The organism is Ensifer sp. ENS07 (genome assembly GCF_014852185.1).
GTDB classification, from domain to species: Bacteria; Pseudomonadota; Alphaproteobacteria; order Rhizobiales; family Rhizobiaceae; genus Ensifer; species Ensifer adhaerens.
Genome location: NZ_JACVBE010000011.1, coordinates 57,672 through 115,342 on the forward strand (window position 1 = coordinate 57,672; position 57,671 = coordinate 115,342).

At 61.6% G+C, this 57,671-nt stretch carries 50 protein-coding genes (2 of these 50 cut by a window edge); 24 read left to right on the forward strand and 26 right to left on the reverse strand.

Annotated features, from left to right (window positions below; all coding sequences use genetic code 11):
* The 4 genes in view from mtnA to IB277_RS38265 are tightly spaced (at most 4 nt apart) and all read left to right on the forward strand, a layout consistent with a single transcriptional unit that may run on beyond the window.
* Positions 1–480: the end of an S-methyl-5-thioribose-1-phosphate isomerase gene (gene mtnA, locus IB277_RS26820; RefSeq protein ID WP_192372043.1), read on the forward strand. The gene continues 615 nt to the left of window position 1, outside the view; the window shows 480 of its 1,095 coding nt (coding positions 616–1,095); the start codon falls outside the window, past its left edge; its stop codon occupies positions 478–480.
* 4 nt (positions 481–484) lie between these two features.
* Positions 485–1,420: a transketolase gene (locus IB277_RS26825; protein ID WP_192372044.1), complete on the forward strand. Its 936-nt coding sequence runs from the start codon at positions 485–487 to the stop codon at positions 1,418–1,420.
* Positions 1,421–1,422: 2 nt separating this feature from the next.
* On the forward strand, positions 1,423–2,424 hold the full coding sequence (locus IB277_RS26830; protein WP_192372045.1) for a transketolase family protein: 1,002 nt from the start codon (positions 1,423–1,425) through the stop codon (positions 2,422–2,424).
* Positions 2,424–3,542: a RuBisCO large subunit C-terminal-like domain-containing protein gene (locus IB277_RS38265; protein WP_192372046.1), complete on the forward strand. Its 1,119-nt coding sequence runs from the start codon at positions 2,424–2,426 to the stop codon at positions 3,540–3,542. The genes IB277_RS26830 and IB277_RS38265 overlap by 1 nt, the downstream gene beginning before the upstream one ends.
* 302 nt (positions 3,543–3,844) lie before the next feature.
* Here IB277_RS38265 and IB277_RS26840 read toward each other — a convergent pair whose 3' ends face one another.
* From IB277_RS26840 to IB277_RS26865, 6 genes are all read right to left on the reverse strand, one after another.
* Entirely contained in the window at positions 3,845–4,147 is a 303-nt protein-coding gene (locus tag IB277_RS26840; RefSeq protein WP_034796466.1) for an alkylphosphonate utilization protein, read from the reverse strand.
* A 400-nt stretch (positions 4,148–4,547) separates the two neighbouring features.
* Positions 4,548–6,455: a diguanylate cyclase gene (locus IB277_RS26845; protein ID WP_246812830.1), complete on the reverse strand. Its 1,908-nt coding sequence runs from the start codon at positions 6,453–6,455 to the stop codon at positions 4,548–4,550.
* A 102-nt stretch (positions 6,456–6,557) separates the two neighbouring features.
* Positions 6,558–6,734 carry a hypothetical protein gene (locus tag IB277_RS26850; RefSeq protein WP_167550733.1) on the reverse strand — a complete coding sequence of 59 codons (177 nt, stop codon included), beginning with the start codon at positions 6,732–6,734 and terminating at the stop codon, positions 6,558–6,560.
* Between the two features lie 783 nt (positions 6,735–7,517).
* Positions 7,518–8,324 carry an aspartate dehydrogenase gene (locus IB277_RS26855; protein ID WP_060603732.1) on the reverse strand — a complete coding sequence of 269 codons (807 nt, stop codon included), beginning with the start codon at positions 8,322–8,324 and terminating at the stop codon, positions 7,518–7,520.
* A 29-nt stretch (positions 8,325–8,353) separates the two neighbouring features.
* A complete protein-coding gene (locus tag IB277_RS26860) occupies positions 8,354–8,896 on the reverse strand; it encodes a 3-hydroxyanthranilate 3,4-dioxygenase (RefSeq protein ID WP_192372047.1) in 543 nt (180 codons plus the stop codon).
* A 21-nt stretch (positions 8,897–8,917) separates the two neighbouring features.
* The gene (locus IB277_RS26865) at positions 8,918–9,874 is read right to left on the reverse strand and encodes a dihydrodipicolinate synthase family protein (RefSeq protein ID WP_034796473.1); all 957 of its coding nucleotides are present in this window, start codon (positions 9,872–9,874) and stop codon (positions 8,918–8,920) included.
* 141 nt (positions 9,875–10,015) lie between these two features.
* On the opposite strand from IB277_RS26865, the gene IB277_RS26870 reads away from it, so the two are divergent.
* On the forward strand, positions 10,016–10,921 hold the full coding sequence (locus IB277_RS26870; protein ID WP_060580828.1) for a LysR family transcriptional regulator: 906 nt from the start codon (positions 10,016–10,018) through the stop codon (positions 10,919–10,921).
* A gap of 76 nt (positions 10,922–10,997) precedes the next feature.
* Here the strand turns inward: IB277_RS26870 and IB277_RS26875 are convergent, their stop codons facing one another.
* The 5 genes from IB277_RS26875 to IB277_RS26895 all read right to left on the reverse strand — a co-directional run bounded on the left by IB277_RS26875 (position 10,998) and on the right by IB277_RS26895 (position 16,718).
* Positions 10,998–12,428, reverse strand: a complete 1,431-nt coding sequence (locus tag IB277_RS26875) for an NAD-dependent succinate-semialdehyde dehydrogenase (RefSeq protein WP_060580729.1) — start codon at positions 12,426–12,428, stop codon at positions 10,998–11,000.
* A gap of 199 nt (positions 12,429–12,627) precedes the next feature.
* A complete protein-coding gene (gene kynU, locus IB277_RS26880; RefSeq protein WP_192372048.1) occupies positions 12,628–13,869 on the reverse strand; it encodes a kynureninase in 1,242 nt (413 codons plus the stop codon).
* 12 nt (positions 13,870–13,881) lie between these two features.
* On the reverse strand, positions 13,882–14,805 hold the full coding sequence (locus IB277_RS26885; protein ID WP_060517968.1) for an ABC transporter permease: 924 nt from the start codon (positions 14,803–14,805) through the stop codon (positions 13,882–13,884).
* A 7-nt stretch (positions 14,806–14,812) separates the two neighbouring features.
* The gene (locus IB277_RS26890; RefSeq protein WP_060580731.1) at positions 14,813–15,592 is read right to left on the reverse strand and encodes an ABC transporter ATP-binding protein; all 780 of its coding nucleotides are present in this window, start codon (positions 15,590–15,592) and stop codon (positions 14,813–14,815) included.
* 139 nt (positions 15,593–15,731) lie between these two features.
* Positions 15,732–16,718, reverse strand: coding sequence for an ABC transporter substrate-binding protein (locus IB277_RS26895; protein WP_192372049.1), 987 nt, complete (start codon positions 16,716–16,718; stop codon positions 15,732–15,734).
* Positions 16,719–16,883: 165 nt separating this feature from the next.
* Here IB277_RS26895 and IB277_RS26900 point away from each other — a divergent pair, with 165 nt between their 5' ends.
* From IB277_RS26900 to IB277_RS26910, 3 genes are all read left to right on the forward strand, one after another.
* On the forward strand, positions 16,884–17,669 hold the full coding sequence (locus IB277_RS26900; RefSeq protein WP_060580732.1) for a GntR family transcriptional regulator: 786 nt from the start codon (positions 16,884–16,886) through the stop codon (positions 17,667–17,669).
* A 234-nt stretch (positions 17,670–17,903) separates the two neighbouring features.
* Positions 17,904–19,640 carry a hypothetical protein gene (locus IB277_RS26905; protein ID WP_060580733.1) on the forward strand — a complete coding sequence of 579 codons (1,737 nt, stop codon included), beginning with the start codon at positions 17,904–17,906 and terminating at the stop codon, positions 19,638–19,640.
* A 149-nt stretch (positions 19,641–19,789) separates the two neighbouring features.
* On the forward strand, positions 19,790–20,863 hold the full coding sequence (locus IB277_RS26910; RefSeq protein ID WP_060580734.1) for a porin: 1,074 nt from the start codon (positions 19,790–19,792) through the stop codon (positions 20,861–20,863).
* Positions 20,864–21,195: 332 nt separating this feature from the next.
* Here IB277_RS26910 and IB277_RS26915 read toward each other — a convergent pair whose 3' ends face one another.
* From IB277_RS26915 to IB277_RS26935, 5 genes are all read right to left on the reverse strand, one after another.
* Positions 21,196–23,085: a bifunctional sugar phosphate isomerase/epimerase/4-hydroxyphenylpyruvate dioxygenase family protein gene (locus tag IB277_RS26915; RefSeq protein WP_192372050.1), complete on the reverse strand. Its 1,890-nt coding sequence runs from the start codon at positions 23,083–23,085 to the stop codon at positions 21,196–21,198.
* A gap of 29 nt (positions 23,086–23,114) precedes the next feature.
* On the reverse strand, positions 23,115–23,975 hold the full coding sequence (locus tag IB277_RS26920) for a shikimate dehydrogenase (protein ID WP_192372051.1): 861 nt from the start codon (positions 23,973–23,975) through the stop codon (positions 23,115–23,117).
* A 91-nt stretch (positions 23,976–24,066) separates the two neighbouring features.
* Positions 24,067–25,083, reverse strand: coding sequence for a TRAP transporter substrate-binding protein (locus IB277_RS26925; RefSeq protein ID WP_060517977.1), 1,017 nt, complete (start codon positions 25,081–25,083; stop codon positions 24,067–24,069).
* A gap of 63 nt (positions 25,084–25,146) precedes the next feature.
* Positions 25,147–26,427, reverse strand: a complete 1,281-nt coding sequence (locus tag IB277_RS26930) for a TRAP transporter large permease subunit (RefSeq protein WP_060517979.1) — start codon at positions 26,425–26,427, stop codon at positions 25,147–25,149.
* A gap of 10 nt (positions 26,428–26,437) precedes the next feature.
* Positions 26,438–27,001: a TRAP transporter small permease gene (locus tag IB277_RS26935; protein WP_089045124.1), complete on the reverse strand. Its 564-nt coding sequence runs from the start codon at positions 26,999–27,001 to the stop codon at positions 26,438–26,440.
* Positions 27,002–27,279: 278 nt separating this feature from the next.
* Between IB277_RS26935 and IB277_RS26940 the strand changes: the two genes are divergently transcribed.
* The 7 genes from IB277_RS26940 to IB277_RS26970 all read left to right on the forward strand — a co-directional run bounded on the left by IB277_RS26940 (position 27,280) and on the right by IB277_RS26970 (position 35,595).
* On the forward strand, positions 27,280–27,945 hold the full coding sequence (locus IB277_RS26940; protein WP_029742882.1) for a TetR/AcrR family transcriptional regulator: 666 nt from the start codon (positions 27,280–27,282) through the stop codon (positions 27,943–27,945).
* Positions 27,946–28,138: 193 nt separating this feature from the next.
* A complete protein-coding gene (locus tag IB277_RS26945) occupies positions 28,139–30,010 on the forward strand; it encodes a sigma-54-dependent Fis family transcriptional regulator (RefSeq protein WP_110819253.1) in 1,872 nt (623 codons plus the stop codon).
* Positions 30,011–30,173: 163 nt separating this feature from the next.
* Positions 30,174–31,247, forward strand: a complete 1,074-nt coding sequence (locus IB277_RS26950) for a 2,3-butanediol dehydrogenase (RefSeq protein ID WP_029742884.1) — start codon at positions 30,174–30,176, stop codon at positions 31,245–31,247.
* 67 nt (positions 31,248–31,314) lie between these two features.
* A complete protein-coding gene (locus IB277_RS26955; protein ID WP_192372052.1) occupies positions 31,315–33,114 on the forward strand; it encodes an NAD(P)/FAD-dependent oxidoreductase in 1,800 nt (599 codons plus the stop codon).
* A 397-nt stretch (positions 33,115–33,511) separates the two neighbouring features.
* Positions 33,512–34,558 (forward strand): glutathione synthetase, encoded by a 1,047-nt coding sequence (locus tag IB277_RS26960; RefSeq protein WP_192372053.1) that lies wholly within the window; start codon positions 33,512–33,514, stop codon positions 34,556–34,558.
* A 131-nt stretch (positions 34,559–34,689) separates the two neighbouring features.
* Positions 34,690–34,938 (forward strand): hypothetical protein, encoded by a 249-nt coding sequence (locus IB277_RS26965; protein ID WP_029742887.1) that lies wholly within the window; start codon positions 34,690–34,692, stop codon positions 34,936–34,938.
* 159 nt (positions 34,939–35,097) lie between these two features.
* Complete coding sequence (locus IB277_RS26970; RefSeq protein ID WP_029742888.1) at positions 35,098–35,595, forward strand: hypothetical protein; 498 nt, start codon at positions 35,098–35,100, stop codon at positions 35,593–35,595.
* An 82-nt stretch (positions 35,596–35,677) separates the two neighbouring features.
* Here IB277_RS26970 and IB277_RS26975 read toward each other — a convergent pair whose 3' ends face one another.
* Positions 35,678–36,970, reverse strand: a complete 1,293-nt coding sequence (locus IB277_RS26975) for a DUF763 domain-containing protein (protein WP_112985042.1) — start codon at positions 36,968–36,970, stop codon at positions 35,678–35,680.
* Positions 36,971–37,133: 163 nt separating this feature from the next.
* Here IB277_RS26975 and IB277_RS26980 point away from each other — a divergent pair, with 163 nt between their 5' ends.
* Complete coding sequence (locus IB277_RS26980; protein ID WP_112985041.1) at positions 37,134–38,468, forward strand: sorbosone dehydrogenase family protein; 1,335 nt, start codon at positions 37,134–37,136, stop codon at positions 38,466–38,468.
* A 23-nt stretch (positions 38,469–38,491) separates the two neighbouring features.
* Here IB277_RS26980 and IB277_RS26985 read toward each other — a convergent pair whose 3' ends face one another.
* The 4 genes from IB277_RS26985 to IB277_RS27000 form a co-directional block, all read right to left on the reverse strand.
* Positions 38,492–39,382, reverse strand: a complete 891-nt coding sequence (locus IB277_RS26985) for a hypothetical protein (RefSeq protein ID WP_112985040.1) — start codon at positions 39,380–39,382, stop codon at positions 38,492–38,494.
* Positions 39,383–39,600: 218 nt separating this feature from the next.
* Positions 39,601–40,392 carry a phosphotransferase family protein gene (locus IB277_RS26990; RefSeq protein ID WP_162727338.1) on the reverse strand — a complete coding sequence of 264 codons (792 nt, stop codon included), beginning with the start codon at positions 40,390–40,392 and terminating at the stop codon, positions 39,601–39,603.
* Between the two features lie 516 nt (positions 40,393–40,908).
* On the reverse strand, positions 40,909–42,156 hold the full coding sequence (locus IB277_RS26995) for an MFS transporter (RefSeq protein ID WP_112985038.1): 1,248 nt from the start codon (positions 42,154–42,156) through the stop codon (positions 40,909–40,911).
* Positions 42,157–42,171: 15 nt separating this feature from the next.
* Positions 42,172–43,581: an amidase gene (locus IB277_RS27000; protein WP_060530151.1), complete on the reverse strand. Its 1,410-nt coding sequence runs from the start codon at positions 43,579–43,581 to the stop codon at positions 42,172–42,174.
* 172 nt (positions 43,582–43,753) lie between these two features.
* Between IB277_RS27000 and gcvA the strand changes: the two genes are divergently transcribed.
* Positions 43,754–44,683: a transcriptional regulator GcvA gene (gene gcvA / locus IB277_RS27005; protein ID WP_060580743.1), complete on the forward strand. Its 930-nt coding sequence runs from the start codon at positions 43,754–43,756 to the stop codon at positions 44,681–44,683.
* A 176-nt stretch (positions 44,684–44,859) separates the two neighbouring features.
* On the opposite strand, the gene IB277_RS27010 is transcribed toward gcvA, so the two are convergent.
* The 3 genes from IB277_RS27010 to IB277_RS27020 form a co-directional block, all read right to left on the reverse strand.
* Positions 44,860–46,065, reverse strand: a complete 1,206-nt coding sequence (locus tag IB277_RS27010) for an MFS transporter (RefSeq protein WP_112985037.1) — start codon at positions 46,063–46,065, stop codon at positions 44,860–44,862.
* A 74-nt stretch (positions 46,066–46,139) separates the two neighbouring features.
* A complete protein-coding gene (locus IB277_RS27015) occupies positions 46,140–47,012 on the reverse strand; it encodes a pyridoxamine 5'-phosphate oxidase family protein (protein ID WP_113188217.1) in 873 nt (290 codons plus the stop codon).
* Entirely contained in the window at positions 47,012–47,623 is a 612-nt protein-coding gene (locus IB277_RS27020) for a TetR/AcrR family transcriptional regulator (RefSeq protein WP_034796319.1), read from the reverse strand. The genes IB277_RS27015 and IB277_RS27020 overlap by 1 nt, the downstream gene beginning before the upstream one ends.
* Positions 47,624–47,728: 105 nt before the next feature.
* Between IB277_RS27020 and IB277_RS27025 the strand changes: the two genes are divergently transcribed.
* Positions 47,729–48,193, forward strand: a complete 465-nt coding sequence (locus tag IB277_RS27025) for a substrate-binding domain-containing protein (protein WP_192372054.1) — start codon at positions 47,729–47,731, stop codon at positions 48,191–48,193.
* 119 nt (positions 48,194–48,312) lie between these two features.
* Here IB277_RS27025 and IB277_RS27030 read toward each other — a convergent pair whose 3' ends face one another.
* On the reverse strand, positions 48,313–49,209 hold the full coding sequence (locus tag IB277_RS27030; protein WP_034796315.1) for a LysR family transcriptional regulator: 897 nt from the start codon (positions 49,207–49,209) through the stop codon (positions 48,313–48,315).
* A gap of 161 nt (positions 49,210–49,370) precedes the next feature.
* On the opposite strand from IB277_RS27030, the gene IB277_RS27035 reads away from it, so the two are divergent.
* The 6 genes from IB277_RS27035 (at position 49,371) to IB277_RS27060 (ending at position 55,666) form a co-directional block, all read left to right on the forward strand.
* Positions 49,371–50,360, forward strand: coding sequence for an aldo/keto reductase (locus IB277_RS27035; protein WP_112985034.1), 990 nt, complete (start codon positions 49,371–49,373; stop codon positions 50,358–50,360).
* 163 nt (positions 50,361–50,523) lie between these two features.
* The gene (locus IB277_RS27040) at positions 50,524–51,468 is read left to right on the forward strand and encodes a hypothetical protein (protein WP_192372055.1); all 945 of its coding nucleotides are present in this window, start codon (positions 50,524–50,526) and stop codon (positions 51,466–51,468) included.
* Positions 51,465–52,352, forward strand: a complete 888-nt coding sequence (locus tag IB277_RS27045; RefSeq protein WP_192372056.1) for a ThiF family adenylyltransferase — start codon at positions 51,465–51,467, stop codon at positions 52,350–52,352. Before IB277_RS27040 ends, IB277_RS27045 begins: the two co-directional genes overlap by 4 nt.
* Positions 52,349–53,548, forward strand: coding sequence for a hypothetical protein (locus IB277_RS27050; protein ID WP_192372057.1), 1,200 nt, complete (start codon positions 52,349–52,351; stop codon positions 53,546–53,548). The genes IB277_RS27045 and IB277_RS27050 overlap by 4 nt, the downstream gene beginning before the upstream one ends.
* Positions 53,541–54,647, forward strand: coding sequence for a GNAT family N-acetyltransferase (locus IB277_RS27055; protein ID WP_113294106.1), 1,107 nt, complete (start codon positions 53,541–53,543; stop codon positions 54,645–54,647). The genes IB277_RS27050 and IB277_RS27055 overlap by 8 nt, the downstream gene beginning before the upstream one ends.
* A complete protein-coding gene (locus IB277_RS27060; RefSeq protein ID WP_113294105.1) occupies positions 54,644–55,666 on the forward strand; it encodes a hypothetical protein in 1,023 nt (340 codons plus the stop codon). The genes IB277_RS27055 and IB277_RS27060 overlap by 4 nt, the downstream gene beginning before the upstream one ends.
* Positions 55,667–55,691: 25 nt before the next feature.
* Here IB277_RS27060 and IB277_RS27065 read toward each other — a convergent pair whose 3' ends face one another.
* A protein-coding gene (locus tag IB277_RS27065) for an acyl-[ACP]--phospholipid O-acyltransferase (protein WP_192372058.1) crosses the window boundary here: on the reverse strand, positions 55,692–57,671 show its 3' portion. 1,419 nt of this gene lie beyond the right edge of the window; 1,980 of the gene's 3,399 nt are visible here — the last part of the coding sequence; its start codon lies off the right edge, out of view; it ends in the stop codon at positions 55,692–55,694.

Genomic DNA, 57,671 nt, shown 5'->3' on the forward strand with positions numbered 1-57,671 from the left:
TATCTCACCGCCTGGGAAATGAACGGCCACGGTGTGCGGCACACGCTGATCGTCGACAATGCCGGCGGGCACCTGATGCAGCACGGCGATGTGGATATGGTCATTGTCGGCACGGACCGGACGACGGCCAATGGCGATGTCTGCAACAAGATCGGCACCTATCTGAAGGCGCTTGCTGCGCGCGACAATGGCGTCCCCTTCTATGTCGCTCTTCCCTCGCCGACTATCGACTGGACGGTCCGCGACGGGATCAAGGAAATCCCGATCGAGGAGCGAACCGCCGACGAGGTGAGCTTCGTCCAGGGGCGCGCCAGCGACGGCTCGATTGCCAGCGTGCGCATTTCGCCGGAGGGCAGCCCTGCCGCCAATCCGGCCTTCGACGTCACGCCCGCCCGACTCATCACCGGCCTGATCACCGAGCGCGGCATCGCAACACCATCGCCCGAAGGCCTCAAGGCGCTTTTCCCAGAACGGAGCTGAGACGATGACACTCACGAACCGGGTTTCAACGGAAGAGATCGCGCTCGGCATCCGCCGACGGGTGTTCTTCCACACGATGAAGAACAATGGCGGTTACCTCAGCCAGGCCTGCTCGGCTGCCGAAAGCCTTGCGCTGCTCTATAACGAGCTTCTGACGCTCGGCGAGCCGACGTTGCCGAAGGTGCCGCTGCCGTTTCGCGGTGTTCCTTCGGCGCACAATCCGGACGCCTTTACCGGCGCCGGCTATCACGGACCGGTTGGGCCGGCGTTCGACCGTTTCTTCATCTCGCCCGCCCACTATGCGCTCGTCATCTATTCGGCGCTGATCGAGATGGGGCGCATGGACGAGCACGCGCTCGATCACTTCAACAAGGACGGCGGTTCGGTCGAGATGATCGGCGCCGAGCACAGCCCCGGCATGGAAGTGACCACGGGCTCGCTGGCGCAGGGTCTCTCCATGGCCTCGGGCGTCGCCTGGGCGCGGCTGCAGAAGAAGGAGCCGGGCAAGGTCTGGGTCTACATGTCGGACGGCGAGTTCCAGGAAGGCCAGACCTGGGAATGCCTTGCGGCGATGAGCTACCACGGCATCGACAACATCCGCGTCGTCGTCGACGTGAACCGCCAGCAATGCGACGGCGCCATGTCGTCGGTGCTCGACCTTGGCAATCTCGCCGCCCGGGTAAGCGCCTTCGGCGTCACCTGCCGGTCGGTCGACGGCCACGACCTGGAAGCGCTCAGGGCCGCGGCCGGAAGCGCCGAGCCCGGCAAGCCGCTGGTCATCCTCGCCAACACCTCGCCCTACCAGGGCATGGAGTTCCTCAAAAAGCGTTTCCCGCGACTTCATTACGTTCGCTTCAAGAGCGCGGAAGAACGGCTTGAAATGCAGGCGGCACTTGCGGCCGAACTCGGCGTCGACGCCGACGCAATGAAAGGGGCCTGAATATGGTCGAGATCGTCAATCGTCCCTACGCCAAGGCATTCGAAACCTTCGCGACCGCGCGACCCGAAGTCCTCTGCCTTTCCGCCGACCTGACCTCGTCCTGCGAGGTCGACGGCTTCCGCGACCGGCATCCGCAGCAGTTCCTCTCGCTCGGCATGGCCGAGCAGAACATGTTGTCCTTTGCCGGCGGGCTGGCGATGGAAGGCTACCGGCCGTTCATTCATACCTTCTCGGTTTTCCTCTATCGCCGCCCCTATGATCAGCTGATCAACTCCATCGCCTATTCCAATCGCAAGGTGCGGCTGATGGGCTTCCTGCCCGGTATCACCACGCCCGGCGGCATCACCCATCAGGCGATCGAGGACGTTGCCGTTCTGCGCGCCGTACCAAACATGACGATCCTCGAGACCGGTGATGCGACCGAGGTGGAGACCGTGCTTGAAGTGGCCGACAGCATCGATGGCCCCGTCTATGTACGTGTGCTTCGCGGCGAGGTCCCGCGTCTCTTCTCCACGCCTTTCGCGTTCAACAAGCTGCGGGTTCTGTCCGAGGGCGACGACATTCTCGTCGTTTCCTCAGGCATCTGCACCGAGGAAGCACTGCGCGCCACCCAACCGCTTCAGGCACGCGGCATCGGCATCACCCATCTGCACGCCTCGACCCTGAAACCCTTCGATCGCGAAGGCCTTTTGAAGGCCTCGCGGGGCAAGAAGGGGATCGTCACGCTGGAAAACCACACCATCGTCGGTGGCCTCGGCTCGCTCGTGGCGGAAATTCTGGCCGAAGAAGGCCTCGGCATTCGCCTGAAGCGGCTGGGCCTCAACGACACCTTCGCCCATGGCGCGTCCAAGCCCTACCTCATGAAGAAGTATGGCCTCGACGCCGGCGCGCTCGTTGGCGCCATCAGCGAATTGGTCGGCAAGCCTCTGGAGATTGGCGAGGACGAATTGACGGAGGTCCGCATCGACCACGTGCATTCGGCGCAGAAGGCGGAGGCGCTCTAGTGGCTCCGCGTTTCACCGTCACCTACTACGTGCGTGCCGCTGACGCCGACGAGGCTAAGGCGCGAGCGCTGGATATCGCTCTGGAGCAGACCGTCGAAATTCCGCGCAGCGCCGTTCCCAAGGGCTACGTCGAGGATGAAATCCTCGGCAAGCTGGAAGACCTGAAGCCGGATCCGGTCGGCCGGCCGGGCTTTCTTGCCTCGATCTCCTATTCCGACGACGATGTCGGCGGCGACTTTCTGCAGCTCTTGAACGTCATCTTCGGCAACAGCTCCATCAAGCCCGGCCTGAAGGTCGAGGATATCGGTCTTTCGCCGGGTATCCTTGCGCTTTGCACAGGACCCCGCCACGGCATTGCCGGGCTTCGCGCCCGCGCCGGGGTGGGCGAAAGCCCTCTTTTGATGTCGGCGATCAAGCCCGTCGGGCTTTCGACATCCGAACTTGCGAGCCGCGCCCATGATTTCGCGCTTGGCGGCATGCACTTCGTCAAGGACGACCATGGTCTCGTCGATCAGGCGACGTCGCCTTTTGCCGAACGCTTGAAGGCCTGCATCGAGGCCGTCGGCGAGGCCAATGCCAAAACAGGCGGCAGGACAAGCTTCGTGCCGAATGTCACCGGGCCGGCTTCGGCCGTGCTTGACCGGGCGAAGGAAGCGCAGGCCGCCGGTGCAGGCGCCGTGATGCTGGCCCCGGCATTGACCGGCTATGATGTCGTCCGCACACTTGCGGCCGATCCCGATTTCACCTTGCCGATCGTTTCGCACCCAGCCTTCTCCGGCGCAAATGTGGTTTCTGCCGATTGCGGCTTCTCGCACCGTTCGTTCTTCGGCACGCTCCATCGCCTGATGGGCGCGGATGCGGTGATCTACCCGAACTTCGGAGGCCGCTTCGGTTTCACGCGAGAGGAATGCCTGTCGATTGCTCGGGCCTGCGCGGCCGACATGAGGGGGCCGAAGGCGATCGTCGCTGCACCCGGTGGCGGCATGACCTTCGAGCGCGTTCCCGAGATGCGTGAGGCCTACGGCAACGACGTCATGTATCTGATCGGCGGCGCCCTGCTTCAGCAACCGAACCTCGTGGAGGCCTGCCGCCGCCTGGTCGCCGCGGTCCATAACTAGACGCACTCGCCAGGGGTCGAGCCCCAATGGTCGCGCCGGGATGGCGCGGTCCTCGTACTCCCGTAGCCGAAAGGACCGCCCTCCCACTACGCGACAAGAGAAGCAACTGCTTATGGCCGCAGCCTGGGACCAGACACCCATCCGGCGCAACTGCGAGCTCATAGACCGCAATCGGCTTAGTCGTGCTCCGCTGTCGCTGTGCGCTGGCAGTCCAACCCATTGGCTCGGCCCTCGAGCTGGGCGCTTCCAAAGGCGTCGGCGCCGGATTCAGGACTGCCGATCACCAGTTACCCTTCGAACGTCTAGCGTTTGCGAACAAACTCGGTGCGCAGAACAAGACCTTTGATCGCTTCATGGCGGCAATCGATTTCTTCAGGGTTATCAGTTAGCCGGATCGACTTGATCACCGTTCCCTGCTTCAGCGTTTGCCCGGCACCCTTTACCTTGAGATCCTTGATCAAAACGACCGAATCTCCATCTGCAAGGACGGTGCCTGACGCATCGCGAACCTCGGCGGCTCTTGCTTTCTCGGCAGCAAGTTCGGAGGCTGGCCGCCACTCACCCGTTACATCGTCGTACACGTAGTCGTCGTTCTGGTCGCTCATGGTCTGCCTTGCATGGTTTTTCGGATCTTGCAGTGGTCGCGTCCGCGATCGCTGCAATAGGGGTGCACCCCTACCTTCTCTGCGGTGCTGACGCAAATGTCACGGCTCGTCCTTCGGTTTTGCTGCGGTCTAAAACGTCGGTCGTCCGCTATAAGGCCGCATTTACGCCGCGTGGCGGCCGGCATCCGTCGCCGCGCGCGGAGCGGACCCGCTTGCCTTTCGCAGGGCACTGCCTCGTATGCCCGCAGATCGTCTCCGCTTGTCCGGCCGAGCCCGAACATTGAAGCGGCCGTCTTCCGCCGGTTCGGCACTGGGCCGGAACCACTTCGGCCCGAAAGAAAGAGACGTGGCCAAGCCCGCAACCAACCTCCGCCCCCGTTCATTCAGCACTGTGAGTGCTCTAGTTGGCGAAGGCCTGTTCTTTCACAAAGATTTCCAGATCCGTCTCTACCTTGATGGTGCTCCGAGTTCGATTTCGGCCCGCGCTCTTTGCTTCGTAGAGGAGCTTGTCGGCCCGGTCATAGAGTTTCTCAAAACCTTCATCGCCGAAGGTATCCGCCACTCCCATGCTGGCGGTTACAGGTCGCTCGAGACCCGGAACGGTACTGGCGACAATTACCGGAATTGCCTGTCGCCGGCGTTCGGCCAGGGTGGCGGCATCATTGCCGCGCAAGAGAAGTACAAATTCTTCACCGCCAAGACGGTATGCCCGCACGTCCGGCCCTGTCTGGAAAGCATTGGCTACAGCTTTGAGCACGGCATCTCCAACGGCATGTCCGTTTACGTCATTGATTGATTTGAAATGATCAAGGTCAATGACCGCCAATGTTGCAAAGCCATCAGCTCGAAGCTGCGCGAACTGTCCCTCAATAGCTCGACGATTGAGCAAGCCCGTCAATGGGTCCGTTTCGGAAAGCCGTTCAAGCAGATCGGCTTCGATGCGTGCGCGATCTCGCTCCCGCTTCATGGTCACGAAGCGATCAGCTACGCCGAGCGTGGTGAAGAGGGCTTCGAATAGACAGCCAGCATAAAACGCGAGCGTGGCGTCGATGCTGTCGAACCAGGGTACGACGCCCGTCACCAGACGGATCAAGCCGACCGCGATCATTGGCGTGTATCCGACTGCCTGAAATTTTGCCGCGCGACTCCCGCGGCGCAATGCGTCGATCATCGACAGTATGAAAATGATGAGGATCGGTGCAAACGCAGCCGTGTACGCGGTCGATTGTATTGGCCGCGCAACGAACGGGAATGCCGCGTGAAACGCACTCAGGAACAATGCCGATGCCGCACAATAGGGTAGCAGACGCCGTAGTGCAGGATGCATCAGTCCAGGTTCGATGAAGCTGTACGTAAACATCGCTCCTGATGCGACCGTCATCCCGAAGAGCAAGGTGGTCATCCAGCTCAAAGTCATGGCCGGCGGGTCGAAAAATACGACTGACAAACTTGATGAGGTCATAATGGTCATCAGCAACGACAGCGTCAAAGCCGAGTGCCAGAGAACAAAAGGTTCGCGCAGGATCCGATAGAACGCCGCATTGAAGATCAGAAGCATGGCGAGCATGCCAGCTAGGCCTGCGACGAACGTCAGGAGTTGCATATCGTCGATGCTATCGACTGCGACATCCACTGGTGCCAGATATGCTCGCTCCAGTGTCATCCGATGGCTAGGCAAATCGATTGCGACGACGACTTGCCGCGTCGCATCTGTCACTACAGGCAGGGGAGCCTTGAAATACCCACCGGCCATTGAGCTGGGCAACGCTGCTGCAGAAACGGAGGCTTGCCGCACCGCGCCGTCCTGGTCGATTGCAAGGAGATGCACCGCCTCAAGTGCGCTCCGCCTGGAGAGAAAGTATCGAGGAGGGCTATCGCCCGGCCTGAGATCGAAGCGAAGCAGCACTCGCTCGGATTCAATCGAGAATTTCCGGTCATCACAGGACCACCGCTCGGCTGCCAAAGCTATGGTGATCACGTTCTCTGAGATGCGGCCGGATGCCCAGCAGGAATTGCGAATGTTGCTGGAATCACCAGCGTGGGTCGATCCAACGCCCAGGTGCGTCAGCATCAACAGAAGCAGAAATACTGCCAAAGCACGACTTCGAAACCCACCCCCAAGCATAGGGCTTCGATACAGCCAGAAGCTTTCGATACCATTAAGCGCCGCAAAAACGCGCCTGTGATCGGCTCGGCGGAAGGCGACGACCTTGCTATAGCGCCCGAACGCGAACCGCGGCCCGCTCACACTTCCTGTCTTCAATTCTGGCGCAAGGCGCTGGACGACGACAAGCGGGCAATCATCCATGCGGCCGCTCCAGAAGAGCGCGCGACCGCCTCTCTTCATGAACTGCAACCGGACACGACGGATGTTTGAGATGGCTCTTTGAGGGTTTGCGCCGATCGCGCGCTAGAGCCGGTCGCCGCTTTCGATGGCGGCCGGTGCCTCTACTGGGTTCTCGGATGCCACGTGCTCTTCGGCAACGCTCAAATCCAGTTTCCCCCAGATCGATAGTTTTTCGCCGTTGGGTTTAAGCTTTCGTGACTGCTTGATCTCAACGATAAACGGCTTTGTCTGCTGACGCATCTTTCCTCCAGGCGACGAATCGCAGAGCAACTCTATCGCAACGCATTCGTCTCGCAAGCGGACCTTGCCCGAAGATCGTGCGAGAAACGGGCGTGTTTTCACTGTGGGTGTGGCAGTGTGCTGCAGCGCGCTGCGTCCCTTCGGGTAGGGGCGCGATTGCGCTGATGCCACTGTCAGATCTCTTCCCTTCGGCCGTTGCTCCAAGTGCGGGCTCGATGAGGCAGGCCTGACCGTAGAACGGCTGCGCCTCGCTCTTGTTCCCGAAAAGGGCTTCACAAAGACAGGCATCGAGCCAGTCGCAGGCTTACGTCGCTCGCCGGCCATCGTTACTTCCTCTGCGGCATCAACCCGCGCTCTAGACGTTTTGCCGGGGTTCGAACTTCGCGGTGACCATCTCGCTCTCCTTCGAGACGAGCCTGGCGGGCAAGAAGTTGATCCAGCCTTCGTTCGGCAGCAGGCACCTTGGCGCGCATCACTGTATCGCGGAGCTTTCGCGCAATGCGATTCTGTCCCGCTTATCCCCCGTTGACAGCGGGAAAAACCACCTCCTACCTCTCCTGGATCGGCCGACGGCTTGCTAGGAAGAGCGTGAAAACCCGCGTCGGAGCGACTGCCCCCGCAACGTCTGGGCGTTCAAGCACCACCGCACGCGTGATGCCTTTCACCGACGATGCCAAAGGTGGTTTCGATAGAGCCAACGGATAAAGCGGCGCATGCGGTTGCCGGCAGCACAAAGATCTGCCCGGAACGGCAATGGCCGAGCAGTCGAGCGGCAGCTACCGACTAAAGGACAAGCGCGCTTGTCCTGTTCTCGATCAGGCGAACGAGGTTCAGTGCCGTCATCTCCGAGGATTTCGGATTGGTTGCGAGCGGGCGGTTCTGAAGGCGGATTTCGAGTGTGCCGAAGGCGCCGCGGGCGATAATGCTGTGCGTGTTTTCCACTGCTTTGGGATCGGCGACGAGCTGCACACGCGTATGTTCCATACCGATGCCGGCAAGGGAGATGGTCGCCGCCACATTGGCATTTTGCGGAAAGGCCGTCGCCGCCTCAGCGGCCGATCCTGCAAAGAAAGCTTCCGCTTCCTGAAGTTCGCCTAGGCGACAGCACTCTTCGGCGGGCGTCCCAAACCAGGCCCTCGCGGGCTTGGTGATGGTGTGCTCCACGCTGTCCAGACCCAACCGTGAGGCCGCCGAGAGCGCATCGATGCCGCCGAGCGCGCCCGGCGGTATGATAAGCTTGCAACCGTTCCGCCGCGCAAGTTCCACGAGTTCGTCGAGCACGGTGGCATCCACCAGGGCCGAGGTCGAGGACACCGCGAAATCCATGCCCGCCGCCAATGCCGCCCGGGCGAAGGGCTGGACGCTTTCGCGGCTCGCCGCCTCGACGACCAACGTCGCGCCGGTCGCCGTCAGCGCTTCTGGACCGGCAACATGAACCGCCCCTTCCGGCATGGTCGCTTCGATTTCCCTGGGATCGCGCACGGCGATCCCGACAATCCGGGCGTTCGCGCCCCGCGCCTTAAGAAGTGCTGCCACCCGCTGTCCGATGGCGCCCCAGCCCACGAGGCAGATGGCTTCGACTTTCGACATGACGATCCTTTGCTGGTCTGCTGCCGGGTTCAGAGCCTCACCCAGCCCTCGGGCGGGGTCTTGCCGGGGTGCACGGTTCCGCATTTCGGGCACGTGCGCAGCTTTTCGTCCGCGTAGAAGGCCTGATAGATCGGCGGCAGATCGTCGACGATGGATTCGAGGTCTACCTCCGCGCGGTGCACAAGTTCCGTGCATTCGAAGCAGTACCATTCGACAGCGTCGAGCAGGCCTTCAGGCCGCGTGGGCTCGATCACAAGGCCGATCGATCCCTCCATCGGCCGCTGCGGCGAGTGGCGCACATGCGGCGGCAGCAGGAAGATGTCGCCCTCGCGGATCGGCACGTCGTAGAATTCCTTGCCGTCATAGAGCTTCAGCACCATGTCGCCCTTTAGCTGGTAGAAGAACTCCTCGACGGGATCGTCGTGATAGTCGGTGCGCTTGTTGGGGCCACCGACTATCGTCACCATGAGGTCGGCGTCTTTCCAGATCTGTTGGTTGCCGACCGGCGGCTTCAGCAGGTGCTTGTGCTCGTCGATCCACTTTTGCAGATTGAACGCCTTGAGCTTCGTCATCGATATTCCTCCCTGTCCCGTTCAGCGCAGTTTCAGGCCGCATTCCTCGAAGGCGGCTCTGGTCAGTCTCTTTTCCGCATCCGTCAGCTCCAGCAGTGGCTGGCGGACGGCTCCCCCCACTTGGCCAAGCAGTTCCTGCCAGTACTTCTGGTGCGCATGGGGCTTTTCCGCGGGCTTGGACTTGCGGAAGGCGTCACGCACCCCTTGCAGGCTCGCGCTGACGGCGCGGCTCTCCTCGGCCTTTCCGGCAAAGGCGAGTGCTGTGTACTCGGCCATGCGCCGGTCGGCCTTGGTCTGGAGCGTGTAGGGTGGCGACGAGCAGAGATAAAGCTGCCAACCGAGTTCCAAGACGTTATCCAGCCATTCCTCTTCCGAAGCGGTCGAGACGAGGATGCGGTCGCCGGCGAGCGCCGTCAGCGCCTTGTACATGGCGCGCGGCACCGAATACTTGATCGCTACCACCGTCTCGATGTCGGCAAGCCGGTTGCACAGTTCCGGGCTCATCAGATAGCCGCTGTCGGGATGCGACCACAGCGCCATGCCGATATCCACCTTTGAGGCGATGGCCTCATAGTAGCGCAGCAGCGTTTCGTCCTGCTGCTTGAAGAAATGCAGGATCGGCGCATGCACGACGATGTAGTCGGCGCCGCAGGCCTGCGCATGACGGGCAAGATCGATCACCACATCCATGTTCTGGTCGGAGCAGGACATGATCGTCTGCGCCCGTCCTCCGGCCGCTTCCACCGATAGATCGAACATCCGCTTGCGCTCGTCGACCGACATGGAGAAGAACTCACCCTGCTTGCCGGCAATGAAGAGGCCGTCGATACCGAGATCGGAAATCCAATGCTCGACATTGCGGCGGTAGCCCTCTTCGTCGATGGCGCCATCGGCCGTAAACGGCGTGTTCGCCGCCGCCCAGATGCCGCGCATCGTGGCACGGGAATGGGCCTTTGCATCTTTACGCTGGTATTTCATGACGCTCCCTGTCGCATGTCCGTCCGGTGGCGCGTGAAGCAACCGCTCCGGTCTCTCTCGGCGCATTTAGCGCAGGATTTTTTTATTCATTAAGACACATAGTCTGTATATATTCATGCCGAAATCAGTATGGATCCCGCGATGCTCAATCTCCGTCAGATCAAGTGTTTTCAGGCCGTGGTCGAACTCGGCAACTTCTCCCGCGCCGCCGAACGCTTGCGCACCAGCCAGGCCGGCATCTCGCATGCGATCCGCGACCTCGAGGCGCTGCTCGGCGCGCGGCTCTTCGACCGCACGACCCGACGCGTCGAACTGACCGAGGCCGGTCGGGTCTTTGCGGCGGCCGCGCTGCCCGGCCTTGCGGAAATCGAGCGCGCCGTCGATGCGGTGCACGATCTCGGGCAACTGAGAACGGGCCTGGTGCGCATCGCCGCCCCGCCCTTCCTTGGCGCAACCGTGCTGCCGCGCCTGCTGCAGGAAGTCGCTCAAAGCCATCCGAACCTCAAACTCAGGATCGAGGACGTCGTGACGGACATGATCGCGCCCCGGGTGCGCAGTGGCCTCTGCGACCTCGGCGTCGGCACCTTTGCCAGCGACGAGGACGGCCTTGAGATCCAACGCGTGCTGCGCGACCAGCTGATGGTTTTTGCGCCCGAGGGCCACGCCATCTGCACGAAGGCCGAAGTGGCCTGGTCCGCGCTTTCCGACCAGCCGATCATCACGCTGACGCGCGAAAGCAATATCCGTCTTCTGACCGAGGTCGGCTTCGAAAGCGCCGGCGTGCCACTGCGCCCTTCTCTCGAAGTGCACCAGATCAACACGGCCCTTTCGCTCGTCGAGCGGGAGGCGGGGGTTGCGATCCTGCCGACCTATGCCTTTACCGGCCTCAACGGTCGGAAGATCTCAGCCCGCCCGTTGGTCGAGCCGTCGATTGCCCGCGATGTCTCTGTCATCACGGCGCGCGAACGCACGCCCTCCCCCGCGACGCTCGCGGTGCGCACACTGCTGCGCAAGGTGCTGCGCGACATGGTCCCGGTTGTCGGCTGATGGAACGCAAGAAGGCCGAAACCACCCAGACAGCGGTTTCGGCCTGATCATCCATTCATGGCGGCGCGCGATGCCGTCAGGCGGTGCGCAGCGAGACGTTCTTGACGACGGTGTAGTGATGCAGGCCCTCCGCGCCACCCTCGCGGCCAAGGCCGCTTTCCTTGACGCCACCGAACGGCGTTTCGGCGACGGAGGCCTCGAGCGTGTTGATCGAAAGATTGCCAGCCTCGATGCCCTGCATCAGGCGGTCGATGTTGGCGGCCGAGTTGGTGAAGCCATAGGCGGCAAGACCAAACGGAAGCGCATTCGCTTTCGTAAGCGCTTCGTCGATCGAGGCAACCGGATTGATCAGCGCGAGCGGGCCGAAGGGCTCTTCGCTGAGCGCGCGGGCATCATCCGGCAGATCGGCAATCGCGGTCGGCGCGAAGAAGTAGCCCTTGCCGTCCAGACGTCCGCCGCCGCACAGGATGCGGGCGCCCTTTGCGCGCGCATCGTCGACAAGCCCCTGGAGGGCAGCGATGCGGCGATCGTTGGCCACCGGGCCCATCTGCGTCCCTGCGTCGAGGCCGTCACCGACCTTGATCGAACGCGCCTTCTCCACGAAGGCGTCCGTGAAGCGCCTGTAGAGCGTTTCGTGCACGAAGAAGCGCGTCGGCGAGGTGCAGACCTGGCCGGAATTGCGATACTTGCGGGTGGCGCAGGCAATGCCTGCCGCAACCGGATCGGCATCCTCGCAGACGATGACGGGCGCGTGGCCGCCAAGTTCCATCAGCGCCGGTTTCATCACTTGCGAAGCGAGCGTCGTCAGGTGCTTTCCGACGACGGTCGAGCCGGTGAAGGCGACCATACGGATCCGGTCCTGAGGGATGAGATAGCCTGAGATTTCGGCGGGGTGGCCGAAGACGAGGTTGAGCACACCGGCAGGAAGGCCTGCATCGTGGAACGCCCGCGCTATGTGCACGACGCCGGTTGGCGTCTCCTCGGACGCCTTCATGATGATGGAGCAGCCGGCCGCAAGTGCGCCGCCGATCTTGCGAGCGGGCTGGCTCATCGGGAAGTTCCAGGGCGAAAACGCCGCGACCGGGCCGATCGGTTCCTGCAGCACGATGTAGCGGATGCCCGGTGCGCTCGGGATAACCCGGCCGTAGAGACGCACGCATTCGCCGGCGTCCCATTCGAAGAATTCGCAACCGCGAATGACCTCGGACCGCGCCTCGGAAAGCGGCTTGCCGTTTTCGAGCGTGATCGAACGCGCGATCTCCTCTGAGCGCTCGCGCATAAGCTGGGCCGCCTTCAGGATGATCGCCGCGCGGGCAGCCGGCGATGTCCGGCTCCAGGCCTGAAAGCCCTGCCAGGCAGCGTCCGTTGCGTCGGCGAGATCCGTCTCGCGGGCGACCGCCACCTTGCCGATGACATCCTCATTGGCGGGGTTGATGACGGCGAGCGTCTCAGAGGTCGCCCTCCATTTGCCGCCGATATAGAGCTGAGCATGCGTATCCTGAGCCATGAGATTGCCTTTTCGCCATTCCTTCAGAGGCTGCGCCTTCCTGTTCCGGTAATGGATGCAATCAGCGGTCTAATATAACAATCCACATAGGTTGAATGAATTGATATCGAGATGTGATAAGTCTCGAGCCAGCACAAACGAAAAAAAGCGCCTTCCCGGGCAGGGAAAGCGCTTTTCCATTTTTCACAAGCGATCGCGATCAGGTCACGGCGCTACGGACAGCAAAGCGGGCGTCGCGCCAAGCGCCAGTCTCCATCACGTCATGCAGCACGTCCACGGCGTTCCACACATCCTTAAAACTCGTATAGAGCGGTGTGAAACCAAAACGGATGGTGGCCGGGGCGCGGAAGTCACCGATGACGCCCCGCTCGATCAGAGCCTGCATGATTTCATAGGCCCCCTCGTGCTCGAAGGAGACCTGGCTGCCGCGCACCGTGCCGTCGCTTGGACCGACCAGCTTCAGGCCATGCGCGCCGCAACGCGCTTCGACGAGCTTTATGAAGAGGTCGGTGAGTGCGATGCTCTTCCGGCGGATGGCCGTCATGTCCACTTCATCCCAAAGATCGAGCGCGGCCGAAAGCGTGCGCAGCGACAGGATTGGCTGCGTGCCGGAGAGGAAGCGCAAGATGCCCGCGCCGCCGTCGTAATTGCGCTCGAAAGCGAATGGACGGGCGTGGCCCCACCAGCCACTGAGCGGTTGGCTGGCCTTTTCCTGATGGCGCCTGGCGACATAGATAAAGGCTGGCGCACCGGGGCCACCATTCAGATACTTGTAGGTGCAACCGACGGCGAAATCGACGTTGCAGCGATCGAGTTCCACCGGCAGCGCACCGGCCGAATGGCAGAGATCCCAGACGACGAGCGCACCCACATCGTGCGCGCGCTTGGTCAGCGCCGCCATATCGCGCAGAGCGCCGGTCTTGTAGTTGACGTGATTGACGAGCACCACGGCGACGCTCTCGTCGATCAGGTCTTCGATCCGCGGGCCATCGACGCCCTCAAGCCGCAGGACGGTACCGGGCCGCGTCGCAATCACGCCCTCAGCCATGTAAAGATCGGTCGGGAAGCTCTCGCTTTCCGCGACAATGACCTTGCGATCCGCATTGAGGCCGAGTGCGGCGTGCAGCGCCTTGTAGACATTGGCCGAGGTGTGGTCGGTCACGGCCGTCTGGCCGGGTGCTGCGCCAATGAGGCGGCCGACGCGGTCGCCGAGCGTCAGCGGCAGGGCGAACCAGCCAGCCGTGTTCCAGCTGCGAATGAGGTCGCGGCCCCATTCGAGTTTCGCGGCCTTCTCGATTTCGGCATAGGAGGCAAAGAGCGCCGCGCCGAGCGAATTGCCGTCGAGATAGGTGACGCCTTCGGGCAAATCAAAGCGCTTCTTGAAGGCCGCGAGCGGGTCGTCGCGGTCGAGCGCCTCGACAGCATGGATATCGATGTTCATGGGGCAGTCCTTCTATTCACGGACGGTTTCGCGGGCCGGCATGGGGCCGCGGGCGCGCTTGAGGGTTGGGAGCGCCAGCATGGCGAGCACGAAGAGGCCGGTGGCAAGTTTCAGGTCGGTCGGCGGCATGCCGGCGGCAAGGCAGAGCGAGACAAGCTGGTAGTAGACGATGGCTCCGACGAAGGGTGCCGCAAGCTGGCGCCGGATCGTCTGCTTGCCGACAATGGCTTCGCCGATCATCAGCGCCGCAAGACCGTTGATCAGCGTACCGATGCCCATGTTGACGTCCGCAAACCCCTGCGACTGCACCATGAGCGCGCCGCTGGTGGCCGAGAAGGCACCGGCTAGACCGACCCCGCCGATGGTGAAGGCCCAGATGCTGATCCCCTGCGCTTCCGCCATATCCGGGTTGGAGCCGACGGCGCGCATGGCCGTTCCGCGTTCGGTCCGGAAATAGAGGTTCAAAAGGCAATAGACGGCAATGCCGAGCAGTCCTGCAACGACGATCTTCGCGACCGGGAAACCCGGCTCGGCAAAGGGTACGCCATCGAAAATGGTTGGCGTGCCGTACACCGAGAGGTTGGACTTGCCCATCAGCCGCAGATTGATCGAGTAGAGCATCGTCATCATCAGAATGCCGGCAAGCAGCGTGTGGATGCGGAAGCGCAGATGCACGAAGGCCGTGCAGCTACCCGCCAGGAAGCCTGCGGCCATCGCAACGAGGATCGCCAGCCAACCGGGTGCGCCACCGGCGAGCGACAGCGCGCAGACGCAGCCGCCGAGCGGGAATGCGCCCTCGCTCGTCAGGTCCGGAAAATTCAGTGTGCGGAACGGCAGCATGATGCCGAGAACGATGAAGGAAAGGATGAGGCTCTGCGCCAGCGTGACCGGGACGAGCGTGATGAAGTTCGAAAATATCGTAGAAACCGTTTCCATGTCCGTCTCAGCTTGCGAGCAGCATCCGGTCGGTCTTCATGCCGAAGTGACCGATGAGTTTCGGGATCGTGACCTCGGCCTTTTCCGCGCCGGTGATCTCGAGCCGGATCTGGCCGGCATCGAGCATCACCACGCTATGGCCGAAATCGACAGCGTGCTGCATGTTGTGCGTCACCATCAGGGTGGTGAGATTGAAGGCTTCGACCGCGCGTACCGTCGCCTGCATGACGATGTCAGCCGTGCGGGGATCGAGGGCTGCGGTGTGCTCGTCGAGGAGCAGCAGATCCGGCTGGTCGCAGGTCGCCATGATCAGCGAAAGCGATTGGCGCTGGCCGCCGGAGAGCAGTTCGACGCGCGTGTCCAGCCGATTTTCCAGCCCAAGGTTCAGCGCCGCGAGGCGTTCGCGGTAGCTCGCGAGCCGCCTGGCATTGAGGCCTCGGCTAAGGCCGAGTTTCTTGCCGCGCAATTCGGCGAGCAGCATGTTTTCCGCAACCGTCATCGAGGCGGCGGTGCCTTTCATCGGATCCTGGAAGACCCGGGCCACCCGTGTCGCACGTTTGTGCACGGGCAGTGCCGTCACATCGTCGCCGTTGATGAGGATCTTGCCTGAATCGAGCATGAGCGCGCCGGAAATGGCATTGAGCATGCTGCTCTTGCCGGCGCCGTTCGATCCGATGACGATGGCGAAGTTGCCGGTCGGAAGCGTCAGGCTGAGATCGTTGAGGGCGATCTTCTCGTCGGGCTGCCCCTTGTAGAAGACCTTTCGTGCAGATCGGATTTCGAGCATCCGTTCCTCCTCTGAGCAATTCCGTAGAGGCCGCCTCCGCAGCCTTGCTTCCGGAATTCATGTAAATACGAATGGACAGGGCGCGCGGGGCGCGCTCATGGACGGCGGCGTCGTGGCCGCCGCCGTTGCTGGCGTCGGATTACTCGACGATGCAGTTGCAGTCGGCGAGCGAAGCCGGGATCTCGACGCCGAAGGCGGCCATCGCCTTCTTCGAGATCAGCGCCTGGTGATCTTCATAGGCGGGGAAGACCGGAGCGATGGACTTCGGGTCCTTGCCCTTCAACACTTCGGCTGCGATCTTGCCGGCGTTCTTGCCGACCTGTTCGTAGTTGACGGCAAAGCTTGCCGGCACGAAGCCTTCCCGCACGGCAGTATCGACGGCATTGACGACCGGGATGCCCGCCTGGCGCGCGGCCGACGCGACCGCCGCGATCGCCGGCTGGATCATGTTGGACGTCGGGCCGTAGATCACGTCCACCTTGCCGGAGAGCGAGGTGATGCGCTGCTGGATGTCGTTGAGGTTGTCGACGCCGACTTCGACGACTTCAAAGCCCTGTTCCGGAGCAATTTTGCGCACCGCTTCAAGCAGCGCAACGTCGTTGGCTTCGCCCGGATTGTAGGGAAGGCCGAGGCGCTTGGCGTTCGGCAGAAGCTTCTTGGTAAACGCGAGCACGGCCGCCATGTCCTGGCTGTCGGTCGCCCCAGTGATGCCGTCGTCGCCGCTTTCCTTGGACGGGACGAGCTTGGCGGCGACCGGATCGGTCACGGCCGTGAAGATCACCGGGATGCCGGAGCCTGCGAGCGCCTTCTTGGCGATCTGCGAAACCGGGGTGGTGACGGTGTAGACGAGCTTTGGCTGTTCGGCCTGCAGCTTGGCGATCATCTGCGGCACCAGCGAGGCGTCGAAATTGGTGTGGCTCTCCGTGTAGACGACGTCCTTGCCCTCGACGAAGCCGTTTTCGGCGAGCGCCGCCTTGAAGCCGGCGATGGCGGCGTTGAGCGGTGGGTGTTCGCCGAAATTGGCGATGCCGATGCGGATCGGATCGGCAGCCGCCGAACCGATGCCGGCAAGCACCAGGCCCGCCGCCATCAGGCCTGTGATGAGTTTCGATTTTGTGTTGGCCATGGGTTCCTCCTCCAGCTGTCGCATTGACAGCACGAGCGATGAGGAAGCGCAGCCCAACGGCAAAGTCAACGATATAGTATACAATTATAGCAATTGGCGATTATCATATATTATTCTCGCATATATGATTACCGAACATTCGGGCGGTGAATTTTGGAGGTGCCTTTGGTCGACGAGCAGGAAAACAGCACAAAAACAGAGGCCGCCTACAGGATTTTGCGAAACGAGATCCTCATGGCCCGCCTGCAACCGGGGGCGCCGTTGCGGCCCGACCTTCTGAGCAAGACCTATGATGTCGGGCGGACACCTCTTCGAGAGGCACTGTCGCGGCTGGAGGCCGAGCGGCTGGTAGTGGCGATCTCCAACCGCGGTTTCACCGTCGCACCCGTGTCGCGCAAGGGGCTCGAGGATCTGACGAAGGCGCGCGCGGTCGTCGAAATCCCTCTATTGCTGGAAGCCATGGAGCGCGGCGGCTCGGAATGGGAATCGGCGATCGTCACGGCGCACTACCGCCTGTCGCGCTGCAAGACGATCGTCGAGGATTCTTCCGACCTTGCTGTGGATACCTGGATGGAACGGCACGAGGCATTTCACGCCGCCCTCTTGAGCGCGGCGCAATCGAGTTGGCTGATGCACTTCCGCTCGACCATCTCCGACCAGCTCCAACGCCACTACCGGTTCCTCGCCTTCGCCCCTGTTCTGCGCGCGGCACACGGAGAGACGGCCGGCTATGCGGAGGCCATGGCCGCGCTGCATAAGGCGCAGTCCATCGGTCCGCACACCGAGCTGATGGAGGCCGTACTCGACCGCAACGCCGAACGCGCTCGGATCCTGATGGACGAGCATTTCGGCTATCCGCTCGAAGTCTACGCCGTCGAGGAAGGGGAAGTTGCGTCATCTGCATCCCGCAAACCATCAACACGCCAGGGAACTCATAAGAAATCCGCATGAATTAATGCTGATTAAGGCGATTGTTATGGGGAAAGCGACCCTGTTTCATGGCGCCTAAGCAAACGGAAGCGGCGTGATTTGCGCGGGCATGAGGAGGCCTGCGCGATCAACTGACACGACGAAAGAAGAATTCGGAACGCGACACAGGGGTGTGTCGCCGCCGAGCTGTCGTTTGCTTGCGCCGCTGCCAGCCTTGGACGCGTCCGTTCACCGATATTCCAGGAGGAGACCAACATGCCGAGAAGGCTGATCATCACGTGCTCAATTTTGTGTCTGGCCGCGGGCACTGCGCTTGCCGCGGGTTGGGAAAAGGAAGTACCGACGGAGATCAACATCCAGGATCCCCACCTCAAGCGCTGGTCGGAACTGACCTACGACAAGCAGCCGCCGGCGCTGACGCCGGGCAAGGACTACGGCATGGATCCGGCGACGGGCAAGTTCAACGCGCCGCGCGCCACAGCACTCGGCGCATCGCCGAACTTCCCCGGCCAGCTCACCCATTGGGACGACAAAACCTACAAGAGCAACGTCGAGGAAATCGCCTTCTACCCGCACATCACGTCGCCCTGGCATGCCTGGCCCGACGTCGCGGATTTTGACGGCAAGCGCTACATGTACCTGCATGATCGCGACTACATGCGCGTGCTCGACATCACCGACCCGGCCAAGGCCAAGGTCGTCTATTCCAAGGGCGGCGTCTGGGGACAGGACGGTTCAAGCGAAGACTGGGACGCCAAGACGGTCCAGGACTATTTCGGCGGTATGACGATTGCCTGGAGTGAAAAGCTCCAGAAAAACGTCGTCGTAGCCTCCTACGAGATCGGCCGCTTCGGCATTCTCGACAACAAGCGCACCCAGCCCGACATCGTCGAGACGCTACGCCACTACAATTCGCTCAAGGGCTTCAAGGTCTACGAGATGAACGGGCCGCTGCCGAGTGACTGGACGCTGATCGCCACCCGCACGACCGACATCAACAACCCGGACGCGCCCATCGGCAAGCAGCAGGGCTCCGGTTCGCTCGACGCACCCGCCTGGTTTGGCGGCAAGTACATGTACCTCTCGTCGGCGCCCGACGACAGCTACGCATTGACCGAGTATCCGGACTACCTGCACTCGCCGGGCTACCAGGCTTGGGACATGACGGACCCGGCCAATCCTCTTTTCGTCAGCCAGGTCACCGTTCCCGGACAGGTCGTCGGCGACAAGGCAAGCGAGGACGCCTACCTGATGAACCCGCGCGCCGGCAACCGCACGTCTTGGATGGGCTCGCGCATGCCGCTGTTCCTGCCGAAGCCGGTGGAAAAAGGTGGCAAGATCGGCTTCGGCGCGATGGGCGGCCTCGGCTTCTACACCTTCGATCTCACCAATCCCGGCACGCCGGAAATGATGGGCCATCTGAGCATCCCGCCAAGCTTTGCCGGTACCGAATTCGACAATGCCGATACCAGCCAGTACGAGCGCACCGGCTATGTCTTTGCCAACGGCTACCCGATGAACTCCAACTGCTACGAGCCCTACAAGGACGTGCTGGTCATCGACGCCAAGGATCCGAAGGACCCGAAGGTCGTCGCCGCCTTCCCGCGTCCGACACCCCCGGCAGAGGCCGAATTCACTGACTATTGCCAGCGGCGCGGCAGCTTCGGTCCGAAGCGTTCCGGCACGACCCACCAGCCGGGTCACAGCCGCGACGGCATCCTGCCCTATGCCTTCTACAATGCTGGCCTGCAGATCTTCGACGTCAAGGACCCGAAGGATCCGAAGATCGCCGGCTACTACGTGCCGCGCTTCCCCAAGCCTGAGGAAATGCCCGAATACACCTATGAAAACGCCAGCTTCGCGGTCTTTACCGAATACGACCGCAACATCATCTGGCTGATCAGCATCGACGGCATCCGCGCCCTGAAGACGCCGCTTCTCGGTGAACCGAAAACCGGCCTTGCCGGCGAAGTCTGGCCGCCGCGCGGGTAACCCCCGACTGGCCGGTATCGCAAACGATACCGGCCCTTTTTTCTCTCATTCCATACAGACCCGCTCAGCACCCGCTTGTCCCGCACGCCACGGACGGAGCCGGCGAAGCTTTGCCAATTTTCAAGAACCGACAAGGGAACGAACTCGATATGTACAACCCAACCAGTGCTACGGCACTTCTCCTCCTGAAAGGTGCCGCAGCGGCGCTCTGCCTGATGGCCGCCACCCAAGCGGCAACGGCTGCAGACGCGGAACCGGTCGAATATGTCCGCGTCTGCGATGCCTATGGCAACGGTTTCTTCTATGTTCCGGGCACCGAAACCTGCCTGAAGATCAGCGGCTACCTGCGCCATGAGGTTGCGGCGGGCGACGATGTGTACTGGGGCGGCTCGCTCGATGGCTTGCCCGGCAAGGCGCGGGCGACACTGCGCTTCGACGCTCGCAATGAAACCGAGTTCGGTACGCTGCGCTCCTATCTGGAGACGCGCTTCGAGCACAAGGCATCTGGCGAGCGCATCTACATTTCGGAAGCGCTTATCGAGCTTGCCGGCTTCTCGGTCGGCATCGCCGATTCGCTCTTTGCCAACTGGACCTGGGGTGCCGGCAACGTCATCTACGACGACGTCATTTACTACTCGGGCGACCGCACGATGCAGGCGAGCTATACCCACGACTTCGGCAACGGCTTTTCCGCCATGGTGGGCGCAGAGGAAGGCAATGGCTCCTGGGAACTGGAGGCGGTCGACGCGTCCGGCGTGGCAAGCCGCGAGTGGTTTGACCTACGGGCCGACAGCATTCCCCACCTCCTCGGCGGGGTGAAATACGAAGCGGACCGGATGACGCTTTTCGGCATGGCGGCCTATGACACGCGCTATGATGCCTGGGCCTTCAAGGCGCGCGTCAACCTCGACGTCACCGACGCGTTCTCCCTGTTCGTCATGGCTGCCTACCAATCCGACCCGAGCCGGCCGAATTATTATGGAAGCTGGTACGGCGACTGGGCGATGTGGGGCGGCTTCTCCGCCAAGATCAGCGAGAAGGCGACGATAAACACGCAGATCGACTTCGAAGAGGACGGTACCTGGAACGCGGCGCTCAACGTTGCATACGAGGTCGTGCCGGGCTTCAAGATCACGCCGGAACTCGACTACACCGCTTTTCGCGGGTTTCGCGGACACGAGGACGCCTTCGGTGGTGTCGTGCGCTTCCAAAGAAACTTTTAAGCTTCGCGTTGAGGAACCGGCGGCGACCTTGCTGCCGGTTTTTATCCGGCTGCAGCAACGATGCGGGCTGCCCTTGCCAGAGAAACCTTCGCGCTGTGCAACTCCCTGAACGGAATCGAACCCCGCCACCAGTTGTTTCAAAGCTTACAAGTATCTCACCACTCCAAGATGAGCATTCCAGGCGGCGACTGCTCGCGGCCAGGGTCCGTTCGCACGCGGCTTGACCGGTTGAAGGGTCGTGCGCCAAAGGATTTCAGCATAGGGCATGCCATCGGCCGGGAACCGGGCGCGAACTTTCCCTAGCAACGGAAAGAATTACCATCGCTAGGCTGTCAGCCTTTTGGCAGCCCCTCTGGCCTCAGGTACTTTCGTAGCGCTGCAATGCGAAAAATCGCGTTGGCGGCTCCGTAGCCGCGATAGCCCCGTCTTTCGACGATCTCGAAGAAGAAACCTTCGCCAAAGGTCGGGCTGTAGAGCTGGTAATACTCGCCGTCCTCGTCGCGGTCATAGAGGATGTTTTCGGACTTCAGCCTTTCGACGAGTTGAACGTCGAGACCGAAGCGCGCTTCAACGTCATCGTAGTAGTTCGGCGAAATCGGTAGCGCCTTGAAACCATTGGCGCGCAATGCCTGCGCAGTCGAAAAAATGTCATTGGTGGCAAAGGCCAGATGCTGGACGCCGGAACCGAAGGTTTCGGCGATGAACCGGCCGGCCAGCGTGTTGCGATTTTCCGCGCCGTTCAGTGTCAGGCGCAACGTGCCGGCGTCATTTTCCACGACCTGGCTGCGAACGATGCCTGCTGGATCGACGATGTCGATCATCGGCGTCTTATGAGCATCGAGTAGTGATGTGTAGAAGAGCAGCCAGGTTAGCATTTCCTCATATTTTACGGTCTGAGCGATGTGATCGATGGAGCATAATCCGGCCGCGATGACAGAGCCGCCGTCGCGCACTGGCTCAAACTCGACCTCCCAGATCTTGGAGAGCTCGGATTTGTCGTCCAGAAAATAGATGAGCCCTCCGCCCACGCCGTGGATCGCCGGAACCACGAGCTCGCCTGGACCAACCGGCTGCTCGAATGGTTCTGCCCCAAGCACCCGTGCCCTTTCTACAGTCGCCGCAGCATCATCCACCATGAGGCCGAAGGCATAGGCGGACGTGCCGTGGACGAGATAGGAAGCGCTGGCAAAGCCTTCGCGCTCGGTGTTGACCACCAAATTGATGGCGCCTTGGCGATAGACCACCACTTGTTTCGTCCGATGTTGTGCTGTTTTCGTGAATCCGACTGAAACGAGCAACGCTTCGAGTTCGCCTGCTTCCTCTTCCGAGGCACTGAACTCCACGAACGCTACACCTCTCACGTCGACGCGAGGGGGCATTATGGGGACCGGCAAACGAGTATCCGGTTCGGCGCGCTTGACCTGATCCCCGAGATAAATCAGCGAGCGATATCCATCGACAGCGATCGCACTGGGGTTGCCTCCACGAAATTGGTCGTTGAAGATTTCGAGCGATAGATAGCCGTCATATCCAGTTGCCGCCACCGCGCGGGTAAAGTCTGTCACTGGGAGATCGCCCTCGCCCGGCATATTGCGGAAGTGCCGGCTCCAATACAGCAGATCCATGTCGATCAGTGGGGCATCGGCCAACTGGACTATGAAGATCTTCTCCTTCGGGATGGAGCGGATCGAGTTGATCTCGATCTTGCGCGACAGCGTATGAAAGCTGTCAAGGATCAGCCCGATACTCGGGTGATCGACGCGTCGGACGATTTCCCAGGCGTCTCGATGATCGCTGATATGACGTCCCCAGGCGAGCGCTTCGTAACCGACGCGCAAGCCCCGCTTTGCGGCCCTTTCGCCGAGTTCGCTAAAGTCCGCGGCCGCCCTGTCAATGCCACCAACGGCAGCCGGCGAGACATTGGAACAGACAAGGACGAGGTCCGTGCCAAGCTCCTCCATCAAGTCGAACTTGCGCTCGGCACGGTCGAACGTTCGGGCTCTCAACGGCTCCGGCATGCCCTCAAAATCCCGGAACGGCTGGAACAGACTGATCTCCAAACCGAAATCTCGCACCATGCGGCCGACCTGACGCGGGCTCTCGTCAAAGGCGAGGAAATCGTTCTCGAAGATTTCAACACCGGCAAAGCCCGCCTTGGCGATGGCTCGCAGCTTGTCCCTGAGGTCGCCGCTGAGCGAAACCGTTGCTATCGAGGTCTTCATCACTTGCTCCTCGGTGGAATTTTCGGAAATCAGCCGGTCATTGCCTTGAAATGGGCAAGCATCCGCGTTGTGTCCGGCTCAAGACCTGTGAACAGGCGAAAAGCGCCAACTGCCTGGAACACCGCCATTCCTCCACCGTCGAGCGTGCGGCATCCGCGTCGCCTCGCTTCTGAAAGCAGCGGCGTTTCGAGCGGGAAATAGACGATCTCGGCGACCCAGTGCCGCGGATCGAGAAGTTCGGCGTCAAGCGGCATCCCGGGATAGTTCGCCATGCCGGTCGGCGTGGCGTGAATCAACCCGGATGCCGATCGCATCGCAACAGAAAGGTCCGTACCGGCGGTGATGTCGGCTTCTGGAAACAAGGCGGTCAGCATCGCGGCAAGCAATCGCGCCCGTTCCGGCTCGCGATCGAAAACGATGAGACGCTTCAGGCCAAACGAAAGCGCGGCATAGGCTGTTGCGACGCCCGCACCTCCTGCTCCCAGTTGCACGCCCGAGGAAAGATCTGCATCGGGCAATCCGCGCCTGAAGCCTTCCGCAAAGCCCCACCAATCGGTGTTGTGGCCATATCGTCGCCCTCCCGTGAGCACGACCGTGTTGACGGCACCGAGCCTGTGTGCGTCTGGCGAGAGTTCATCGAGATGAACAATGACGGCCTGCTTGCACGGATGGGTTATGTTGAGGCCGGCAAACCCCTGCCTCTCAGCGTCGGCGAGCAGCCGCGGCAGATCATTTTCCGTCGCACCAATTTCGGAAAGATCAATGAGCTCATAAGCATAGCGGAGTCCCTGAGCTGCACCTTCGGCCATGTGCATGGCGGGCGTCAACGAGGCCTGGATGCCTGCACCGATCAGGCCCGCCTTCAAGGGTCTTACAAGCGTTTCGGACATTGTTTCCGTTTCCATCTTCTGAGCCCGTTGCAAAGGGCAGCCAGCCTGCGGCCCGCCGCGACTTTGCGGGCGGGCCGAAGTATTCGCGCGGTTACTGGCCCCGCGCGGCACCTATCTCCTTGAACAACAACTGCACCGTGTCAGCGCCGATCTCGGCGCTAAACTTCTCGATCACCGGCTTGACGGCGTCGCGCAGCTTCTGCGTCTCCTCGGGACTGAATTCGCTGACCTCCATGCCGGTCTTGCGAATTTCCTCAAGGGCTGCGGTATCCGCCTCGCGCGAGACCTTGCGCTGATAGTCGCGGGCCTCGGTCGCGGCCGCCTGCAGGACGGTCTTTTCCTCGTCGTTCAGGCCATCCCAGAATTTCCTGCTGACGAGCACGATCTGCGGATTGTACTGGTGACGGGTCAGCGTCATGTATTTCTGCACTTCGTAGAATTTGGCATTCAGGATGTTTGCCGCCGGGTTCTCCTGCCCATCAACCGTCCCAGTCTCAAGCGCGGTGTAGAGTTCCGTATAAGGCAGCGGCACGGCATTCGCGCCGAGCGTGTTGAAGAGTTCGATCGGGATCGGAGATTGGATGGTGCGGATCTTCAGACCTTTGATGTCTTCAAGCTTGGTCACTGCATGGCGATTGTTCGTGAGATTGCGGAAGCCGAGTTCCCAGTATCCAAGTCCGACTAGGCCGGTATCGGGCAAAAGCTTGCTGAGGCTCTCGCCAAAGGGGCCATCCATCACCTTGTCCGCCTCCTCGCCACTATTGAAGAGGAAAGGAAGGTCGACGGCACCGAATTGCTTGACGTTGTTGGCAAGAATACCGGCGTTCAACACGGTCATCTCGATAACGCCGCCCTGGAGAGCGGAGACGGTCTGCACGTCACCACCAAGCGTGCCGCCGGGGAACAGCTTCACCTCGATCTTGCCGCCACTCTTTTCATTCACGAGCTCGGCGAACTTCTCCATGCCCGTCACTTGGGGGTGACCCTTGTTGTTGGCTGACGCGAACTTGATGGTCTGGTCGCGTATCTCTGCAAGCGTTGGCGCTGCTGCAAACAAAACGATCGGCAGGGCGACGCCCAGTGCCATTTTTGTCAATCGGTTCAACATGTTATCCTCCCAGATTGAGCCGGTAATCCCGCCGGCCTGTTGAAGCGCAATAAAAAGTTGCCGTCAGTGCCCGAACCAGGAGACCGGTACGGTCACCAGTTCTGGGAACAGGACGAGCAGGAAAAGGACGATCAGTTCGGCAATGAGGAAGGGCCACACGCCCTTCATCAGGTCCTCCATCGTCAGTTTCGAGACGCCGCAGATAACGTTGAGAACGGTGCCCACTGGCGGGGTGATCAGGCCGATCGAATTGTTGATGATAAACAGCACGCCGAAATAGACCGGGTCGATCCCCGCTTGCTTGATGATCGGCATCAGAACCGGCGTCATGACGAGGATCGTCGGCGTCATGTCCATCGCTGTCCCGACGACGACGATCAGGACCATGATTGCGATGAGCAAAAGGGTCTGGTTGTCCATAAGCGGTTCGACCAGCGCGGCAAGCGCACCGGGGACGTCTGCAACCGTAATCAGCCAGGCGGAAACTGCAGCGCAGGCAACCAGGAACATCACCACGGATGTAATTTTCGCGGCCGCTACGAAGACATGGAAGAGCTGGCCCGGCGTCAGCTCGCGGTAGATGACCATCGAGACGAACAGGGCGTAGACCGCCGCAACAACGCCGGCTTCAGTTGGCGTGAAAACACCAAACTTCAGACCAACGATGATGATCACCGGCAACAGAAGCGCCCAGACACTGTCGAGCAGCGCTCCAAGCCGCACGCGGGCGCTTTGTCTTGGCGGGAGCTCGAACTGCTCCTTGCGAGCGACGATAAGCCAAGTGATGCAAAGGGCCGCGGCGATCATCAAACCCGGGAAAATGCCCGCAAGAAAGAGCTTGGTGATCGAGACGCCGCCAACCACACCATAGAGGATGAAGCCGATCGACGGCGGAATGATAGGCCCGATGATCGATGCAGAGGCAAGCAGCCCTCCGGCGCGCGCCGGGTCATGACCGCTCTTCAGCATCATCGGCAGAAGCAGGGCGCCAAGGGCAGCGGCGTCGGCGACAGCTGAACCAGAGAGGCTGGAAAGAATGCAGGCGGCAAAGATCGCCACGAAGCCGAGGCCGCCGCGGATATGACCGACCATGGCCATCGCCAGGGCGACGATGCGGCGGGAAAGCCCGCCGGTGTTCATGACCTCGCCCGCAAGCAGGAAGAAGGGCACGGCCATCAACGGAAAGCTGTCGGCGCCGTTCAAGACGTTTTGGGCGACGATCTGTGCATCGAAGAGCCCGAGAAAGAGCATCAGGGCGACGCCGCTGATGATCAACGCAAATGCAATCGGCACGCCGAGCGCCATTGGGCCGAGAAGTGCGCCAAGGAAGATGGTGACGGTCATCGGCTCGTCCTCAGCGTTTGACGGGCAGCGGCCCGAGCGTGGCCGTGGGGGGTGGGTCAAGCGCCACTTCGTCTTCGCTGTCGCGCACCAGTTCCGCCGTCGTCACGTCGATGCGTCCGGTCGCGATGGCGAAAGCGTCGGCAAGCAGGATGAGGAATGCGGGTACCCCAAAGGCGAGACCGGCCCCGTAGAAGAAGCCCATGGAAAGCCCAGTCGCAGGCGCGCCGACATGCAGGTTGATGAGCGTCTGCGTCCAGCTGCCGCTGATCATCAGCCAGGTAGCGTAGAGCATCAACACATGGCCAAGAAGCACCGCGACCTTCGCGGCGACCGGCGGCAGGCGTTTGATGAGCGTATCAACGCCGAGATGCCCGTGTTCGCGCAAGGCAACCACGGCGCCAAGAAACGTGAGCCAGACGAAGAAGATGCGTGATAGCTCCTCAGAGACCGTGATGCCCTGATTGAACGCATAGCGCAAAACGACGTTGCCGAAGACGAGGACGACCATGCCGGCAAGCAGCAAGGCAATCGCCACCTTCAGCGCGAAGAAATAGAAATCGATAATGCGGATCATGCGCTCCTCCCAAAGCGGAGTGCCGTCTTGGCGCCCGCGCATCGCATTGGCGTCACGGGGCGGCGTCAGGGCACCGGTGCGAACACATCCTCCTCAAGTCGTCTTCGCCACTACAAAATGTACGAACTAGTACGTATGTCAAGCAGACTCTCTTGAAAGACCCCCGTAACCTCAATATGAATCTCACGGGAGGCGGTGTGGCGAGCCTCTGCGCTCGCCCGTTTCGATTTGGTTTCATTGGAAAATTTCGGCGAGTGCCGGGGGAGTGATCAAAAAGAATGGCGGGGCGGGTTGAGGCAAGTCGGAAGAACGATCCGGAACGCACCAAGGAAGACATCCTTGTCGTCGCCACGGAAGAGTTCTCGACGCACGGCCTTGCGGGCGGACGCGTTGACGCGATCGCAGAACGGACCCGAACCTCCAAGCGCATGATCTATTACTATTTCGGGGGCAAGGAGGGACTTTACCTGTCCGTGCTTGAGCGCGCCTATCGCAAGATCCGCACGCTCGAGGAGGACCTGAAGCTTTCAAGTCTTGCCCCGGAAGAGGCGTTGCGTACGCTAATTTCCAGCACATTCGACCACGACGAGGCCAATCCCGACTTTGTGCGATTGGTCAGCATCGAAAACATCCACCACGCAGCGCATATGCTGCGGTCGGAAGCGATCCGTGATCTGAATGTCTCGGTCATCGAAACGATCGCGGGCATTCTGGAACGCGGTATCGCTGAGGGTGCGTTCAAGCGAAAGGCCGACCCGATAGATGTGCATATGCTGATCAGTGCCTTCTGCTTCTTCCGGGTTTCGAACCGATATACATTCGGAACTATCTTTCGCAGGGATCTTTCCGAATCGGCCACGATCGGCCGCCATCGCCGAATGATCGCCGACGCCGTGATCAGCTACCTCCAGACGGAGGAAGGGGCAGCGAACCCCATATCCTAGGGCTATCGCGCATGGGATGGGAAGCACTCAGGCAATGGGGTGTTAATGCCAGAACGCTGCCGATCTCAACGACGTGCAGCCCAGACCTCGATAGGCCTCGTCGGCAAGCGCTTGGCTGACACACGTCACCGTCCACCGTTGGCTTGACGTTGTCGATGAGAGTGTGTCAGCTTTCCCGTCAGGAGGGCGCTCGATGTCGACGTCGCTGTCGCATATTCGTGAGATAGAACGAGTCGCCTCCGGGGCCGCGAGCCCACGCGACGAGCCCGTCGTCCAATCCTGGCTTCGCTGCCTCAATGATTACAAGCTGGATCCGACGATCGCGCAGGAAGCCTATATCGTTCCGGGATCGAAGCTGCGCGAGCATCGCGAACAGGCGGAAGAACTGATCCGCATCGGGCGTTCCGGGCTTGAAGGGCTGTTCAACCAAGTCGCCGAACAGAACTATGTCCTGTTGCTGTCCGATGCCCGCGGCGTCACCGTCGATTTCATGGGGGATCCGACCTTCGACAATCAGCTGCGCAAGGCGGGCCTCTATCTCGGCTCGGAGTGGTCTGAGAGCCGGGCGGGCACCTGTGCCGTCGGGGCGTGCATCGTCTCCGGCCAGCCGGTCATCATCCATCAGGACGACCATTTCGACGCGAGCCATATCGGGCTGACCTGTACGGCGGCGCCGGTCTTCGACACGCTCGGCGATCTGACCGCCGTGCTCGACATCTCCCAGCTCCGGTCACCCACCGCCAAGGCAAGCCAGCAGCTGGCGCTGCATCTGGTATCCGCCACTGCGCGGCGGATCGAGCTTGCCAACCTCATGACCCGCACCCGCAACGACTGGGTCCTGCGGCTTGCCCGCTCCCCGGAATTCCTGGATGTCGACCCGGACGCCGCCATCGCCCTCGACGGCAGCGGCCGCATCACCGGCATGACCCATGGTGGCTTCGGCGCACTCGCCCGCTCGATGAACATCCGCGGCCTCCAGACACGCAATTTCCTCGGCCTTCCGCTCTCGGAGGTGTTCGATATCGACGTGGACGATTTGCCCAACTTCATGCGCGGTCGTCCGAACGGCGAACGCTTGCTGAGAGCCAAGAGCGGCCTAGTCCTATTCGCCAGCGCCATCGCGCCCGTCGTCAGCCTGCGCACGCCCGCCGCGCCCGAAGCGCGCCTCCCCCGAGCCCTGCGCGATCTCAGCCAGGGCGACGCGACAATGGAACGGGTGCAGACCCGCGCGGCAAAATTGGCCACACGCCGCATCCCAATTCTCATTCAAGGGGAGACGGGCAGCGGCAAGGAGTATCTTGCTCGCGCGATCCATGACAGCTGCGGCGACAATGGCAATTTCGTCGCCGTAAATTGCGCAGCCATTCCCGAACATCTCATCGAATCCGAACTGTTCGGCTACGCACCCGGTGCCTTCACGGGCGCCAGCCAGAAAGGTAAGCGCGGCCTGATCGAGGATGCGGACGGTGGCACCCTGTTCCTCGACGAGATCGGCGACATGCCGTTCACGCTGCAAAGCCGGCTGTTGCGCGTGCTCTCGGAAAATGAGGTTCAGCCGATTGGGGCGCTGAAGGCCCGGCCAATCCGCCTGCGCGTCGTCTCCGCCTCCCACCGCGATCTGGCGGAACTGGTTAAGCAGGGCCGTTTCCGGGAAGACCTCTATTACCGCCTGAACGCCGCAACGCTCTCGCTCCCCGCCTTGCGAGAGCGTCAGGATCTTAGCTGGCTGATCGATCAATTACGCGCTCGTGTCGAGAAGGAGAACCACGAGTCCTACCGCATCGACAAGACGGCTCGGGCGGCCTTGCTCGCGCATGAATGGCCCGGAAATCTGCGTGAGCTTTCCAATGTTCTGCGCGTGGCCGCGGCCCTTTCCGAAAATGGTCTCATCGATAGCGAGTGCCTGCCGGAACATCTCTTCTCCGAAGCCATCCACTCGTTGCCCGGCGAGGATGATGCGTTACGCCAGGCACTCAGGGACTGCGGCGACAACGTTTCGGCGCTTGCGAGAAAGCTCGGCGTCAACCGTTCCACGATCCACCGCCGTCTGAAGCGGCTCAACTGACGCAACGCCTGCAACACCTGTTGCACCCGGACTGTTGCATTTTCGGTGACTTTCGCTCCCGTCACGTTTCAAGCCGCTGATATCACAAACAAAATAGACGCAGTTGCGATCTGGCATGCTGCTTGCTGCCTCTCCTGTGCAAGAACAAACAGGAGGAAACACAATGAAAGCTCTGCGCTTTCACGCCGCCAAGGACCTACGCATTGACGATGTCGACGCTCCGCCTGCCCCTGGCCCCGGTGAAGTACTGGTGGAAAATCGTTTCTGCGGCATCTGCGGGACCGATCTGCACGAATACGCCTATGGCCCGATCTTCATCCCGAAGGAACCGCATCCCTTCACGGGTGCTCATGGACCGCAGATCCTCGGCCATGAATTCGGCGGCGTCGTGAAGGCGATCGGCGAAGGGGTTAGCCATGTGAAGCCGGGCGACAGGGTCTCCGTCCAGCCGCTGATCATGCCGCGCCGCGGAGACTATTATGCCGATCGTGGTCTGTTTCACCTGAGCGCCAACCTGGCACTGGCCGGCCTATCCTGGCACTCCGGCGGAATGGCGGAAGCGGCGCTGCTCAACGACTACAATGTCCAGCCCATTCCCGATGCGCTATCCGACGAAGAAGCCGCGCTGATAGAGCCGACCGCAGTCGCCGTATATGCGTGCGATCGCGGCAGCGTCACCGCCGGCAACAGCGTGCTGGTCACGGGCGCAGGACCGATCGGCATTCTCGTTGCCATGGCAGCGCGGGCAGCCGGCGCGTCGAAGATTTTTCTCTCCGATCTCAACGAGACGCGGCTTTCACTGGCGAAGGAAGCACTCCGCGAGGTCCGCACCATCAATCCCAAGATCGAAAAGGTCAGCGATGTTGTCCAGGCCGAAACCGAGGGCGGCGTTGGCTGCGATGTCGCCATCGAATGCGTCGGCAACGAACATGCGCTCAAGAACTGCGCGAGCGCAGTGCGCAAGCAGGGCGTCGTCGTGCAGACCGGCCTTCATCCAGGCGAGAACCCGCTGAACTGGTTTGACGTGACCTTCAAGGACATCGATATCCGCGGTTCCTGGGCCTATCCGACCCACTACTGGCCGCGCGTGGCGCGCCTGATCGCGAGCGGCCAAATACCGGCTCGCCGCATCGTCACCAAACATGTCTCACTGAGCGAAGCTGTTTCGGCAGGGTTCGACCAGTTGCTCGATCCCGCCGGTACGCACCTGAAAATACTGATCGACCTCAAGCGTTAGGCCGGTCCCCATTGCGGGACGGTTGAGGAGCCGTTCCGTTTGTCATCACAGAGCAGGAGGATAAAGGATGCTCGAGAAGACCCCCAACACCCGCGTTCAGGCACAGCTTGATGCCCTTGGCGCTGCACTCGAAACCGGCCGTATCGACGATGCGGTCAACCTCTTTGCAGAGGAATGCTACTGGCGCGACCTCGTCGCCTTCACCTGGAACCTCAAGACTGTCGAAGGCCGGGACGAGGTGCGCGACATGCTTCAGGCACAGCTTGCCTCTGCAAAACCCTCCAACTGGCGCGTCGCCGCCGGCGAAGAAGCAACCGAGGCGGATGGCGTGCTTGAAAGCTGGATCTCGTTCGAGACTGCGACGGGACGCGGCTACGGCCTCGTGCGCATCAAGAACGGCCTGATCTGGACGCTGCTGACGGCACTGGCCGAACTCAAGGGCCACGAGGAGAAATCCGGCTTTACCCGGCCACTTGGCGCCAAGCACGGCCAGAATGTCGGCACGAAAACCTGGAAGGAGGAGCGCGAGCACGAGGAGCGCACGCTCGGCTATGAGACGCAACCCTATGTCGTGATCATCGGCGGCGGACAGGGCGGCATTGCGCTCGGGGCCCGGCTTCGCCAACTTGGCGTGCCCACCATCATCCTCGAAAAGAACGACCGGCCAGGCGACAGCTGGCGCAAGCGCTACAAGTCGCTCTGCCTGCATGACCCCGTCTGGTACGACCACCTGCCCTACATCGATTTCCCGAAGAACTGGCCGGTCTTCGCACCGAAGGACAAGATTGGCGACTGGCTGGAATTCTATACCAAGGTGATGGAGCTGAACTACTGGACACGCTCCACCGCCAAATCGGCAAAATGGGACGAAGCCGCGAAGGAATGGACCATCGTCGTTGACCGCGACGGTGAGGAAGTGGTGTTGCGGCCAAAGCAGCTCGTCTTTGCGACCGGCATGTCCGGCAAGGCCAACATTCCGAATTTCAACGGCCGTGAGCGCTTTGTTGGTGACCAGCATCATTCCTCGCAGCACCCGGGGCCGGATGGCTACAAGGGCAAGAAGGTCGTTGTGATCGGTTCCAACAATTCGGCCCACGACATCTGTGCCGCGCTGTACGAGGCGGGCGTCGACGTCACGATGATCCAGCGCTCGACGACCCATATCGTCAAGTCCGACACGCTGATGGATATCGGCCTCGGTGGGCTTTATTCGGAACAGGCGCTGGCCAACGGCGTAACGACGGGCAAGGCGGATCTCATCTTCGCGTCGCTTCCCTACCGGATCATGCACGAGTTCCAGATCCCGCTTTACGACAAGATGCGCGAGCGCGACGCCGATTTCTACGCGGCGCTGGAAAAGGCGGGCTTCCAACTCGATTGGGGCGCGGATGGCTCAGGTCTCTTCATGAAGTACCTGCGCCGCGGGTCCGGATACTACATCGATATCGGCGCGTCGCAGCTGATCATCGACGGCAAGGTGAAGCTTGCCGCAGGACAGGTGGAAGAGATCACCGAAACCTCGATAAAACTGGCTGACGGCAAGGAGATCCCGGCCGACGTCATCGTCTATGCCACGGGCTACGGCTCGATGAATGGCTGGGTCGCCGATCTCATCGACCAGGAGACAGCCGACAGGGTCGGCAAGGTCTGGGGACTTGGCTCCGATACGCCGAAGGACCCCGGCCCCTGGGAGGGCGAGCAGCGCAACATGTGGAAGCCCACGCAACAGGATGCCCTGTGGTTCCATGGTGGTAACTTGCACCAATCGCGCCATTATTCGCAGTACCTGTCACTGCAACTGAAGGCACGATTGGAGGGTATTCAGACGCCGGTTTACGGTCTGCAAAGCGTCCATCACAAGCGCTGAACCATTTAAGAGGCAGAGGGAGCTTGAGCGCCCTCTGCCTGTCGGTCGTGTCCGCGTGCAGGCACCCCAGTGCGGCTGTGTGCCATGCGGACATAGCCAGGAGATTGACGCTGAGCCCGCACTTAATCCTCGTCCGAGACTTGCCAGACCCTCCGGTCCGAACATTAGAGACATCACCTAGCTGGAACCCTGGCCATCGGGTTAGGGCGCATCTGCGGAGACAATCAAGACTGACAGGAACCAGTAGCAGCGAGGAGCGTTAACGCAACGGATCCTTCATGTCGTCTTCAGGTTGGGTCTAACGCGAGCCCCACACGCTTCGGGCCCCTAAAGTCGCCTTCGGGGCCATTGTACCGGGTGTGGCCGGTTGCACCCTTGTCTTAAGCCAGGAGCCCCCATGCGCATCGCCTTCCTTGTCAACGCGATCGAAACCGAAAGGCCGTCCTATACGACAACATCCTTGGCGCTTGCTGCGCTTGCTCGTGGCCATGAGGTCCTCTACATCACGCCGGGTGACTTCATACTTGGGCCCGACGACGCATTGATGATCCGGGCGGCACATCTTGGCGACGCACGCCCCAAGAAGTCCGAAACTCTGCTACGCGCTTTGATCGCGCCCGAACAGCAAAGAGCCCTTGTCAATGTTGAAGAGGTGGATGTTCTGTTCTTACGGAACGATCCGTCGCTGGATGCCGATACTCGCCCCTGGGCCGCGCATGCGGGTGCAAATTTTGGTCGGCTTGCCGCAGAAAGAGGCACGATCGTCGTCAACGACCCATGTGGTCTGGCCTTGGCGCAAGACAAGCTTTACTTCCAGGATTTCCCGGCCATCGTTCGTCCGACCACTTTGATTTCCAAGGACATCGAGGAGATCAGGGCGTTTATCGACGATCATTCAGACGGCGTAATCATCAAACCGCTACAGGGATCTGGCGGCAAGAACGTTTTTCGGGTCGGAAGCAGCACCGAATCCAACCTCAATCAAATCATCGATGCGGTGGGTGAGGTCGGCTATCTCATTGCGCAATGTTACCTTCCGAAGGCGTCGGAAGGAGATACCAGATTGTTTCTCATGAACGGGCGACCCTTGCAGCGCGGCGACGTCTACGCTGCGTTCAGGCGCGTTCCCGCGAAGGGAGACGTACGCTCCAATATTCACGCGCGTGGGACGCCAAAACGGGCGCATGTGACAAAGGAAATGCTGGCGATCGCCGAGACCTTGCGCCCGAAGCTTGTCGAAGATGGCATGTTCCTGGTCGGCCTCGACATCGTCGGCGACAAGCTGCTTGAGATCAACGTATTCACACCCGGTGGTCTCCAGACCATTCGTGAGCTCTACGACGTCGACTTCTGCGAAGACATCCTCGAGTCGCTGGAGAACAAAATTGCGACCAGGAAGACGTATCGCGGAGCGTTGAACAACCGGATCCTGTCGACCCACTAGGGCTTTGCCCAAGAACACTCTGGGCACAAGGTCGCTAGCAAATTGGTGCTTTAAAAAAGATCTTTCCAAGGCTTCGGAACCGATGGCGCTGTCCTTGGTTTCTCCTACATGCGCGATAGGAGAAGAAGGCGATGGCAAAAGGCGACGATCTAAAAGCCGGCTTTACCGGCACACCCGAAGAACCTCTCGCTGGCGTGCGAAAAGCTGCGCAGACAGCCACCGAAGCAGTGAAGAGAGAGACGACCGCTGTCGCGACTGCCGCAGCAGATCATCCTCACACCGCGACCACTCTCGGATTGCTGATCGGCGCCCTCGCCTTTACCATCGGCTACGTCGTGGGACGGTCATCGGTCGATAACGGGCGGGGATACTGGCGATAGATCCGCCAGCAGGCGAAGCTGATGTTCGCCGGCGCCTCTCAAATCATAATAACTCCCTCCTTACCATGAATTTAGGCGCCGCTAATATCTATTGACTACAGCGTGCACTATGCAAGGCTGAAAGCTCTTGATTGTGTCCTGACGCTGTAGGGTTTCTTCATGTTCTTGGTCCGCACCGATCTCGATGTCGCCATCACACGATGGCGCGAGATCATCTTGACTTCCTTGCCGTGGGACCGACTTGGCGGCTATGTCGCGTTGCGCAAGCATGATTTGACGATCGAACTTCACAACCTCGAGGAGGATAGCGATCTGCTCGTCTTTGCCACCGATGGCGAAGTTCTGGCCAGCCGGTTCCGTTCAGCTTATCCCTTTGTGGTGACATACGGGAGGAACCCCGGTTACCCGCTGGAATACCTGGTCTGGCTTTCATTCCACATGCAAGCGAACTTCGATCGGTTGGGCGTCCTGGAGATGAGCGCGACCTACGAGGACGAAGAGGGCGACATCGAAAGCATGTCTGCCATGGCGATGGGCTTCTCGCGTCAGGCCGACCTTGACGACTTTATAGCGCGGTTCGACGGCAAGGACCTGAGCCAGGATTTGTTGTTCGGCTATGACGCTTATCTATTGGAGGTGGGAGAGAACATCGGCTAAGGCATCCTTCCCCAAGGAATATCTCGCTCCCGCCCCTCGACTGAAGCTCATCTCGCTGAACCAGCGCCGGCCACTCGATTTTCTAGCGTGCCTGACGGTGAGCGTTCGACGGCGTCGGTTCCAGCGACCTCTGCTCGGCCGATCCGCCAGTCTCCTCCCATCCAAACACACTGCGACCGCCCCATTCGGGCGAGTGGCGAAACTCTCCGGCAACAATTTCCTTGAGGTCCGGGCCGGTGGCGTATCTTTCGAGCTGCCGTGCCTGGTCGTCAAGACGCTTCAGCGCCTCCAGTTCCTCGCCAAGTCCGAGCCGCGCTTTCGTCACGGCCGATCGCATGACCGCGATCGTGTGGTCGTACACCTTGAGGGGCACGGGAAACGGATGGCGGTCCTTGCCGCCGTGCGCAAGCGAAAACCGGGCCGGATCGGCGAAACGGCAAGGCGCGCCATGAACGACTTCAGCCACCATCGCGAGCGCGTTGACCGTGCGGGCACCGACGCCCGGAACCATCAAAAGCTGCTCGAAATCTTCCGGCCCGCGATCGGCAGCCGCAGAAAGTGTCGCATGCAGCCGTCGCATATTGACGTTTTCCTCCCGTACGTCGTGATGTGCCGGCATCACGAGATGTGGGAGCAACGGCTGATCGGCCTCCTTCGGTTTAACCTTTGGATCCAGAGCGACGACTTCCCGGACAATTCGGTCAGGCCCAAGCGATGCCAAAAGCTCAAGCTGCCCGTGGCGTGATGCGGCAGCCCGTCTGTCTGCGAGATTGACGATTTCCCCCTGACCTTTTCCCTCGATCGCCGCATGGGGAGAGTCGACGAAGCTGGAAACGCCCTCCGACAACCAATGATAGCGCCGGGCCTGGCGTTTATCGCCGTTCATGCCTTGCTGTACCACCACCCATTTGCCATCGTCAGCGACGATGAAACCGTGCAGGTAAAGGTCGAAGCCGTCCTGGACCGCGGCACTATCGACCTTTGCAACAAGCCGGCTGGTGGCCGCAAGGCCGGCACCATCGATGCCGACGCGGTTGCCGATGGCGATCAGTTCGTCTGGCGTCTGCCGCGAATGTCGTCCGCGACCGCCGCAGACGCTTATCCCGAGATCCCGCGAACGAGGAGCGAGACCGCGCTTGAGAGCGCCGATGACGCTGGTGGTGATGCCGGATGAGTGCCAATCCATGCCCATGACGCAGCCGAAGGACTGGAACCAGAAAGGATGGGCCAGACGGCGCAGAAACTCGTCACGGCCGTATTCGATGACGATGGCTTCGGCGATGATCGTCCCGAGCTTCGTCATGCGATCGCCGAGCCACGGGGGAACCCTGCCGCCATGAAGAGGGAGATCTGCACTTCCAGCTCGCTGAACCATTCGTGTCTTATAGGCCGCTTACAGGCATTGTGACAGGGGAAAGTTCTTCAAACGTTCCTACCGCCGGGAACAAGTCGCAACCCTTGCTGTTTTGTGGTTGGAATGTTGCGAGGCGCCGTTGCGTCTCACGATGAGATGGGCCAATCCCTGCGGAGGCCTTCCAATGCAAAACCGTTTCCCGTGTGCGGCAGTCGTCATCCTCCTAACCGCAGCTTTACTGGCGGGTTGCGCCAACGTCTCAGCCAGGCAGACAGCGAGCAACACCGGCAAGGTTGGATACGGTTCGGATCCGGTTCTGCCAAAACCACGCCCAACCGTGATCCCGACGGTCAACATCGCCGATGCGACCGGGTGGCGGGGCGGAGAACATCCACTCGCTGCCAAAGGATTGAAGGTCAACGCCTTTGCGACGAATTTTGACCATCCGCGCTGGCTGCGCGTCCTTCCCAACGGTGACGTTCTGGTGGCCGAAAGCAATGCTCCGGCCAAACACGACGAGGGCTTCAGCCTGAAGAAGGTCTTCATGAGCGCGGCCATGAAGCGCGCTGGCGCCGCCACACCAAGCGCAAACAGGATCACGCTGCTTCGCGACACCGATGGCGACGGGGTGGCCGACCTGCGGACCACGTTCGCCGAAGGTCTCAACTCGCCTTTCGGCATGACGCTGTCGCGGGGCAAGCTCTATGTCGCCAACACCGACGGTCTCGTCGCCTTCCCATATTCGAACGGACAGACCCGGATCACGGCGCCGCCGCAAAAGATCGCGGATCTACCGGCCGGCGATCTCAATCACCATTGGACCAAGGATGTGATCGCAAGCCCGGACGGCCGCAAGCTCTACGTTACGGTCGGCTCCAACAGCAATGTTGCCGAAAACGGCATGGCCGTCGAACGGCACCGTGCAGCCGTGCTCGAGATCGACAAGGCAAGCGGCCACATGCGCCCCTTCGCCTCGGGCCTGCGCAATCCCAACGGGCTCTCCTGGAACCCTCAGAATGGAAAGCTGTGGGTCGCGGTCAACGAACGCGACGAACTCGGTGACGATCTCGTCCCGGACTACATGACATCCGTGCGCGATGGCGCCTTCTATGGCTGGCCCTACAGCTACTTCGGCCAGAACGTCGACACCCGCGTCAGGCCGCAGCGTCCTGACCTCGTCGCAAGGGCCATCAAGCCCGACTACGCGCTGGGCGCCCACACGGCATCATTGGGACTGGTGTTCTCGAGGGGCTCGTCGCTCGGCCCCACCTATTCGAACGGCGCATTCGTTGGACAGCATGGCTCCTGGAACCGAAGCGTACCCAGCGGCTACAAGGTCATCTTCGTCCCGTTTTTGAATGGCAAGCCCAGCGGCCGGCCAAAAGATGTCCTCACCGGGTTCGTCGGCAAAGGCGGCAGCGCCATGGGGCGCCCGGCCGGCGTGGCAATCGATAAGACGGGTAGTTTGCTGGTTGCCGACGATGTCGGCAATGTCGTGTGGCGTGTCAGCAGAGAATGACCTTTTGCCTGTTTCAAAAGCGATCAATGTGCATTTGGTCGTCCCGCGTCGGCAATCGCCCGATGAGAACGGGATGCCGCGCGCCGGCGCTCTTGAGTTCGGGCCTGTTTCCTGGAAACCCGCAATTCCTCCAGATCTGGAAGCCACCAGCCGCTGCGATGATCGGGACCGGTGCGTGCCGGCCATACAGAGATCAATTCCGACAGTGTTGCGGGCCGCCAGGAGGCCCAGACAAACTCCATCAGGCTATTGTTCATGAATGGATACGAGCAGGAGAAGGTTCGAGGGACAATCTCCTGTGAAATCCCGATGAATATTATGACGCCGTAGGTTTCAGTGGAGACGGCGCGCCCGAGCCGCGGTGGAAAAGCCGTAGGAACAGGGTATCGTCGTCTTCTTCGTTCGACGCTGCGACTTCTCGCTTCCAGTTCCTCGGCGGACCCCCGCGACGCAAGTCGGCGTTGCTTTCGTGCATCCGGTTCATTGCGGCGGGCGGCCGCTTCGATCACAGGCCACCGTTTCCGCAATTCCTCGTAGGAGCGGAACGGAACATGCCACGTCCTGGAATTGTCATCCCAATGCGCCCACGGCACCTGTCGCAATTCCTCAACGATGGTGCGGGAGAAAGGTGTCCGCAGGCAAAGGTCATCGCCTGCCACCAGATACGGGCTGCCGATGGGATCGAAGTCGTAAGCGTCCCTGCCCTTTGATTCACCGAACGGATCTCGTTCCGACAATTGGCCGTCCATCCATCTGGTAAACCGGCGGTCGGCGGTCTTGCCCGGAATAAACCAATTGCGCCTATCGTCGCTCCATCTGGCCCGGGGAAAAGCCCGTCGAAACTCTCCCAGCATGGTTCGGTCGTAGGGAAACGAAATATACGCACCGGGGCGATTTGATGGCTCACCCGACATTGCTTCGCGAACCCCTCCTCGTTCCGACACATTCTCCCGTCTCACTCAACGAATAGGCTTGGCCCGCTGTTCCCCGATTGCGCAAAAAAACGAGAGCCGAACGGCTTTTTTCGATGCTGTAAACCGAGGCGCGAAGTCCACATCGCGCCCAATGGCGGACATCGAACCGCGTTCGGATGAGGTGGGCCGAAGCAAATCCCGGTGAGAGGATGAGCGGACTACGCCGCAAAGGCGTGCACGCCCGCGCGGACTGTCTCCGGGTCGCGGTTTTCGACGCCGTACAGAATGTCGAGAAGCGGAAAGGTCATTCGATAAAAACCCATACGATCCCTTGCCGCCGTGTCTGGGGAAAAGTGCGCGAGCACCAGGTCGACGAACGGGTCACCAAGCCCTGCCGCGAGGCTCGCAAAATCGTAAGCTGGGTCGCCGGGGCCGCAGCCGGAGAAATCGATGACGCCTGAAAGTCTGCCGCGATCGACGAGAATGTTTCCGGTCCCAAAATCCCCGTGAATAAGGCACTGCGGAAGCGCGTTGCAGGTCGCCAAAAAGTCGGAAAAGCGCTTCCGCAGACCGGTGACGACATCAGGCGAAAGCAGAGGAAAGGCCACCGCTTCGCATTGCGCCAAAAGGCCATTCCACTCGGATGAAGACGCCTCGGCAGGCTCGGCCTCCACGCTGTCGATGGGGAGCGAATGCAGAGCCTTTAGAAAGGCGGCAAGATCCGCGGCCAAAACCCTCTGTGCGCCTATCCTCAGGCCGGTCAGGTCCGAAAGCGGTTCGCCCAAGATCTTGGCGTGCAGCGAGACGAATTGGCCGTCGATGCGGCGCACCTCAAGATCAGGTACCGGCACCGGGAGAAGCGGCCGCACCGCGCGAAGCGCCGCGGCTTCGCGCACCAGGTCGCGTTCAGCGCCGCAATGACGCGGCAATCGAAGGATCCTGCCGTCAAGCTCGTAGGCCACCGAGTTCTGCCCCGAGCCGATCAGGACAGCCGGAGGCTCGGATGGCAAGCCAAGTTCCGCAACGATCCTCTGAAGGGGCATCGCATCGGTACCCCCACGAGTGGCGTCGACTTCCCTCTCAACGGAGGCGGTCGCGATTGGCTCTAGGGATAGATCCTTCACTGCGTTCGTCCTTTGCAATCCCACCCGGCAGGCCCTGGCCGCACGTCTGAATTCTGTAGCCGCTATTCTTCGCGATGACGGCCGGATAAGACCGACACCGAGACGAAGTCCATGGCCGACGGGCTGGCTGAAATACTGCGCCCGCTAAAGGGGGGTGTTGGGCTCGTGCTCCTGGCACCTGCGCAACCGCCCCCTCACAAAGTATCGAGGCCCATTCTTCGGCCGGCTTCGATTGGGGCCATGCGTGACGGCAAGCGAAACGCGCAAGGGATGGAACGGCATTCGTTCCCTCACCCTCGACCATATCTCATTGGTTGTATCGTTAGCAATTTATCGCAAGCAATGCGAACGCATGGCAGCGATATCCAATTGCGAAACGGACGAAAAAACTGCACCGCCAGTTCAAAGCCCTTCCGCGGCCGTTCTTGATTTGAGACCGATGGTCACGATCGCCACAAGCGCGGCCACCGCGTTGGCGCCTCCGCTGATCGCAATGGCCGGGAAGTAACTGTGGCTGGCGTCGTAGATAAAGCCGGCGAGGCTCGGGCCGATCAGCGTGCCGATTGCGACGCTCGTGTAAAGAAGCCCGATGATCCCGCCCACATTGCGGCGGCCGAAATGATCGGCAACCACGGCCGGCAGCACCGCGACCCAGCCACCGTAGAACAATCCGAACAACAGAGCGAAGGCAACAAGGGCCAAAAGCCCGGTCGCAGAGGCCCAAACCGCAAGCGACACGGCGATGCCCGCGTACATTGCCGCCAGGAAAGTGTCGCGACCCAAACGATCGGCAAGCCCCCCAAGGCAGAAGCGCCCCGCAGTGCTCCCAACGCCGATCGCGCTCAGGAGGAGGACGGCGACCGTCGGAGCGATCTGGTGATCGACTGCAAACGGGACGAGATGAACAAAGGGAACGAACACGCCGACTGCACTCAACAGGCATGCGACATACATGCCGACAAATTGCCGAGTCCGTATCGCATCCTTGACCGAAACGCCCTCCTTTGCCGCCGAATTCACGACGCCCGGTTCGACGAAGACTCCGTCCGGCCGAAGACCACGTCGCCCCGGATCGTTTTCGAGCAGCAATGCGGCGCCTATGCCGAAGGCCGCGGCCGCTCCACCGAGCACCAGATAGGCCTCTCTCCAGCCCAAAGCGGCGATCAACCAAGTCGCCAGCGGCGGCATGACAAGCGTGCCCAAGCCGATACCGCTGACCGCAAGACCCGATGCCAGGCCACGTCGCGCGACGAACCAGCGCTGCACGGCCCCAAGGGCCGGCACATAGGCACATCCCACGCCCAGACCTATTCCGAGCCCATAGGCGGCATAGACCTCGGCGATGGTGCGCGCCTGGCCCGCCAAGGCGAGGCCGAAGCCGACAAGCACCATGCCGACAACGCAAAGCGATCTTGCTCCGAACCGATCCGCAAGGGGACCGGAAATCACGCCCAGGGCGAAGTACAAAAACCCTGCCAAAGAAAAAACAAGCGAAACGGAGCCACGCGATGCCCCGAGATCCTGCTGCAATACCTCGATGAAGGCGCTGAAGGTATAGGCGCTACCAAAACCTACGAATGTCAGCGTAAACGTCGCGGCGACGACGACCCATCCGTAGAAGATGCCTTGGCGCTGGCGGTGAGCGTTCATGATCGTTCGTCTCCGTCACCCTTTTCCCGGGTGTCTCTGGTGCCAAGCCGTATGCCCCTGGAATGCCGCTCCGGCGCGCACAAGGGTCAGTTCCTGGAACTGACCAGCCAGCAATTGAAGGCCGATCGGCATCTCGTCCTTTGCGACACCTGCAGGGAAAGTCAGTGCCGGATGGCCGCTCATATCGAGGGGGCAGGTATAGCGCTGCAGCCTAGCGATCAGATCCGGCTGCTCACCAAGTGTCGCGATGGCAGCGAGTGTCAGGGGAGCGAACGGCTGAACCGGGGTCAAAATCAGGTCGACGGATGCAAACAAGGCTTCGACGTCACGGCGGAAAATCGCGCGTCGCAGAAGGATCTGCTGATACTCCGCCTCCGAGACGGCTTTGCCCTTTTCAATGACGCCGGCAAGGATAGGCCCGTACAAGTCTTTGTTCGCAGCAAAGTCTCGCGCGTGAACGGCTGCCGCCTCCACGGCGCAGTTCGGCACCCAATCGGCAACGGCCTGGCTCACGTCCGGGAACCTGATCTCGACCATGTGCGCGCCAAGATCGGAAAAAACGTCCGAGGCAGCGGCGAGTGCGGCCTGTGTCTGAGGCTCCACGTCCTCGCTGTTCCACCCTGGATCAAAGCCTATCCGCAGACCGCCGACCCCGCTTCGCGAAGCGGAAGCGAAATCCGGCACCGGTTGCGCCGCCGCCGTCGGGTCCTTCGGATCACTTCCCGCGATGGCGGCAAGAATGATCCCCGCATCCATGGCGCTTCGCGCAATCGTACCGAGGTGGTCGAGGGAGGGAGCGAGATCGAAAACGCCGTGCCGGCTGACGCGCCCCCATGTCGGTTTGAGGCCCGTGACACCATTTGCGGCCGCCGGCCAGCGGATCGAGCCGCCGGTGTCGGACGCGATCGCACCGAAACAAAGGCCCGCTGCCGCCGCGACAGCTGAACCGCTCGAGGAAATCCCGGTCCAGTAGTCCGCGCTCCACGGATTGACAGACGGGGTTATTGCCGGATGGTAGTCCGAATACGCTCCCTCGGTCATTTGCGTCTTGCCGATAATGATCGCGCCTGCTTGCCTGAGGCGTCTGACGACAGTGGCGTCTTCGTCCGGAACAAAATTGCCATGGACGAGTGTGCCAGCCCTGGTTGGCACGCCTTCGATCCAGCACAGGTCTTTGACGGCGATCGGAACGCCGTGCAGCGGGCCGCGATGGCGTCCAGCGGCGATTTCCTCATCCGCCACCTTCGCCTGTTCCAGCGCGCTTGTGTCCATCACCTGCGCATAGGCGTGGAGGTCCGGTTCCAGTCGCGCGATGCGCCGAAGCTGCGCCTCGGTGATCGCCAGCGAGGAAATGCTCCCTCTTTTGATTCTGTCTCCGATCTCCGTGAGGCTGAGCAAAGTGAAATCATCCGAAACTATCGTCATTCAATTTTTCCCGACTGCGGTGAGCGAAATACATTAGAAAATCTATCTACCTTCGATCGCGCCTCCTGTTCCTCGTGAGGAGCGAGACAAGCACAGTTTAATGTGATAAAGCACATAATACTCGGCCGACAAACCAGATTTAATCATCCCTATAACTTAGAAAATCTAAATCATGAGCCGCCACCTTCCCCCGCTCAATGCCCTGAAGGCTTTCGAGGCCGCCGCCCGCCATCTCTCGGTCAAGATGGCGGCCGACGAGCTTTGCGTCACTCCGGGCGCGGTCAGCCAGATGTTGAAATCGCTCGAGACGCATCTTGGCGTGAAGCTGTTTGAACGAGTGACACGCGGCATCTATTTGACCGATGCGGGCCGGGACTATCTGCCAGCGGTCCGCAATGCCTTTCGCCAGATTGCCGAAGCCTCGCGACGCGTTATGGCCTCCAACGACAGCGGCATGCTGACAGTCAGCGTCACGCCATTCTTCGCATCGGCATGGCTCTTGCCGCGCATGCACTCCTTCCAGGAGATCAGCCCCGAAATCGATCTCCAAATCGTCGCAAGCAGCACCCTTGCCGATTTCTCCCGCGGCAGCGTCGATGTCGCGGTGCGTCATGGTGCCGGCCGTTATCCGGGCTTGCGCAGCGACCGCGTCGTAACCGTCGAGATGGTCGCCGTGGCAGCCCCTGATCTCGTCGATCGCCTCGGCGTCCCTCGATGCGCGGACGATCTCATCCGCTGGCCGCATGTCCATGATGCCGACCGCAAGGGATGGAGCCTTTGGTTCCAGGCAAATGGCGTGGAAGAGTTCCGTTCTCCCCGCGGTCCGTCGTTTGACGATAGCAGCCTTATTTTGAAGGCGATCCTGTCCGGCCATGGCGCAGGGTTGCTGCCCGCTGCAATGATTGCAGCGGAACTCGCCAGCGGTGAGTTGGTGAAGCTCCTGGACGCGGCTTTGATAGACGAGTTTGCCTATTACCTGGTGTGTCCCGAGCACGCCCAGGACAATCCAAAGATTGCGACCTTCCGGGATTGGATACTCAATGTGGAGAAGACGCCGTTGGCCAAAACGTCCACGGCTCAGAACAGCCTCCGTCCTGGCTGATGCGCTCCCGACCGTGGCACGGTCAGCGTCCGGATCGATGGCGATGCCTCGGCACCGGACGTCACCATGGCAGTTCTCTTGATTGCCTGGCTCTATCCTGCACGGCGGCACGGCGGATAGCCTGGGAGGGCAAGCCGGGCACGAGGTGCCCGAACACCCGGCGGGTTGCCTGCCTGTCAGCTCCGATCGGCACTCGATCTCATCGACGCCGATAACAGCAATGCCGCCGCTGCCAGCGCTGCCGCCACCAAGCCGAGATTGCCAGCACCTGCCCACTCTATTCCAAGCCCACCGATCGAACCGGATAGCGCAATGGCAAGGTAGAGAATGGCCTGATTGAGCGAGACCAGCACGCCGGCGGCCTCCGGTTTCAGCGAGATCAGCCGGTGTTGCTGCGGCGTCGTGATCGCAAAGGCGGCGATCCCGTAGAATGCGATGATCGCGAAGGCCGATGCCAGCGTCTCGGTGGTCAGCGGCAGGATCAGCATGCTGACGATGAGCCAAAGCAAGGCGATTGCCACAACCTTCTGACCGCCAACCCTATCGGCAAGCATGCCGGCACCCAGGTTGCCGATCGTGCCGATCACGCCGAGCGTCGCCATCAGGCCGGCCAGATAGACGCTGTTTCCTTGCGTGGCGGTCGCAAAGATGATGCCCATATACGTGTAGGGCAGATAGACCGCGGTGAAGGCGAGGAGCGTTACTCCGAGGACCGCCAGGATTTGCGGGTTACGCAGCAGCCGCAACTGCTGCAGCAAGCCCGTCGTCGTTGCGATCCTGATCGACTTCGGAATGAAGACGGCGACGCCGACGACGCCGAGGGCTGCCAGCCCGGTTGCAAGCCACATGGTCGATCGCCAGCCGAACACGCCGCCGAAAGCCGTGCCCAGCGGCGCGCCAAGCGCAGTGGCCGCCGTAAAGCCGCTGACGACCAGAGCGATCGCCCTGCCCCGATGTGCCCGCAGGACCATGGCGGCGGCGGTGACAGTGGCGGTCGGCACGAACAGCCCGACGCCAAGAGCCGCCACGACCTGACCGATCAGAACCTGCGCATAGCTTGGCGCAAGCGCGGTCCAGACACTGCCGAAGAGATAGACAAGGGCTGCGACGAGGAGAACGGTTCGGCGTTCCCAGCCGCCAGTCACGCCCACGAGAACCGGACCCGCGATCGCGCACGTCAAAGCGAAAATCGTAATGACCTGCCCTGCAACGGATGGCGCGATGTCGAGCGAACTGCTGAGAAGCGGCAACAGGCCCGCCAGAACGAACTCACCTGTCCCGACAACGAAGACGCCGAAGGCGAGCATCGACACCGAAAGCCATGGATTGGTCGCCTGCGGCTGATCGGCCTCATGCGGGGTTTCGAGCGTGGCATTGACCATGGCAAGACCTTTCCGGCACGGCCATGTTACGACCGGTGCCAAGATGCGAATGACAAAACTGGAATAGGATCGAACTACGGGCGCGCCAGCGCAGTGCGGCTCATCAGGAGGTCAGGCTTGAAGCGAACCAGCCCGTTCATCGGCATGCCCTCATGCGAGCGCCTCAGGCGGCCGTCGAAGCCGTCGAGCACGGCGTGTCCGGTCATGACCACCATCTCGCCCGTGCCAAAATCAGGAAACAGCAGACAGCAGGCAGGATCGACGAGCAGGTTGCCGAGGGTGTTGAAATAGTAGTTGCCGCGATATTCCGGCCAGATCAGGCATTCGCCGTCCCACCGAACGAAACCAGGCGGACCGCCGCGATGGGAAACATCCATATCGCCGCCGGCATCGGAGGCGGCGCGGGTCGCAACGAAAAACGTATCGGCACCAGCAACGACACGTCGAGCCAAACTTGTATCGGCCGAGATCAGAAGCGGCTCTCCACTTGCGCCGACCGCCTGTTCAACGTCCCTCGGACGAATGTATTGCGGACAGTTTCCAAAGGCCTGCTGCACGTCGACGACAAAATCGCTTTGTCCCACCCGACCTACGCTACCGTTGACGCGGATGCGCCGCCGGGTCGAAAGATCGATCGCAAGGATCGCGATCGGAGTTCCCTCGACAATGCCACGAGCCACTGGATCTGCGGCGTCAGGGCGTGCTGCGACACGCACACGCATGGCATCTGGTGCGCTCAGAAAGCCGGGCCGACCGAAGACCATGGTGACCCAGATCCGCCCCTCCCGGTCAGGCACGGCAAGAACGACATAGTGCAGTTCCGCAAGGAAACCCGCAAAGCCGGGTGGCAGGCTCGCCTGTATCGCGCGCGACCCGGCCAGTTGCTCACGGACGGCAAAGAGGCTCTGGAGTTGCTGCTCTCCGGCGTGAAAGGGGTCGTTGTCCATCACACACCCCGTGCCGCGGCAAGGCGCTCCCTGGACGCACGGCGTGCCAGCTCGAACTGCTCAGGCTCCCCCATGAGCGCTGCCACATTGGCCGATGCCTGGTAGGACGTCAGTTCGAAGGCCAGCACGCCGACATCAATGCCGCCTTGAAGTTCGCCTGCGTTGATCGCCGCGTTTGCCAGATCGACGATACGCTGTCTCGCCTCGGCCCGGTGATGCTCGACACGGTCGCGGATCTCTCCCGGCCGGGTGCGATACTCGCTGCTGAGCGCATGCACCAGGCAGCCGCCGGGTAGTGTTCGCTGCTCAACGAATGTGTACCATCCCTCAATCAGAGCGATCAGGCGCTCGACCGCTGTCGGGAGTGCCATCGCGGGGCCAACCACCGTTTCGGCATAAAGTGCCACGCCGTTCTCGATCGTCGCCAACTGCAAGGCTTCCCGGTCGCCAAAGAGAACCTGAACGTTGCCTCTCGCCACACCGGCATCAGCCGCGACCCGTCCGAACGTCAATCCCTCCAGCCCCTCCACCGACGCGATCTGCGTCGCGTGATGAAGAATGTTCGCCCGGGCGCGATCGCCGCGCTCCCTCCGCTTGTCGTTCGCCTTCATGCCGTCTCCTGGTCGCCGATCCGCAATACTGACTAAAAATATACATACGTATGTATATTGTCAATTGGAATGACGGCACGAACGCAATCCCGGTCCGGACGAAATGTGGGCCAAGCTTCGGGTCAACGGGTTCAAGAGCACCATCGAAGCCGATTTCCCGAGATCAAGATCGTCGCCGAAAAGGCCGCCGGCACCAAGGATGCGGGCATCGCGGCGACCGACTGGACCAAGAGCCACCCGGACATTCACGGCATCTTCACCGCGGCCGACACCATGGCGATAGAGTCGATCAAGTCGCTGACACAGGCTGGGGCGACCGACAAGATCAAGGTCTCGACCTCGAACCTCAACGACGACGCGCGCGCCGCCCTTGAAAGGGGCACGCTCACCTGCGCGTCGCTTCAGCCGGCAGTGTCGATGGGACGCGATGCGATGCGCGAGGCGGCCGCCGCGATCGAAGGCGGCAAGGTACTGGGCCGCATTGAAGCCCCCGCTTTGCTGGTGACGCGCGAAAAGGTCGCCTCCTACGATTTCAGCAAGATCATCGCCCCTGCCGACTACCAGCCCTGATATCGCTACGGATCAACGGGGAGCCGAGCCCTGCCCGGCTCCCTCGCCCCTTGGCGGTCGCTAAAACGAGCGCAGTCCCACATCATCGATAGTGCTCGTCCACGGCCCGGCGCGGCACGCTAGGCACCGCGAAAGCGCAATGCCTCGACCAGCAATGCAAACGCGGGCGACGCCAGCCGCCGGCTTGGATAGTAGAGATGGAATCCGGGAAAAGGCGGGCACCAATCTTCTAGCACGGGCACCAGCCGCCCCGATTTGACGAGCGGTCCCAAGTGATCGTCGGGAAGACAGGCAAGGCCCAGGCCGCCTAAAGCCGCGTCGATGATCATCGGCACATCATTAGAGACGAATTGCCCTTCGACGCGGACATTGAGCGGGCGACCGTCGCGTTCGAACTCCCACGCGTATAGTCCGCCAAGCGTGGGCAGGCGCAGATTGATGCAATTGTGCCCCGTCAGATCATGAGGTGTCTGAGGCCTGGGGTAGCGTGCAAAATAGTCCGGCGACCCCGCCACCACCATTCTGAGATCCGGACCTATGCGGACGGCGATCATGTCCTTTTCGATGCTTTCGCCCAGCCGCACACCCGCATCATAGCGCTCAGTGACCAAATCGACGAAGCGCTGGTCGATCGAGATCTCGACGCTGATCTCTCGATACTCGGCCATCAGCCTTTTCACGGCGGGCATGAGGATCGTCTCGGCCGCGTGGCGGCTGGAGGTTATGCGGATGGTGCCGCCCGGCTGCTGGCGCATCGCGCTCAGCGCGTCGAGCCGGCTGCGAATGTCGTTGAAGGCCGGGCGCAGCGTCTCCATCAGTTGTTCCCCTGCGTCCGTCGGCACGACATTGCGCGTCGTCCGGGTCAAGAGGCGCACGCCCATGCGCTCCTCAAGCCGTCGCACCGTATGGCTGAGCGACGACTGGGACGTGCCGAGGCGGGCGGCCGCTCGGGTGAAGCTACGTTCCTCGCCAACCGTCAGGAACGCGACAAGATCACCCAGTTCATCTCGCTTCATTCATGAATCCACAATATAGGTTCATTCTTGATTTAGCATCTAATCGAATTTCTCCGCGATATCTAGATTGGGGCCAGGACGCGTTGAACCGGCGTGCCCTCTTGAAGAGAGCGCCGGCTGGTCTCGTGTGCGCTCGCCGCTATCACGAACGGAGCAAAGACATGAAGAAGCGAATTCTCGGAAGAGCGGATCTAGAAGTCTCAGCCCTCGGCTTTGGCTGCATGGGCCTGGATTTCGGCTATGCCAGCAAGGTCAGCAGGCAGGAGGGCGTTACGCTGATCCGCCAGGCGGTCGATCGCGGCGTGACCTTCTTCGATACCGCGGAGGTCTACGGCCCCTTCACCAACGAGGAGATGGTCGGCGAGGCCCTGAAGCCCGTACGCGACCGCGTGGTCATCGCCACCAAGTTCGGCTTCAACATCGTTGACGGCAAGCAGTCGGGCTTGAGCAGTCGGCCGGAGCACATCCGCTCGGTCTGCGACGCATCGCTGAAACGCCTCGGCGTCGATGTCATCGACCTCTTCTATCAGCATCGCGTCGATCCAAACGTGCCGATCGAGGACGTCGCAGGCGCTGTGAAGGATCTCATCGCTGCCGGCAAGGTTCGGCACTTCGGCCTGTCCGAGCCCGGGGCTCAAACCGTGCGGCGGGCGCATGCAGTCCAGCCGGTCACCACGCTCCAGAACGAGTATTCGCTCTGGACCCGCGGCCCGGAGACAAACGGCATCCTTGAAGCCTGCGAAGAGCTCGGCATTGGCCTTGTGCCCTATAGCCCGCTCGGAAAGGGCTTTCTTACCGGTGCGATGAGCAAGGATACCAGGCTCGGCGAGGGCGACTTCCGCAAGATCCTGCCGCGCTTCACGCCCGAGGCAATGGAAAAGAACCAGGCGCTCGTCGATCTCCTGAAGAGGATCGCGGACGACAGGGGCGCCACGCCTGCGCAAATCGCGCTCGCCTGGTTACTGGCACAAAAGCCATGGATCGTCCCGATCCCCGGCACGACCAAGCTTCATCGCCTGGAAGAGAACCTCGCCTCGGTCAATGTCGCGCTGACGGATGCCGATCTCGCCGAAATCGAAACAGCGGCCGCGGCAATCCCGATCGAGGGAGAGCGCTACCCAGAACAGTTGCTGAAGACGACCGGCCTCTAAGGCCACGTCAGACATCCAGGCACAACCAGTGGGGCGGGAGCATGATTGCGCTCGCCCCCGCATCTCTTCCAGGAATTAAACCAAATGTTTGTCCTCTTCCGCAAGGATGCGACCGAAGCTTGCAGAAGCTCCACCCCAGAATTGAAGCTGCGGACACGGGACATTGTACAATCTGATATCGGTCGTTCTGAAGAAGCGCCTCGATCTTTCATTCAAGACATCGCCAGACTTCCGCGCAAGGATCGTGGAAGCTCCCGGGCTATGGATGAACGAGCGCGAGGTCGCCAGGCTAAGGCAGGACCTGCGAAAAGTCGCGCAACGGTCGGTTCCCGATGGGGAGCTCGGCTACGGCATCTTCTCCGAGCGTGAAGATGCGCTCACCCGAACGATCGTCACGCTCGTCTACCGGGTTTCCGACGGTGAGCCGGTTGCCTTCAACGCGCTGCCTGTCCTCCAGGTCTCTCTTTCCGGCAAACCGGTCGAAGTCCTCCACCTGGGGCTCGTGATGATCGACCCGGCGGTTCGCAGCCAGGGGCTTTCCTGGATCCTCTACGGCCTCACCTGTTTCCTTCTCTTTTTGCGCAACCAGCTTCGCCCGCTCTGGATTTCGAATGTCACCCAGGTGCCGGCCGTTGCCGGCATGGTGGCCGAGACCTTCAGCGGCGTCTTTCCCGCGCCCACCCGTGGCGCACGCAGATCGCTGCGCCAGCAACTGATCGCCACAGCCATCATGGAATCACATCGCCATGTCTTCGGGGTCGGCGCTGACGCCGGCTTCGATGCCGATCGTTTCGTCATCACTAATGCCTATACCGGCGGTTCCGACAACCTGAAGAAGACGTTCGAGGCGGCCCCGAAGCACCGCAAGGCGGAGTATAACGACTTCTGCGCCGCCGAACTCGACTACGATCGCGGTGACGACTTCCTGCAAATCGGACAGTTGGATCTCAATGCGGCTCAGCGCTACCTCATGGAAAGCGTGCCGCGCAACGCGCTTGGCCGCCTTGCCGTTGCAAGTATTGTCATCCTCGTGCAAAGGCTCGTGCTGCCCGCGTTGCATTGGGCCGACAGCCGCCGGCAGTGGGGCGTGCTGAGGCCCAGCCGATGAGCAGCCAATTTTCCTACGAGACCTTCACCACACGCAACATCGGCTTCGTCACCGAAGCGGAACAACGGCGCCTGAGCCAGGCGACCGTTTTCGTCTGTGGAACCGGCGGCATGGGTGGCGCCTGTATCCAGTCGCTCGCGCGCGCCGGGATTGGTCGCCTGGTTCTTGCCGATATCGATGATTTCGAGCTTTCGAACCTCAACCGGCAGGTCTTCTGCTTCGCCGACACGATCGGCATGCCGAAGGCGCAGGCAACCCGCGAGCTTTGCCTCAAGATCAATCCCGGCCTGGACGTGACCGTCTACGGGCCCGAATGGACCAACCATGCCGATGCGATCATTGCCGCAGCCGATGTCGTCATCAACGGAACGGACGATCTCGGCGCCAGCCTGCTGCTCTATCGCACGTCGCGAGATCACGGCCAGACGGTGATCGACGCCTACGCCTCGCCGCTGCCCTCCGTCTATGTGACACGCCCGCAGGATTTGATGCCCGAGGAGCGGCTCGGCTATCCGACTGTCGGCACCGCCTGGAACGCGTTGACGCCGGACCAGCGGGCCGAGGCGTTCCTGCGCGAGGCGGAATATGTGATGGTGCATTCGTCGTCCCGTCACCATGTCGACCTGTCGCTCGCCGGTGAAGTGATCGCCGGCACCCGCAGCCGCATGTCTTTCGCGCCGATGGTGATCTCCACGGGCACATTGATGGCCTATGAGGCGATCCATGCAATCCTCGGCCGCCCACAGTCCGCCGATTGCCGCGGCTGGTTCTTCAACCCGCATGCCGGACGCGTCGAGCGACCCCGCAATGCGCTCGTTGCGGCACTGCTGCGACCGCTGGTAAGGCGCTACCTGACCCGACTTGCAGCTCCGGCGACGCCATGAACACCTCGCTTATTGCCGATAGTTTCGTTTCGCTGGCGGCACTGGGTGGTCTGCTCGTGCTCATCGGGGTGATCCGCAGTTTCGACGCCAAGAGCCCGTTGAACCGTCGGTTCCTCTTCGGTCTGCAGGTGCTGGCGGCCTTGATGGCGAGCCGGGTGCTCGCCTGGTGGACGGACCTTTTCATCTTCAAGGCCGCGACGATCATAACCGCGGGGCTCGTCCCGCTCTCGACCGTTCTGCTTGCCGAGGGCCTGTTGCGGCGACACGCGCCGAGAACCACGAAGTGGATCGCGGCCGGCGGCGCGGCCACCTTCTTCGTCCTCGCATTCCTGCCGGTATCGCTCGCCGAACCCTGGCGGGTCGCACTGCTGTTCCTCTACCAACTGGTCACCTTCGCCCTTGCCGGTCACATGACAGTGACGCGCGATCGGACGAGCCTGTCGAAGGCGGAAAACCAGGCCGTCGACCGCATTGCTCTCTCGCTGCTTTTGATCCTTCCGCTGCTCGTGACGGACTTTCGCTCCGTCTACATCGACCAGCCAGTGCGGCTCGGCGGGGTCGCCATCCTGTTCCTGTGCTGGCTGCTGATCAGCCTTGGCCAGCGCGCCGTCGGGCACCGTGACACGGTGGTCTCCTTCGTCATCCTGCTTTCCGTTGCGCTCCTTGCAGCCCTCGTCATCGGCGTCGAAAACAGCCTCGAACCAGCCGCGCTGGTGCGAGCGGCAAGCGTCATCCTCAGTGCCGCCCTGCTCGGCGTGATCTGGAAGGACAGCATCAGCCTGCGCATGGAGCAACGGCGGCAAAGCCTGATCCGGCATCTGGCGGAGGACAGCATCGACGACACGCTGGGCTTTCTCGAGGAGCTGCAGAACCATCCATTGGTCGACGGCGCACTTCTGCTTGGCGAGGACGAACTCTCCGACCTCGACTTGCCCGCAGTCAAGGCGCTGTTTGCGACCCGCCCACTGCTGCGCACTGCCGAGACGGGAGGCCTTCCTCAAGAGGATGCGGAGCAGATGTCCTGGCTGCTTGAAAAATACGAGGCAACCCACGTCATGCTTGTGTCCAACCGGCCGTTCCGACTGATTGCGCTCAACATGCCTTCCGTCTCCGCCACGCCGGGTGCAGAAACCGAATTGAAGGTCGTCCAGCGCATGGCCATGCTGATCTCCGAAAGAGACCCGCTTCATGATTGATATCCGTACCGGCGATATCGACGCCTTCTTCTCAGCGCCCTTTCAGATCTACGGTGCGCGGAAACCCTATGTCTCGCCGATGCTGAGCGACCTCAAGCGCTTCCTTTCCGCCGAGACGAATCCACTCTTCGACACGGCTGCCGACTATGCCTGCTTCACGGCCCATGAGGGTGGTGCCGTGCGCGGGCGCATAACGGCGCATGTGCATCGCGCATCGAACGCGCAGTTCGCACTTGATCGCGGCTATTTCGGTTACTTCGACTGTGCCGACGATGAACGGGTCGCAGCCGCCCTCCTGGAGCGAGCAGAGGATTGGGCGCGCGCGAAGGGCTTTCGGGAGATCCTTGGAAACTTCAACCTGACGGCCATGCAGCAGGTGGGCGTCATGACCGGTGGTTTCGAGAACGCGCCCTATACCGACCAGATCTGGGGACCGCCTTATCTGCCTCGCTTGTTGGAAAACCGGGGCTATGCGCCCTGTTTCCCGATGACCACTTTCGAAATCGACATTCGCACCGTGGAGATCGACGGATTGCTTGACAGCGCGCAGATGCGCGCTCTTTTCGACGACGGTTTCCGCTTTTCGCCAATCCGGCGATCGACGCTCGAACAAAGGCTGGAAGACTCCCGATTGATCCTCAACGAGAGCTTCGCAGACAATCCGATGTTCGTGCCCGTCAGCCGTGCGGAGTTCGAGTTTCAGTCCAAGGAGATGAAGTGGATCATGGATCCACGCATTTCGGCGGTCGCGGAAAAGGACGGCACGCCTGCCGGCGCGGTGATCGCCATTCCTGATGTCAATCCGATGCTGAAGGCGATGGGCTCACGGCTGGGGCTGACTGCGCCCTGGCACCTGCTCAAGCATCGCCTGAAGCGCCGCCGCGCCGTGATCATATTCCAGGGTGTGAAGCCGGAACACCAGGGACGCGGGCTCAACCCGCTGCTGCTTGCCCATGTGCTGGGCGAGATGCGCCGTGCCGGCTATGACACCGCCGGTGGCACCTGGATTGCAGACGTCAACGCGGCGAGCCTGAGACAGGCGGAGAAGGCGGGCGCAAGGCCGCTTCATCGCCTGCATCTCTTCGGAAAGACGCTATGAAACGCGTTGATGCCGCCATGCTCGCCGTTCTCGCGGCGGAGGCCAACCTCGCCCCTTCCGTCCACAACACCCAGCCCGCGCGCTGGGCGCTCGACGAGGAGGGACGCGTCCTGCTTGCCGCCGACCTCTCCCGGCATCTGAGCGTCGGCGATCCGACCAGCCGCGATATGGGGCTTTCCTGTGGGGCGGCACTTGAGGGCATGGCGATGGCGCTCGCAGCCCGCGGGATCGGTGTGACGATCGATGATCTCTGGACGCACAATCTACTCGATTGGAGACCCGGCTATCGGTTGGCCGCACGGCTACAGCTTACCGGCGAGGACGCGGTGCCGCCGGCGCTTTCTGAGTGGACCGCCAGGCGCTTCACATGGCGGGCGCGTTTCTCGCCAACCTCCCCTGAGCAGATTAAGAGGCTCGAGCACTGGGCCGCTCAGGCGGTCGATGTGAGGCTTGCCTACGGCCGCGAGGACCTTGCCTTCGTTGCGTCGCTCAACGACCGGTCAAGCCTCGCAATCATGCGAGAACGCGCATTCCGCGATGAACTCGTAAGATGGATGCGACTGTCACCCCGGCATCCGGCCTATTCCACTGACGGCCTCAACCTCGCGGCCTTGCAGACGGGACGACTGGAAGGTGTACTGGCGGGACATCTTCTGGCCTCACCGCTTTTCGACATTGCCGACCGCCTGGGGCTTGGCCAAGCTCTCGTCGCGGAGTTGGAAAAGACGATGACGGCAGCCGCCTGTCTCCTGTTTCACCGGCCGGAGAATGAGAGCCCGATCGTCTCCGGACAAGCCTTCTACCGTTTCTGGCTGAGCTTCACCCGCTTTGGTTTTGCCGGTTGGCCGATGGCGGTGCTTGCCGACCTGCCATCCGCGGCGCAGGCGTTGCGAGAGCGCTTCGCGCTGCCACCCGGACACCGGCTGATCAACGTGCTGCGCGTTGGGCCGGCACCGTCGACGGTTCCGAAGTATCGCCTTCCGGCAGGCGATCTCGTGCTGGACGGGAAGCCGGCCTGAAGGGCCGGCTTCCTTTTCGACATCCTCAGGCGGCGTTCTCGGCCTTTGCCGTCTCGGCGAGAAGCCTCTGGGCGCTGACGAAGTCCACCTTGCCGGTACCGAGCACCGGTACGGCACCTACCCTCACCTCGGAGGGAACCATCATGTCCATGGCACCCTTGTCTTTGGCGAAGCGGAGGAAGGCGGCGCGTGTCGCACCCGGAGCGTCGGTGAGCATGACCAGGCGCTCACCTTTCTTGGGATCAGGCAGCGACACGACGACCGTCAACTGGCCGGGCCACATCTCGCCCGCCAGCGCCTCCACGGCGCCGAGCGAAACCATCTCGCCGCCGACCTTGGCGAACCGTTTGGCCCGCCCGCGGATGTCGATGAAGCCATCTTCATCAACCGTGACGATGTCGCCGGTGTCATGCCAGCCGTCGGGTGTCGGTTCGATCACGCCGGGCGCTTCCACGCGAAGATATCCGGCCATGACGTTGGCGCCGCGGATGAAGAGCCGTCCGCCCTCTGTGACACCCGGCACGGCATCGAGCCTGTACTCCATGCCCGGCATGATCTTGCCGACGCTGCCGGCCTTGTTGAACATCGGTGTGTTCAGCGCGATCACCGGCGCGGCCTCGGTCACACCATAGCCTTCGAGGATGCGGACGCCGAACTTTTCCATGTAGAGCGCACGGGTGGCTGCCCGGACCGGCTCGGCGCCGGCGAAGCAGTATCGGATCGAGCGGAAGTCATAGGGGTGCGCCGTTCGTGCATAGCCGTTCAGGAAGGTGTCGGTCCCAAAGATGATCGTCGCGTTGGACGCATAGATCAACTCCGGGATGATCCGGTAGTGCAGCGGTGACGGATAGAAATAGACCGGCACGCCGGAGATGAGCGGCAGGACCGTTCCGGCCGTGAGACCGAAGGAATGGAACACCGGCAGGATGTTGAACACCTTGTCGCCCGAGTGGAAATCGATGCGCGAAGCAGCCTGGGCCGCGTTGGAGAGGATGTTGCGGTGTGTCAGCACCACGCCCTTCGGCGTTCCCTCGGATCCCGAAGTGTAGAGAATGACCGCCGGTTCGTCGGCCGTGCGCCGGACGAGCGGCCGCCCCTTTCGCAAAAGACCACGCAGCTTGTCGGCAAGACCGATCGTCTGGCGCAGATCATCGAGCCAGACGATCTCCACCGTCTTCGCCAATTCCTCGACGACGGGCCCGAGTTTCGCCTGGGCGACGAAGGCACGCGACGTCAGCACATGACGGACCTCGGCTGCCTTGCAGGCCGAGATGATGTTGGCTGCACCGGCGGTGAAGTTGAGCATGGCCGGTACCTTACCGGCGGACATCACGCCGAGGATGGTGGCAACCGCACCGTTGGCGTTGGGCAGGAGAACGCCAAGCGCCTTTTCGTTCGGGAAGAGCGACTGGAACTTCGCGCCGAGCACGGCCGCACCGGTCAATAGCTTGCCATAGGTGAGCGAACCGGTGACCGGGTCCTGCACGGCGAGCCTGTTGAACCCGCGCTCCCTGGCCGTCTTGATTACCTTCTCGATCACGGTGGTGTCCGTGTCGGTGGTGCGGAACATCAGCATCGACATGACCTGGTAGAGCGCAGCACCCGCGGCCATGCGGCGCTTGCGGCCCTTCAGTTCTTCCGGAACGGACAGGCGAACCGGCTCCAGAATGGTGACCTTCACCTTCGGGAACAGGCGACGGCGAACGTGCATGGAACTGAGGCGTGAGAAGTAGCTCTTCTCCAGCCCATCGATACGCACCGGCACGACCATGGAGCCGGTCTTGTCGGCCACCATCGCGGCGCCGTCATAGACCTTCATCAGCGCACCGGTTACCGTGATGCGGCCCTCAGGGAAGATCACCAACGGCTCACCATTGTTGACGGTCTTGATGAGCGTGCGCGTTGCCATTGGCTTTGACGGATCCAGAGGCAGGAAGTTGCACATCTTCAGGAACGGCCTGACCCACCAGGCCTTGGCGATCGTGTAGTCGACCGCGAAAGTCGG

Bases quoted from the DNA above. Each gene is read 5' to 3' on its own strand.
- IB277_RS26850 (WP_167550733.1), bottom strand. From the start codon at position 6,734: ATGCGTCAGCAGACAAAGCCGTTTATCGTTGAGATCAAGCAGTCACGA.
- gcvA (WP_060580743.1), top strand. From the start codon at position 43,754: ATGAGCCGCCACCTTCCCCCGCTCAATGCCCTGAAGGCTTTCGAGGCC.
- IB277_RS26855 (WP_060603732.1), bottom strand. From the start codon at position 8,324: ATGTCGAAAGTCGAAGCCATCTGCCTCGTGGGCTGGGGCGCCATCGGA.
- IB277_RS26840 (WP_034796466.1), bottom strand. From the start codon at position 4,147: ATGAGCGACCAGAACGACGACTACGTGTACGACGATGTAACGGGTGAG.
- IB277_RS26925 (WP_060517977.1), bottom strand. From the start codon at position 25,083: ATGTTGAACCGATTGACAAAAATGGCACTGGGCGTCGCCCTGCCGATC.
- IB277_RS27055 (WP_113294106.1), top strand. From the start codon at position 53,541: ATGATTGATATCCGTACCGGCGATATCGACGCCTTCTTCTCAGCGCCC.
- IB277_RS27060 (WP_113294105.1), top strand. From the start codon at position 54,644: ATGAAACGCGTTGATGCCGCCATGCTCGCCGTTCTCGCGGCGGAGGCC.
- IB277_RS26875 (WP_060580729.1), bottom strand. From the start codon at position 12,428: ATGGCTCAGGATACGCATGCTCAGCTCTATATCGGCGGCAAATGGAGG.
- IB277_RS26935 (WP_089045124.1), bottom strand. From the start codon at position 27,001: ATGATCCGCATTATCGATTTCTATTTCTTCGCGCTGAAGGTGGCGATT.
- IB277_RS26860 (WP_192372047.1), bottom strand. From the start codon at position 8,896: ATGACGAAGCTCAAGGCGTTCAATCTGCAAAAGTGGATCGACGAGCAC.
- IB277_RS26985 (WP_112985040.1), bottom strand. From the start codon at position 39,382: ATGTCGGGTGAGCCATCAAATCGCCCCGGTGCGTATATTTCGTTTCCC.
- IB277_RS26950 (WP_029742884.1), top strand. From the start codon at position 30,174: ATGAAAGCTCTGCGCTTTCACGCCGCCAAGGACCTACGCATTGACGAT.
- IB277_RS26830 (WP_192372045.1), top strand. From the start codon at position 1,423: ATGGTCGAGATCGTCAATCGTCCCTACGCCAAGGCATTCGAAACCTTC.
- IB277_RS26960 (WP_192372053.1), top strand. From the start codon at position 33,512: ATGCGCATCGCCTTCCTTGTCAACGCGATCGAAACCGAAAGGCCGTCC.
- IB277_RS26895 (WP_192372049.1), bottom strand. From the start codon at position 16,718: ATGGCCAACACAAAATCGAAACTCATCACAGGCCTGATGGCGGCGGGC.
- IB277_RS26825 (WP_192372044.1), top strand. From the start codon at position 485: ATGACACTCACGAACCGGGTTTCAACGGAAGAGATCGCGCTCGGCATC.
- IB277_RS26945 (WP_110819253.1), top strand. From the start codon at position 28,139: ATGTCGACGTCGCTGTCGCATATTCGTGAGATAGAACGAGTCGCCTCC.
- IB277_RS26980 (WP_112985041.1), top strand. From the start codon at position 37,134: ATGCAAAACCGTTTCCCGTGTGCGGCAGTCGTCATCCTCCTAACCGCA.
- IB277_RS26870 (WP_060580828.1), top strand. From the start codon at position 10,016: ATGCTCAATCTCCGTCAGATCAAGTGTTTTCAGGCCGTGGTCGAACTC.
- kynU (WP_192372048.1), bottom strand. From the start codon at position 13,869: ATGAACATCGATATCCATGCTGTCGAGGCGCTCGACCGCGACGACCCG.
- IB277_RS26965 (WP_029742887.1), top strand. From the start codon at position 34,690: ATGGCAAAAGGCGACGATCTAAAAGCCGGCTTTACCGGCACACCCGAA.
- IB277_RS26865 (WP_034796473.1), bottom strand. From the start codon at position 9,874: ATGAAATACCAGCGTAAAGATGCAAAGGCCCATTCCCGTGCCACGATG.
- IB277_RS26995 (WP_112985038.1), bottom strand. From the start codon at position 42,156: ATGAACGCTCACCGCCAGCGCCAAGGCATCTTCTACGGATGGGTCGTC.
- IB277_RS26910 (WP_060580734.1), top strand. From the start codon at position 19,790: ATGTACAACCCAACCAGTGCTACGGCACTTCTCCTCCTGAAAGGTGCC.
- IB277_RS26905 (WP_060580733.1), top strand. From the start codon at position 17,904: ATGCCGAGAAGGCTGATCATCACGTGCTCAATTTTGTGTCTGGCCGCG.
- IB277_RS26920 (WP_192372051.1), bottom strand. From the start codon at position 23,975: ATGTCCGAAACGCTTGTAAGACCCTTGAAGGCGGGCCTGATCGGTGCA.
- IB277_RS26955 (WP_192372052.1), top strand. From the start codon at position 31,315: ATGCTCGAGAAGACCCCCAACACCCGCGTTCAGGCACAGCTTGATGCC.
- IB277_RS26975 (WP_112985042.1), bottom strand. From the start codon at position 36,970: ATGGTTCAGCGAGCTGGAAGTGCAGATCTCCCTCTTCATGGCGGCAGG.
- IB277_RS27045 (WP_192372056.1), top strand. From the start codon at position 51,465: ATGAGCAGCCAATTTTCCTACGAGACCTTCACCACACGCAACATCGGC.
- IB277_RS27030 (WP_034796315.1), bottom strand. From the start codon at position 49,209: ATGAAGCGAGATGAACTGGGTGATCTTGTCGCGTTCCTGACGGTTGGC.
- IB277_RS26915 (WP_192372050.1), bottom strand. From the start codon at position 23,085: ATGAAGACCTCGATAGCAACGGTTTCGCTCAGCGGCGACCTCAGGGAC.
- IB277_RS27050 (WP_192372057.1), top strand. From the start codon at position 52,349: ATGAACACCTCGCTTATTGCCGATAGTTTCGTTTCGCTGGCGGCACTG.
- IB277_RS26890 (WP_060580731.1), bottom strand. From the start codon at position 15,592: ATGCTCGAAATCCGATCTGCACGAAAGGTCTTCTACAAGGGGCAGCCC.
- IB277_RS27020 (WP_034796319.1), bottom strand. From the start codon at position 47,623: ATGAAGGCGAACGACAAGCGGAGGGAGCGCGGCGATCGCGCCCGGGCG.
- IB277_RS27000 (WP_060530151.1), bottom strand. From the start codon at position 43,581: ATGACGATAGTTTCGGATGATTTCACTTTGCTCAGCCTCACGGAGATC.
- IB277_RS26970 (WP_029742888.1), top strand. From the start codon at position 35,098: ATGTTCTTGGTCCGCACCGATCTCGATGTCGCCATCACACGATGGCGC.
- IB277_RS27035 (WP_112985034.1), top strand. From the start codon at position 49,371: ATGAAGAAGCGAATTCTCGGAAGAGCGGATCTAGAAGTCTCAGCCCTC.
- IB277_RS26930 (WP_060517979.1), bottom strand. From the start codon at position 26,427: ATGACCGTCACCATCTTCCTTGGCGCACTTCTCGGCCCAATGGCGCTC.
- IB277_RS27010 (WP_112985037.1), bottom strand. From the start codon at position 46,065: ATGGTCAATGCCACGCTCGAAACCCCGCATGAGGCCGATCAGCCGCAG.
- IB277_RS26885 (WP_060517968.1), bottom strand. From the start codon at position 14,805: ATGGAAACGGTTTCTACGATATTTTCGAACTTCATCACGCTCGTCCCG.
- IB277_RS26940 (WP_029742882.1), top strand. From the start codon at position 27,280: ATGGCGGGGCGGGTTGAGGCAAGTCGGAAGAACGATCCGGAACGCACC.
- IB277_RS27015 (WP_113188217.1), bottom strand. From the start codon at position 47,012: ATGGACAACGACCCCTTTCACGCCGGAGAGCAGCAACTCCAGAGCCTC.
- IB277_RS26845 (WP_246812830.1), bottom strand. From the start codon at position 6,455: ATGGATGATTGCCCGCTTGTCGTCGTCCAGCGCCTTGCGCCAGAATTG.